This is a genomic window from Labilibacter marinus (genome assembly GCF_001659685.2).
GTDB classification, from domain to species: Bacteria; Bacteroidota; Bacteroidia; order Bacteroidales; family Marinilabiliaceae; genus Saccharicrinis; species Saccharicrinis marinus.
Genome location: NZ_LXYE02000024.1, coordinates 115,343 through 173,013, shown reverse-complemented (window position 1 = coordinate 173,013; position 57,671 = coordinate 115,343). Strand labels below are relative to the sequence as shown.

The following is a 57,671-nucleotide window of genomic DNA, read 5'->3' as shown; positions in this document are numbered from 1 at the left end:
ATTTATCCAACACTGGTGCTTCAGAAATATTGATTTCAGCAAAACCATATCCCTTTTTCTTGGTTCTAAAATTAGTGCATTTCAACATAAACTGTTGTGCCTTAGTATCTGGCAAGATAGTTGCAAAATCGCATGTCTCAATTGATGCCACGTTAGGCGTGATGCGAAAACGATCAAAATGAAATTCCTTTACGATGGTCTCTTCACCATTTACCACAGCCATTAAAGTCATATTACATTTAAAAGCCCTACTTGGTATTATTGATATAGAACGTGCCGTTATGGGCTCTGAAAGTTCAAAATTAATTTCTAAGGCATCTCCTTTTCTTGCTTCAAAGCTTGTATTTGCTTCCTTATCACCATCGGTCAAAACAGCTACATCAACATCGCTCCAATTGGCACTTACTGTAGTGGGAATAAATTGGGTACTCCTTTTTTCAACATCCGATGTTTTGAAAGCAAAAGTATGAGTGTCTTGAAATTTATCCTTTGGCTTAAATAGCTGTACGCTAAGCATTTTACCTCCCAAAACTTTCGTTTCACTATAAGTAAGATAGCGCATGGCTTTAGTATAATCTACCCAAGGGCCACCACTTTGGCTCCATCCTGGGCAATTGAATACGCCAATGTCCATCCCAATACGCTTGCCTTCAACCACAGCATGAACCATATGCGACCACCAATTCTCACTTAACATGGGCACTTTACCATCCTTGTGTGCTGGATTTATATTTCCAATTAAAGCACCACCAATGCCTGCCTTTTTCATGGCTTCCAAATCTTTGGTGATACCGTCTTTCGAAATATCATCATTAATCCAATACCAGTAGCACCAAATATTATTACTATCAGCAGGAGTAATAAAATTAGATTTAATCTCCTTAAAGTTTTGGTGGCTAATTTGGTTCTTTTTGTTACAAGAACTCATTATAATAAGCATTAATAAAACACCTAAATAACCAATTAGCTTTGTTTGGAATTTCACGAGAATATAATTTAGTTATACAATTGTTTTTCAATTAAAATATGAGCTTCGTATTATAAATTATTTATAAATGGCACTTATTTTCCAGTTTCCTGATTGAACACTAAATTTTAGATAGCCTGAACACTCTCCTTCGTATTCAATATCCTTTATACTCTCTTTAAACTTACCCTTTTTCCAAACTAGCTTCCCGTTTACCAACACCTCTGCAATTTCCTTTCCTTGCTTAGGAAGACCTACAATAGCGGTTGTATTTTCGGGAGAATTTAAATCAAGTTTATATAAGGCACCTTTAGCTTCAATGGCTATATTCACATTTCCTTTTACGGTTGGAATGGTTTTCTTTAACGATGTAAATTGAAGCATTGTTGGCATGATTTTATACTCGCTCCAAGCTTCTTTGGTTGGCTCTACTCCGGCAACATATTTAGATAAGATGGTGTTTGATCCGTTCCATGCGTGGTTGTAGCTTCCGCCTTTTGGGAACATCTCGTATAAAGTAGATATTTCGTTCTTATCGACCTGACTTTGGTACTGCTCCTTCATTCTTGCAAGAGAACTTTTAGGTCGTCCGGCTATAAACATGGCCTCTTCAACCATCCATTCGAAATGCGGACTAGAAAAGCGATTGGGAATTAGGACATTATCCACAACCTGATCGTAGTATGCTGGATTGGCTATGCCCGATACGATGGCAATAGCATTGGCTCTATCGTCCTTAAATTTTTCAGCATCGCTACTGTAATAACCATCTTTCCAATAGGCTTTATCATAAGCTCCTTTCATCGAATCCATTCGCTTGGTATACCATGCTATGTGTTCTTTATTATCCAATACTTCGGCCATTTTTTTTGCTTCTTTTAGTGCCATATAATAAAATGCCATTTGAATGGGTTGCTTGTCAATGGTGTTTTTCACTCCCCAGTCTGACCAATCCCAAGAATCCGGGCTTTTGCCTTTACGGTACTCAGGCAGACCATTTTCAAGCATTGGGAATAAATCTAAGTAACCATATACATAAGGATAAGCCTTTTCAAGCGTCTCTATATCACCTGTATGTATATAGTAAGGCCAAACGCATTGTGCAATAAATTGCAAACTTTGTGATACCAGTTCACGCACTCTAAGTGGTCCTAGTGCACCAAGAACACCATCTTGACTAAACGCCGTAGTTTGCAGGATAGCCTTTTTTAGAAGCTGACGGCCTGCATTGTCCATTGAGTAGAAAAGATAGCCCGTTTGATCGGCCACATCGCCAATCCACAAGGCACGTTCTCTGTCGGGACAATCCATAAAATTATCGCGTGCACATACAAACAAGGTGTTATTACCCATCCACCATAAACGGTTATAGAATGGGTCGTCCACCTCAAATTCACCTACCATTTCTCCTACACTCATCCAACGGTATTTCAGTGCCTTAACTTTCACCCCCTCCGGAATAGTATACCTTACTTCATGTCCATTCATCCACGAAAAGCTTTCGAATGATTGCTCCCCTTCTTTAGTAATGTAAGTTGCATGAATTTTGTTTAAACGATTATCTGTAGTTATAAAAATGGTATCACCAGCTTTTGCTTCGATTTCTAAATATGGCGTAATCTGCTTATTGAAAGGCAGTTTACACTTAACAACTTCCCCCTTGCTTGTATGTGGCAATTGCAAATCGGTATGATTGGTATAATCCTGTAAGCCATGATTAATTAAATGTGGAACAATATTAGGTTCTAAGTTGTACCAAGGAGCAGTTCCAGCGGCACCTTTTTCTATCGCAGATGGCCATGCTGCATCAAAGAAATTAGTGGTGTACCACGCTTTATCCGACCAATCGCCTATAGCTTTTTTCGCATCGTATTTAACGCTAAACTGAACCATCGCTTTACTTGCCGGCTCAATGGTATTATCGTAGGCTGGGTGTTGTATAGCTTTCCAAGTGGAGTCTGAAACTATTAGCTGATTTCCTATTTTTGCAGAAAATAACAAACCTCCTTTTCTGCTATCAATATGGGTGCCTTTATGTGTTTCGCGCCCCCAGTACCAAACCAAAATTGCGATGGTGTTTTCCCCTTTTCTCAAGTGGCGTTGAATGTCTACTGTTTCGTACCAAGAGTTGGCTGGGGTAACTTTATTTTTTCTATCCCAATCTCCTGCTTGACTTGGGCCTCGAGACAAACCTCCTTCGAAAAGAACCAAAGAACCATTCACCCACAACCAAAATTTACTATCTACAGAAATAAGTGCCTCCACCTGATCGGGCACTTCATCTAATGTTATTGTTTTTCTAAAACTCATCCATGTATTGGATGGTCCATCTTCTTGTTGCCAAATCCACTGTGCATTTCCCCAATCTGCAGCATTTACAAATTGGGTCGTAAAAATGATGAATGCAACTAATAGTATTTTTTTCATATGTTATTTTTTTTAAGTGATTTGCAGGGCTTGCCTATTATTCATTGTCTTGTGTGAAGATTATTTGTATCGGCTCGTTTTTAGGTTGATAAACTTTCAATAATTCTTTTCTCTAATAATTTGAACTGGCCCAATTAATCCGGAGGGAAGTAGTTGTGTTGCTTTTGTAAATTTTCGAATATTGGTTTGCGTATACCTTTCTTTTTCTAGTAAAAACTCATCGCCAATAAGACGGTTTGGCCATAGGCTGACTACATCAATTTCCAGCTTATTGCCTTTTGCTTTTAGGTGTGAAGTAATATTTATTCTGAACGGTTTTGACCAAAGAACACCTAAATCAACGCCATTTAATTTGACCTGTGCCAATTCGTGTACTTTACCTAAATCAAGATATAGTTCATTGTGCTTTTTCGAGGCTTTAAAATCGAAGGTTTTGAGATAAGTAGCTTTTCCCGAATAGTATTTTATGCCCTTATCATTGTGTTTCGACCAATCGCTAAGCTTATCAAAAACCACCGTTTCGGGGCCTCCCCATTTTTCATCAAAACGGACGTTCCAGTCACCTTCTATTTGCTGTACCGTTTTGTATGTTGGCCAATTTGAAGCCAAATTTTGCACAGAAATCACATCTTTAAAAACAACGAAATAGGAAGCACATGGTCCAAATTCCATCGGAATAATGGTGCGTCCATTGACGACTTTAAAGTTGGAAAGAATGCGCGTTTCTCCTGTTACAGGATTCCATAACTCTGGCTGTTTGCCACTTACCCTAAAGGTACATTTCACCTTCTCAACTGGCTGCCATCGACTAGTGACGTAATAAATATCAGCATCTTCTGTTTGTCGATGAATAAAATCAACCACGCCCACATCGCTTAAACCTTTGCATTCAAAATCGGGAAGTATATTATTCTCTTGCAACACCTCACGTATGCTACGGTTCCATATTACTTGTCCTTTCCCGATGCTGTTTACGCCAATCTCTGGATTACCCCAAATGCGATCAATCAGCTTTTGATATTCAACAGCATCATCTGTTTTGCTCAGCATTGGGGTTTCAATTTTCCCCACCACAGTAGCGCCTTGTTCTACTAAAGCAGCTATCTTTTCCAGTGCTTTAAGTGACACCGGCGTTTTATTCTCAATCACCAATACCATATAATTCATACCATCGGGCATAACTAGCTTTCCGTTTTTCACGCCAACTCTAGTCAATAACACTTCCTCATTACATTTGTCGTAATCGTAGCCTGTGCCCAAATCCGCTGAAGGGTTTTTCATACCATCGGCCCATTCGAAAGCATCGCCCCCCGAGCGCAAACCGTGACCATTATAAAATAGCACATCGGCAGTAAACAAGCCTTGTTGAAGCATATACGAACAGCGTGACAGGTAATTGACAAAAGGTGCACTTTGATTCCACCACGTATTGGTACGGTCGAAATGTGTACCAGCACTGTGCGTCATTCCGGGTACTTCTGTCACTGATGGACGATGGGTAAAGGTGTGAAAGCAAATCCAATTGAGACCATCACAAAAAGCCTGATCGGCAGCTGCTTTCATCATAAAAGGTGACACCTCCCAATTGGGTCCCACGGAGGTAAAGGATTCGGCAAAGACCTGCTTGATACCATAGGTATGTGCCGAAGTAGCGGCCTCGCGTACTAAGAAACGACCACTAGGTTGTTCGCGGTGAGGCGAAGGCATCCAAAACTCGCCCATAGCCACATCGCAGCGGCCCACACATTTCTTAAGATCGGCCTGGTACTGGTGCGGGCCTGCTGCCTCAGCATAAGAATGTAGTCCGTGTTCGTGCGCCACTTCCTGTTGTCTTCCATAGTGATTTTCAGAAATCAAGTCACTGATGGTTAATTGAAAATCATTTATGAAATGCTTTGTCCGCTCCTCAGAATCAATATTGACAACAATAAGAGCAGGCAAGTGTTTTATAATGTCATAGCCACGGCGCTCTTTAAATTCTTGGGCGAAGTGTTTGGTCCAATTAGGATCGCCTGCTTCCCAACTGTCGCACTCTACGTACTTAAAGGCGACACGTTCCTCATCACTCATCTCGCTAAGCAATAAGCCCGCAGTATTTTTCCAATGCAAGTCGAACACTTCTTTGCTCAGGTGATCAATATAAAAAACACCGTTGAGATTACGTCCTGTAGGACGATAACCAAAACGGATAATGCGCCACTGGCCTTGAGGAGCCACCCATTTCAGATGACCTTTTTCATCCAATTTATCGGAAATATCAAGTACCTCGTTTAGTTGCAAACTTCCCTTTGCAGGAATGGCCAAGACTGCCACATCGGTATAATAGGCATTTTGAGCGTCCTTGACGCGTTGATCTTCGAGCTGTCTTTTGGTTTGAACTGGCGTACTAGGCCTCTCTAAGGCTTGTGCAATCTGCTGACCACCTTCTACAACGATTTCACCCCACACCAACTCCTGCTGACCATGATCAGGTGTCACCCAAGGGGCCGCACAACCAGCAGGGCCAATGAATACGCCAAAATCAAGTCCTAGACGCCCTGCTTCCTTCGAAGCAAAACGCACCATATCGCGCCAAGGCTTAGACCACATTTCCATCTTCTCTTCAGGCTGAGAGAGGCGTGCACCTTTATACTCATCTGTCAGTTCGTACCTAATTTCGGTGCTATCTATAATGGTTTTATTTTTCCACTTACGTGGACCAAAAGGACCTACACCACCATCCAAGACCATACAGCCAGAAAGGCCTTTGGCTTTCATTTCTTCAAGATCGAGCGTAATGGCTTCTTTCGAGGTAGGTGTTTGAAGCCACCACCACCATGCTTGCGGTCTGACCTCGTGGGGTGGGGTTTTGAAGTTTTGGCTTAGCTCAGGTGCTATTTTTTGAGCCAAACTCAACATAGAAACAAGTAATAGTATGCTTGTTTTCAATAATACTCTTCTCATTCGTATATTTTTTTCGGAGATTGAACAACACCATTACCGTTTTTAAAGCTCCAATAGTCAATACAGTTCTTCTTCTTGTCCAATACGTAGTTCCATTTTTTCAGATAGAAGTCATGTGATTTAAAGTCGTCACCGATGGACTTAAGCGCCTGGTTCAATTTTGTATCTAGTGATTGTTGGAGACTTGCAAAATCAGGATTTCCAACTAGGTTATCCATCTGGTAAGGATCTTTTACGTTATCAAAAAGCTTACTTGGCCCCTCTAAAGTACATTCGTAGGTGTATTGCTTGGTGCGGATAAGGCGATATTCTGCATCCTTTGAATTACCCGAAAAAGGACTTACATTCATCACCAAAGCAGTACGATCAGCATTGGGATCAGGGTTTTGCATCAGTTCTGAGATGTCTTCTCCCTCTATCGTTTGGGGAATATCAAGATTAGCCAACCCTAACAATGAAGGCAAAATATCAGGTGTATTAATGGGTGCATTGACTACCGCCCCCTTGTTCTCTCCAATAGCAGGATAGCTAATAAGGAAAGGCACTTTGATGGATTCATCCCAACCCAATTGTTTCTTAAAAGGTCTTTCGTCATGAGAGCCCATCATTTCTCCGTGATCAGAGGTAAAAACAAAAATGGTGTTTTCCATTAGTTCTAATTCTTTCATTTTATCCAAAATATATCCAATGGCTTTGTCTGTAGCTGTGCAGTGCCCATAATAGCCCTGTAATTCTTTGCGTGTTTTTTTCTCCAATCTCGCGGGCACATTAGGCGACAGAATCAAATCCTCTTGGGGGTACATCGCCATCATATCCTTTGGAGCAGAATAGTGAGGAAAGTGTGGTGTTCCTATAGAGATAAAGAGTAAAAAAGGCTTATCACTAGCCTTTCTCTTAGTCATATAATCATTGGCCGCATTCGCAATGGCATAAGGCGAGTAGCCTTTGTAGTATTTCACATCAAGATCATCATTCTCGAAATAGGGTTCATTGTTATAATCATGAGAACATTCGTTACCCATCCAAAAGTCGAAACCCTGGCGTCTTTCTGGCGTCACGTTATTCAATCGTCCGTGACCATCAAGGTGCCACTTGCCACCAATATGTGCGGTACTATACCCTTCTGCTTTAAATATCTCAGCCATACAGAGCTCTTCGCTAGGCAAGTAAAGATCGTTTAGAATCATCCCTGTACTTGTAGGGTAACGACCTGTCATCAGTGCAGCACGATGTGGTGTACACACAGGCGCTACCGATACAGCATTCGCAAAGTTCACAGCCTCTTTCGAGAATTCATCCAAGCGAGGAGTTTTTACATTAGGATCACCAGCATAGCCGAAGGCCTGAGCTCGCCATTGGTCTGTAAGAATATAAACTATGTTGGGCTTACCTGATTGGATTTTGTTATTTGAATTGCATGACATCAATACAAAAGTCAGTACAACGATTAGCAATTTTTTCATAATTAGATCTAGATATTGATTATTAAACATATAGTCTACTTAAAACTAATACTATTATCTCCCTCTACGAGTTCTATGGTTTGATCTCTCCAATAGAAAGTACCACTCAGGTATTTAGGCAAAATGACTATGCCTTTAATACCGTTCTTTCCCTTTTTCTTTAATTCGAAATAAATTTCATCGTCTCTTAAAGGCATTTTTCCTTCGATAAAACTGAGTTCACCGAACGATGGGCACATTTCAAATCTTTTAAACCCTGTTTCTGTTGGTGTAATTCCAGCTATAGAAGCATAGTAATAATATAAAGGCGAGGCACTCCAAGCATGACAATCGGAACGTGAAGGATCAAACTTTTCAGGAAAAGTTGTGAAGCCACTATCAATTAAATCGTTTAATACACTTAATCCAGAAAAGTATAAATCGCCTAAACCTGTTTGCTTTAGTGCTGCTACTTTGTAAAAATCAAAATAGTAAGAAGACTGTGCGATCTCTTTGTTGTTAACTACTCGTTGCATCAACTCTTTATGCTTATCAGCATCAAACGAGTTACTAAGCACGGCTAATATATTGGCGTGTTGGCTAAACTCACCTTTATCTGGTGTATCGGCTAACAATTGCTTTTCGTTATCCCAGCAATTATCAATGATCGATTGCTGAGTAACATCTGCTTTTTGTGCCCATTTTTGCTTTAGTCCCGACATACCGTAAGCCTCAAATATATTCATCGCTTTTTGTATGGTATACACATATTGCATCCCAATAACAGATGAATATTTTTTGTCCTTATTTAATGGTGGATATCCAGTCTTCCACTGGTCAACCCAATCAACAAAAAGCCAGCTTTCCAATTGACCAAGCATACCATTATCCTCAACACGCTCATCATACCAATTAAGAATATCAAGCATGGTAGGAATCATCTTTTCGATGAATGCTTGATCGTTGCAATGCATCATATAGTCATGCACCATAGTAATCCATACCAATGAAAACGGAGCTATTATTTGCTGTTGACTGCTAGGGTAACGCGACTGGGTAAGACCAAATGGCAACTTAGAATCGTAATAATCCTGAATCGCATCTTTCCATAGTACGGTATCGCCAGAGGCATAAGCCGTATTGAGTCCTTGTATGCGGGCATCACCAGTATATTGCAGTTGCTCATAGTAAGGACAATCAAAAAAGACCTCACCTGCACACAAACGCTGCGTGCGCCAAGCCACCTCAAATATATCGCTCAAACGAGGGTTGTCACATTTAAAATTGGCTTTCAAATCCAATGGATAAGCCGTAAACTCACTGTTAAACGCATTTAATACCAAAGGCTCATCTGCTGTTGATATTTCTAGTTCTATATAACGAAAACAACGCCACCATAAGGATTCAAAGAGACGATCATTACCACCATCGGGCATTACGATGTCAGAATTACCCCACATTACTTTTCCATCCACCTCATCGCGGTTGCCTTTATCAAAAGTAGGTTTACCATCCTTGGTGATAAAAAGACTCTCGGCATAGGTAATTTTGATGTTACTTTTGGCTCCTTTGCTGTACTCCAATTGCGGATAAGCATTGGTAAGGTGCCCTTGATCAAGTAATATTTTGACAGTGCTTTTAGCTGGTATTTCAACAGGAGCATCTCCCGTGATTAAGCCTTCTACATTATCAATTCCGTCCGCCTTTCGAACCTCGGCAAAACTTTGAATTTTGGCTTCCATCATAGCTATAGAGCGCGGATGCAATACACGCCCATCGGTTTTCCCTGTAACGGAATAGTATTTTGTGGGCATCCCTTTTTTACCAGCTTTAGCCTGCTTCCAATCAACTTCTTTGTCTGATATTTTCCAACTCCAAGGGTGTAATTCTCCGGTGAACTTTTCGCCGGGCCCTGCCACATAAAAGCGTCTGAGGTGTTTTATCTTATAAAAAGAATAGGCCTCATCAATAGCAACACGCCAGGTTTTATCGGTATTAATTTCTTTTTCTTGTTCAGTATTTCCCTGAATGATTAAACCTGTGATATAACTCATTTGCGCAGTAGGTTTTAAGTCGGCCATATTCCACACTTTGGCAGCAATATGATTCTCCCCTACTTTAAGATAAGAAGCGATATCTATGGTTGCAAATTGCCAGCGGTTAAGATCGCTACGCGCTGGTCCACGCGCCACCACAATTCCATTAATGTACAACACATATCTGTTATCCGCCGAAATATTGATTACATACTCTTGCGGTACAGCTTCAAACGAAAGAACTTTCTTAAACAAATAAACCCCCACTTCATCACCTGTAATATTAGGGTGCGTAATCCATTGGGATTGCCATTCTTCACTTAACCATTGGCTATCTGGTTCAATATTCTCCTGTGCAAAAGTGTTTATAACGAACAACTGAGAAAGTAGTGTGATTACTATAATTCTTTTCATATTTATTTTCATAGGTCAGATAAGAGGTTTCATCTGTTTAAATTTATTTTTCAATGGTCAGATGGAACTCCCAAATAAATTTAATCATCCTCCTGTGTGTAAATTGGATAATCAAATTTGCATGATTGTTTCATGTGATTATAATTGGTATTCAATTGTCACATGGAACTCGCCAAATTAGTCATCATCGTGTGTGAGAAATAATCTATCATGGCTCGTTTCATATTATTTGACTTTAACTATTTCTATTTCCCTAGGCGCCTTTATATCTGATTTCACATTTCCCTCACTATCCTTTGTGTGTTTAATATGAATCAATCCATACGGAGTTGGGTAAGTTCCTTCAACCCATTCCAAATCACCTAAATGTGGTTCTATCTTTATTTTCATACAACCAGGAGCCTCTATATTTACACCAAGTACGTATTGCGACAACCAAGCCGTTGGTCCTGATGCCCAGCCATGACAGAAGCTATGACGTAATCCTTTGTAACAATAATTACCATAGGATTTGTGCACATCCACTTTATCATCAGGAACGATCTCGTCAATGCGCCCTGCATTTTGCATCCAGTCAATGTCAAAATCTTCCCAAAACGATGTTGCTCCCAAATCGAGCATTCCACCCCAATACTCTCTTATCACATCTATTGCACCTTGATGGTTACCACCCAGAGCCATTGCATTAAGTACGTAATACCCGTAGAAAGTAGAAATGTCTTTTACGCCATCTTTAACTAGCAAATCATCATTCACCACTTTAGGATCTAGCATACCTGCCATAGCCAATAATGCCCCAGGAGATTTTCTTGTAGGAAACTCAGGCCCATAGCTTTTAGCTTTTTCAGCAACCGTTTTATAGTGTTCGGCTTTCCCTTCATCGTTAAATGCTAATGCCATGTCAACCCCAGCATCAAACGACATGGCTAATAATGCCTGCATCCCTTTTCTTACTTCAATCTGATCTCCTCTAGTTGGCCAATCAAGGAAACACTCACCTATAAATGTCTCTTTACCCTCACTATCCATATTTTCTTCCAATAGTTCCAATAAACCATAGATGTATTCTTTGCTTTTTTCCAAATAAGCTAAATTTCCTGTATTCATATACCATTGGTGATGAATAAGGAGCCACCACATGGAATAAGAGTGAAATTTACCATTCATCCAACCGGGAAGTGGCGTTATTTCTTCCATCAAATCCAATGATTTTGTCACGACCTCATTTGCTCCAAATGCAGCAAGAATAGTCATTACCTCGGGGTGCATATCCCCTACCCAAACCAGACGATCGCGTTTTATACCATCCCATAAATACTCTTGCATATTGAGGTGAACGGTATACGCGCCGGTTTGCCATATCTTATTTAAACGTTCGTCATTTGATTTAAACGAACCCAGATAAGGAATATCGCGCATAACAGATATGGCACTTATTTCCTTTAGCTGCAACACCCTGTCCTTGTCCAGCAAATCAATTCGCACAAAGCGAAACCCGGTGTTGCCAACTTCAATTTTACCACACCAGGGTAGTGCAAGGTTCATATCTCTTACAGCATGATCGTTTGTAGCTCCATCTTCACCGATATTGGACATCGCTTCTGATACCGATTCACCAAAACGAACACGAACATTAATTGGCTTTTTGCCTTTAAACATTCCAGTAACAATCTCTAATCCGCCATGCATCTCTTTTCCAAAATCCAATAAAATAGCGGCTGTACCATAGCTATTGTTGAATTCTATAAGATCGTTCTTTTTTGCTGTGCTTTGATGTCGACCTTGTTGTAGAAGCTGATTCGCGTTTTTAATATGGCCAGACTCCAACATAATACGAGTTGGTTTAACGTAGGTGCGTTCAATTTTATAAGAGTGCTCTTCAGAATCTATATCCGAAGTACATGGACTACCACAAGATATAAGCATGAAGATTATCAATAGGAAAAATAAGTCTTTATTCATTTTAATAGATTCTTTTATACTAATTGTAACTTAACTAATGAGGTACAGATTTATTGATTAATACATAAGAGTAAAACTCATAGTTTCCCTTCCATAATCAGGATTCGTGAACCTCATACATTGTGATAAAGAATTTAATCGATCGAAATATGTAAGCAGAAAAACCTAGATATATTATGTTATTAATAATCCAGTATCAAGTAATCTTCCTTTTTAAGTGTATTTTCCAAACTATCTGGTACGCTTAAGTTTCTTCGAGATTTATCTAATGGAAATTTAGGAGTCCAAATGAGAGGCATATAACCAGGCTCCCCTGTTAAAATATCTCCTTGTTCTTTCATCCATTCCTTTAATTCAGTAGCCAATTCTTGTTTTATGGTATTATAAGAAACATCATGAGCCAAGTTATTCTGTTCAAATGGATCTTTTTCAATATCATACAATTCCTCGTAAGGTATATTCTTATGCTTATTTGCCCCAATATTCAAAAAGGCATTGACATAAGCGTTCTCTCCAAAATTTTGGTCAAGTACTTCGACAGAATTAAGACTTCGGATGTATTTAAACTTTTTACTACGAATCATACGCGCGGGAAATACGGAAGCTGCAAGAATACCCTGATTGGTTTGTACTCCATAAACATACTCGTGTATTTCAGCACTTTTATCTTTTAATATTGGTAAAAAGCTTTTTCCGTCAACTTGAGGTACAACCTCACCTCCAGCCATCTCTATAAAAGTAGGCACTACATCGGTATAATGTATCAAGGCATCGGAACGCGTACCTGGTTTTATGACCTTTGGCCAACGCGCTACAAATGGTACATTTAATCCACGATCATAAACCGTAAATTTACCAGACACTCCGTGATCGGCACTATAAATAAATAAGGTATTGTCATCTAACTCCTCCTCTACATATTGAAGCACCTGTGCTAAATGAATATTATCTTCTTCCACACTACGGTAATAGCCACTTTTCCTTTTTAACGTTGCTTTATTCATCTTTAAATGTTCATTAAAAGGATAGAACTTAAGGCTATCTGCAGGTTTACTTGGTACATCAAAATATTCTGCATGAGGATAGTATGAAGTAATAAACATACAAAATGGCTTCTCGCTATTTTTAAAATAAGCCTGAATACTATCCAAAGGAATATCTTTACGCGGTCCTCGACCTTTTACTGAAGGCCATTCAATATCCCAATCATACACCGATGCTGGTTGCACATGGCTTTTTCCTGCAAGGATCACTTCATAACCCAAGTCACCCAAATAGGTGGTTACAGATTTTATATCTGGTTTTGTTCTAAAATGATTGATAAAACAGCCATTCTTTAATGGATAGTTACCCGTAAGTAGCTGCGAACGACTGGGAGCACAAATAGACTGTGCCGTAAAAGCGTTTTCGAACACCATTCCTTCTCGTGCCAATTGATCAACCGCTGGTGTCCTTATGAAATCATTACCATAACACCCATAATCGTATTTATCCTGATCATCAGCCAGGTAAAAAATGATATTTGGCTTTGCTGTTTTTTTTGCATTACTAACAAAGCACACGCCCATTAATAGACACGTTAATATTAAGCTAAACCTATTTTGACAAATAAAATATTTCATTATTCTCTTTTAAAATTGGATCGTTTTTTCAATTGCATTTAGTTACTTTCCCATATTCAGCGGAGGGTAGGCCACTGTTTTGCCAGATGCTCGCCATGTTCCCGTTGGAGCCTTACTTTTGATAAGCCAATCGCGTAGCTTATTATTCATTTTAATGGCTAAATCAAGTGTCGGTTGCGTTGGATTTCCTTCCAAAAGATTACTGGATTCACCAATGTCTTCACTCAGGTTATATAACTCATATGCTCCATTCTCATAATTATAAAAGAGCTTGTAATGCTGATTATCTGAATGCCTATAATGCATAACAGATTGTGGCCAATTCCGCACATCCATATATCCTGGAAAATGCCAATAAAGCTCCTTTTTGTCTTCGATAACTTCACTTTCTCCTTTCAAGATACTGGCCACCGATTTCCCATCTACAGCATGCACACTTGGATCTGGAAGACTAGCTCCCGCCATTTCTGCCAAGGTTGGATAAAAATCAACGGTATGAACCTCTTGACTTGTATTAATCGAATTGGGTGCAATAACATCAGGATATCTAAAAATTAACGGAACTCTAACTCCACCTTCGTAATAAGTCCCTTTTCTTAAACGTAATGGTGTATTATCAGTAGGCCCCATGAACCCACCATTATCCGAATAAAAAACAACTAGAGTATTGTCTGCAATACCATCAGCCGTATCTCCATCTCCATTAGGATCATCTAGTGCATTTAAGATACGACCCACATTTTGATCTAAGAGTTCAATAAATGCCGCATAATCGGCTCTATTATGACGAGGATCTATTGATTTTTTGGCCTTATACTTTTTTTCTAAATCAGGACGAGGAAGTATACTAACATGTACCGCATGAAATGGTACATAGGCAAAAAATGGCTTCCCTTTTTGAGTTCTATCCTTAATATAATCAACTACTGCATCGCCAAGCGCATCAGTTAAGTGTTTTGGTGTACCTTCTAATTCCCAAGGATCATTGCCGTTTTTCAAGGGTTCTAATACATTTTTTATATAATCAGCATCATAAGGCTGAGCATAGGGTTCTAAACCTTCATGACTAAACATCCAGCCCTTGGCATCATCGTTTTGTGCAAAAAACTCATTATTAACTTTTACACCATTTACCGTTGCTTTCGTTTCCTTACGTAATGCCAAATTATGATCAACGCCAAGATAAGTATCTGCATGCATTCCTGTTTTTATTGCATGTAATTTTCCAAAAAATGCAGTATGATAACCAGCAGTTTTTACGGTTTCAAACATTGAGATACAATGCTCAGACAAATAATTAGTTTGGTTGTGAGGTATGATAGCCGTAGAGGAGCGAAGGCCTTTGGATGCGCGTTGCAGACTCCCCACATTATATACACCATTTTGAGCACCTGTAGCATATTGCCCTGTATGTAAAGCTGCACGTGTTGGTTGACAGTTTTGCTGCGTATAAGCATAAACAAAGGACATACCTTGCTTCGCCATTTTATCTATATGTGGAGTTTCATAATACTTGGATCCATTCCCCATACCGGTATTTGAAGAACTTAAATCAGTCCAGCCTAAATCATCAGCCATAATAAATATAATATTTGGCTGCTGCCCCATCATTTTAGTAGTGATACACATTATCAATATCAAGGACAAAAAATATAATTTTTTCATAACATTTATGTTATTTACATCTTTAAATATTTAACTCTTTATTTATAGCTACTTGCTATCTTTTGTTTTACTTCCAATGCTTTTCGCATTTCTTTAAGCACCTCTTTATATTCCTCATTAGCAACAACATTTTGGTTCTCTTTAGGATCTAGTTTGAGGTTATACAACATCTCCTCTCCATTTTCAAACAAAGAGTAAGTAAAATCTTGCTTAACAATAGCATCCGCTACTTTAAAACGCGCATAGGCTGCTTCTCTAAATGCTTTATTAGGATTATCAAGGATGGACTTAAAACTCTCTCCCATGATATAATTTGGTGTAGGCACATTCGCTAAATCGCAAAGTGTAGGATAAATATCAACACTTTCAACCAGTGCTTCTGTTTGCTGACCTTTTGCCCTACCTGGTACTTTTACAATTAAAGGTACTTGCAGAGCATTGTGTAAAGTGTTGTGTTTTCCCCAAAACTCATGCTCACCCAAATGCCAACCATGGTCACCCCATATTACAACGATGGTATTCTCCGCCAGGCCAAGATTTTCAAGCTCGGCCAGCACCTCCCCAACTAACTGATCTACATAACTCACACAGGCATAATAACCATGGCGCATCATTTTATGAAAATCATCCGTTTTTGGCGAATATGTGCCAAAGGTGTACGACTTAAACTCGCCACTCCCTCTTAATTGTTTTGGGGCATTCTCTGGCAAAAAGCGATTGTCTGCTAATTCGATTGCATCCCTATCATACAAATCCCAGTACTTTTTAGGGGCATAAAATGGCATGTGAGGTCGAAAAAAACCGCAAGCCATAAAAAAGGATTCTCCAGATGCTTTGAAACGACGCAAATCGCGGATAGTTTGATGTGCAATTTTATAATCAGGATATACGCTATCAGGCACGTGAGGAGATTCATATACTCGTCCGTTTCCCGACTTGGCAAGAACCTCGGTGGAAGCGGAATCAAAGCTTATACTGTGTCCACCTTTAGGCATCCACGGTTTTTGACTCCAACTAGCATCCTGAACGTCTTTATTATAATGGAATATCTTTCCGTTAGAAATACAGGTATAACCAGCCTCTTTAAAAATTCCAGGCAATGTTTTGGCATTCGGAACATCTTCTTCAGCCTTTGCTCTGTAATCTATAAAACGTGTTTTTGTAGGTAAAATACTTGTTAACAGACTAGCGCGTGAGGCTCCACAAACCGGTACATTACAATATGCCCGATTAAAAACAACACCTTCTGAAGCCAACTGATCAATATTGGGTGACTTAACTTGTTTTATTCCATAACAACCCAGTTCTGGTCGTAAATCATCTATTGCAATAAACAATACATTTGGTTTTGTCGTTTGAGCTTTAGTTTTTTGCGTAAAACATGTTACAAAGACTAACAGAACAACTAAAACCACTTTAAAATTCTTATTCTTCATTTATATATTCATTAAAAATCATACAATACTTCTCAATAAGCTACTGTTTATAATTACTTTACTTATTTATAGCTTTAAAATTCCAATGTCCGCCTTTCACTTTAAAGCTGATAAAACCTTCATCCGATTGATTAATGTCTAAACCGCTTATTTCATCTTTAAACTTTCCTTTTTTCCAGACAGTTTGAGTATTTACAATTACCTCAGATTTTTTATTTTTGGGGATGTAAACAGTAGCCGTTGTATGCGCCGGAGAAATTAAATTAATTGAATAAGTACTTTCCGTTTTATGAGCTTCCATAGTGATATCTCCTTTTACGCTAGGAACTATTTGCTTCACTGAAGTTAGGTGAACCATATTTGGTTTTACTTCAAATGATTTCCATGAAACATCCGTTGCCTTTATTCCAGCGATATAACGCGACAGTACATAATTTGGAGCATTCCAGGCATGGTTATATGTGCCTCGTAATTTTGGGTAAAACTTTTCGTATAAAGTAGATAGATCTTTCCTGTCTACCTGCGATTGGTAACGCTGCCGCATACGTAACAACCCCTTATCGTATTGACCTGTGAGCATAATGGCTTCTTCGGCCAACCACTCCATATGTGGACTTGTTTTTTGTATTGGAAGTAATACACTATCTACCAATAGATCGTAATGCGCTTTATTGGCCAAACCACTAATTATAGCAAGAGAACTCACACGCTCTTCTACAGGTTTGTTCTTTGACCCATAACGTGTTTCTTGCCAGTATTCTTGCTCAAAATTATCCTTAATGCTATTAATACGTGTGTTATACCAAGCTAGGTCATCCTTTTTATTTAGAGTTTCAGCCATATTCCTAGCTGCCTTGAGTGCCATGTAGTATAAAACAACATTGGTAGGAGTTGGATCGGAATCTATACCCCAATCAACCCAATTGGCATAACCTTTTCTATGCATAGGCAGTCCGTTATCTTGCATATGCCATAACTTTAAGTATGCCAAAACAGCTGGGTAAGCATTGGCCAATGTAGCTTCGTCACCTGTATTGTAGTAATACTGCCATATTCCTTGATCAATGTATTGTAAACTTTGCCCTGTAAGCTCACTACTCTTACCACGGTAAGCGCCAAATCCAGGTGCAAGTCCTTGTATAGTATCGCCATTACGATAAGCAATCGTATTATCTATGCCTTTTTTAAGCAATAAACGGCCAGGCTCATCCATGGTATAAAAAACGGCTCCTGTCTGATCCGCTACATCTCCTACCCAAAGGCCACGTTCGCGATCAGGACAATCCATATAGTTATCTCGAGCACAGACATAAAGCGTGTTCCTTGCCATCCACCATAAACGTGTAAAATAATCATCACTGCACTTAAAATCACCCGTCATTTCACCTACGCCAGTCCATCGGTATTTTAATTCTATAACTTCTACACCTGGAGGTATTTGGTAAAACATGGCATGCCCATTAATCCATGAATATCCTTCGAATTCTTGAACTCCACCTGTTGTAATATAAGTAGCGTTTAGCATATTAAAACCATTGTCAGTATCAGCGACAATAGTTTTTCCTGCTTCACTTTTCACTTTTAAGTAAGGTGTAATTTGTTGATTAAAAGGCATCATTCCTTTAATTTCAATGATAGAATCAGTTGAATTTATAAAAGGTAGCTCGACATTTATATTTTCATTACCAGACTTTACACTTAAAGCGGAATACTTCTTTAATCCTCTATCATTCCATTGAGGAATACACCTTTTTACTAACTGTCCCCATGGATCTGAGTTCGCTCCTCCTTTTTCTGTTGCACTTTGCCAATCTCTATCATTATAATTACCCGAATACCAAGCTTCATCAGTCCAATCTCCTAGGCTTCTTTGGGCGTCATACTTAATATTATAAGAATTAACACGATTGGGATTTTTTCCACCTCCACCACTTTTGAGATCATAAGCAGGATGTAGTTTCACTTTCCAAGAACAATCAGAAACTAATTGCGTTTGACCTAAGTCTGCATTAAAAAACAAACCTCCTTTTCCACTATCGTCATGCGTTTTGCGTGTTCTGCCCCAATACCAGACTAAGATAGCAATCGTATTTGACCCTTTTTTTAGGTGAGATGATATTTCTAGTTCATCGTAATAGATTGTAGCAGGCGCAGCACCTCTTGCCAAACCACCTTCGAATACTACCAATTCGCCATTTATCCATAACCAATACTTGGTATCAACTGATATTTTTACTTTTACCGAAGCTGGTATATCGCTCAATGTTATGTTTTTTCTAAAACACACCCAGCTATTAGGGATTCCATCGGTATCTTGCCAAATCCACTTGGCGTCACTCCATTTATTCGACTGTGCATGGCATAATGATGATAACATCAAAACCAAAAATGCAAGCTTCCTCATTATAGTCTTTCTTTTGATTTATTTCGCGGCTGCTACAATCTTAAATTGAGCATCCCATGTTAAAATTAACATGAATACACTGCTAAATATTTAAGCTATACATCAGAAAGTATTATAATATTGCACCTTATTGAAATATCACACTATGTTGAACTATAATTTCAATTAAAATATCCTTATTTATTGAGTTTACATTATTGGAAAGGAGTCATACCTTAGAGAAGTATTCCATAAGCATTAATATAAACCACAGAACTTATGCTCCATGAGCATTGAATATTAATTTACTATACCCCTAAATATAATTACTCTGACATCAACTTAGGTTGTATCTATTGACAAATTGAAGTAAGGCCTATTGATATAATTCTCGAAAAAAACCAAGACGATTGGGGATATTTTTCTTCATCCACTCTTCTATATCAGGAGATAATCGGCCAGGATATTTTATCATAGTAAAGGCAAAAAGTGCTGTTTCAGACATGTCTTCTAGATGTGGAAAACGATGTGCATAATCTGTAATAAAACTACCGTCGGCCGACTGCGCATTCTTCCACGCTAAACTATTTTCATATATATCTTGAATTGAAGTATGCACTGATTCATGAAATACCGTTTCTTCTAGATCATTAGTGCTGATACGAGCATCCATATTCTGCGAATACAGCACCAAAAAGTGCCCTTCAGTTTCGGAAAAAGCAATAGCATCACCCATATGAATCACCACATGATCGAGCATTCCTAGCTGAATAGCGGGGAGTTTACCTAGGCAAGGACACAACTTATCTGCATACGCTTTCGCTGCATTATAACTATTAAATGAACTATGACACCAAATCTCAACGCTTACATTATCTAAAAATTTAGCTTTAAATACATATGTATCGGTATCAAATAAATTATCATTTCTACTATCGGGCATTTCTTTTTCTTCCTGACCGATGAAAACAAGATTTACAAAAACATCTGGATCATCTTATAAGATAAAATCAATATCATTAGACACTACTGAATTTGGAAAAAGCGGAACAACGTTCTTCGTTGAATCTGAAGTATTTTGTAACTTCTGTGTGCAAGAAGAAAAAACAATACTGCAAATACAAAGTATCATTCTCATATTAAAAAATTTACTAATTAAATACATGTAAACTGTTTTTATGACTAAACGACAGTTGCCGTTATTGATATTTCAACAGGAGCATTATATGGTAATGATTCAACGCCAATTGCTACCCGACTTCCAATGCAATTAACGCCCAAATATTTTATCAAAAATTCCGACGCATAATCTGCAAGTTTTGCATGTGCTAAAAACTCTTTTTCTGCATTTAAAAAGACATTTAACTGAAGAATTGTTGATAATCGTTCCCCTTCATGTAAACAAGACTGTGCAGCTGATAGAGCATTAGAAGTTGCAAGCTGTATGGCTTCTTTATGCAGATGTAATGAATCATTCGCCTTAATTTTACCTGAATAAACGAGCTTTCCCGATTCTCGTGGTGTCATGCCAGAAGTATATACCAAATCACGATGCCGAATAGCTGACAAGTATTTTCCTTGTGGGATAATTGGCTGTATTTTCATACTCATAAACGGTACATTTCTGTCATTTTAACAATTCTATTTGCCGCAGAGATAGCTGCCTTAATATCCTGAGAAAAATTGAGTCGGATACTATTTGTACAAGAAGGAGCAAACTCAGTACCTGGTGTCACTATTACATTAGCCTGATAGCGCAATAAACTTACAAAGGTATTTAAGTCAACATTTAGCGGTGGTAATTGTGGAAATAAATAACTTCCACCTTGTGGCGTTGCTACCTGTAGGTTAGCAGCTCCAAAAATACTCAACAAACAGTCTCTTATTACCTGATGCTCAGCAATTCTTTTTTTCAACCAACCAGAAGGTTCATTAAACCATGTATAAAGCGCAGCCTGATTATATCCTGAAGCCCGCAATGAAACGATTGCTTGGAGACGCTCCATCCTATCGATTAGTTTAGATGTACCCAAAGCTACTCCCAATCGAAAACCACTAAGCGATTCTGTTTTAGATGGTCCCATGATTGTAATAAAATTTTCTGGTTTAATATCGCAAGAACAAAAGTGCGTAAATACTTCATCCCTATAAAGCATCCTTGAATATAACTGATCAACAATTACTGTTACTTTATATTTTGCTGCTAATTCAGCAATTTTTGTAATATCATCTGGCGAATAAACGAGACCCGTAGGATTATTAGGTGTTGAAAAAACAAAAACCTTTGTATCATCCATAAATGCTTTTTCAAGCTTGGTCATATCTATTCCATTATCAGATAAAATTCCTTTATATTCTAGAGGAATGGGTATCACTTCTCCTCCAAAAAAAGTAACAAGCTTCCGGTTAGCAAAATAATCAGGTTCAACTACAGCTACTTTAGTACCAACAGTTACAGTTGCTCCTAAAGCCATAAATAATGCCCCTTGTGTTCCAGGAGTTATTATCAATTCCTTATCAGCTTTCACTTTATGCCCTGTAAACAAGCTAAGACGTTCCGCTACTACATCTCGAATATCAGCCAATCCACGATACTCGGTATATGCCTGACTAGCTCCTCTCTCAAAACCGGTATTCCAAGCCATATCAGAACCTGGTGCGGGAGGAAAGGCATCTACATCACCATGCGAAAAATCAACTAAAACACCATTAAGCTTTTCTCCTTGCAGAATTGATTCAATATCATTTGTATTTTTCCGAACTTCCTGACCCGGAGCATTGTCTGCGTCAAGGATCATAAACTTTTCATCAAGCGTCATCTTCTATATATTTATGAAATTACTTCCGTTTATAACGATGTATCTCCTTTACTCGTTTTTGTGCTGAACAAGTATAGTTTTATAGATACATCTTAATTCAAAAGTATATCACATTTAAAAATATATAAAGCTGATTAGTTAGATTATACATATATTTAGCGTTGAAAATATGTTTACAGCACCAAATTAAACGCGAATCAATGGTTGATGATAAAGACGAACAAATATTGAATATTTTAAATAAGAATTCTCGTATGTCATTTGCTGATATAGGAAGGAAAATAAATCTATCACCTTCAGCTATTAGAGAAAGAGTTCAACGCCTAGAGGATACCGGTATCATAAAACAATATAGTCTACAAATTAATTATAGAAAACTAGGTAATGAATTAGAAGCATTTATGCTATTACGCGTGTTTCCAGGTCAATTAAAAAATGTTATTAAAAACATTAAGAATTTTCCCGAAATTAAGGAAGCACACCGCATTACTGGAAGTCAAAACTTACACCTAAAAGTGGTAACTAAAAATCAAATCAGTTTACAAGAATTATTAGACAAGTTAATGATATATGGAGACACCACCTCATTCTTAATCCTATCCGAAATTGAATAAAACTATTTTTTAGGGTTCTTTTCTATATACTCTAGCAATACACCCTTAACTTGTTCAACCGTTCCTTGCTCAATACCGCCATTAGTTGCACCTGTAATCCAATAATACAACATACCTGCATCTGAACAGTCCCACTTTCCTTTTTGGAATTTTACCACATCATCTACTTCTGCCATTTTTCCCATTAACCATACAAACTGAACACGATCGTCAGGGTGATTCATTGCCCAATTCCATTGCGACTTCACAACTTTTAGTTTTATATTTTGGTCGGGTATACGAACTTCTTGTATACCAAAATCCAGAATATCTTGCCATTTGTAAAAGTCCCCTGCATCATCATTAGCTGGGTGATGCGTGATAACCTTTACAAACTGATGTTTTTCTTTTGGTGTTGAACTTAAGGCAAAACCAATAATATCAGGTTCTCCTGCTTCAATAATCCAAAGTGGATCATTTGCCGTAGATGCATTAATGGCCTTACATAAATCCTTAATGGTTCCATCCATATTCCATTTTGCATCCATAAATTTAATATGATCGAAACCTCCCCACCGTCTTGCTGTGCCATCACATACCGTTTGCATCATAGCATGTCTTTCTTTTTCTGCCTCTTCGGAAATACGATGCAACACCAATAAATCGCAACAATGCGAATAATGAACCAATCTATCCTCTAATCCAGCCGCTCTAAGCAAAGCAATTGAAACTGCTGACCCGCCAAAATCATCAGGATCGGGCGAATTACCATCAGCCACTATCGCAACTCTACCTGCTGGCGGGTTAATTTTTTGAGCCGATATGCAAGAAGTGAAAATCAGTATACCTATTAATAAATATCCTATTCTATTCATTCTAATTCTATTTGTAATATTTGTTGTACCTGATTAAAAGTATGTCATTACTCCTGAACAATTGTTTTAACAATAGTACTCGCCTTGTAACCAATTCTATGTGCTTTTACAATCAAAGTATCCCCAACTGAACAGTTAATTGGTTCTTGATAAATACTCCATACTGTAGATGTGTTTACATCTTTACTCATTATTTTATACCCTATAGATGCTCCTTCAGTCGTGCAGGCTATACTGCATTTTCCTCCTGATTGAATAATAACTGGAGCACTTGTTACAGGCTGTTTTTCGCTTCCTTGCCACAATTGCTCAATCAACTTCGCTTCAGGCAAATTAGGTTGATCTCCAATTTCTGTAATCCATCTGTCCATTTCATTACTTAACTCTTTAAGTTTTGATTTGAATGCTGGATTTGAAGCCAAATTTTTTAACTCATGTGGATCTTCCTGACAATCATAAAGCTCCTCTACACTCTTACTTTCTCTAAACCATTGCATTTGAACCTCATCCAATGTTCCTTCGTTACGCATGCGCAAAAGCTCCTGCATAGTAGGAATTTTTTCACGATAAGCTAAAGGTAAATAATATCCTTGTTTTGGTCTATAGTTTCTGATATACTTAAAACGCTGATCTCTAACTGCTCTAATAGCATCAGTTACTTCGTCAAAGCGATCGGCTGCAGCATGAATATATTTTCTTTTGCTATCCGCCTCGTAGTTTCCTAAAAACGCTTGCCCTTGAATATGCTCAGGAGGTTTAATACCTACAAGTGACAATAAGGTTGGTGCAAAATCAACAAAACTCAGTAATTGCTCATCCTTTTTGCCTGCTAGTTGCTTCTTCGGAAATCGGATGATCATTGGAGTATTTAAACCTGAATCATAAATTAATCTCTTCTGACGAGGCAAAGGACCACCATGATCGCCATAAAAGAATATTATTGTATTCTCTAATAAACCATCCTCTTCCAATTGTTTTAAAACAGCCCCAACTTGCTTATCCATTTCGGAGATATTGTTGTACATCTTCCACAAATCTCTACGTACAATATCATTATCCGGCAAGTAAGGAGGAATAGGGAAGTTTATATCTTTACTTATATTTTTATACGTTTCTTGTTCTGTCATTCTCCCTGATTTCCAATGGTAACTGGTATCCCCTGCATGGTAATGTCTGGTCTCTATATGACGGAAACCATAGGGATCAAACAAACCTGATTCATGGGTTTCTGTAAAATTAAAAACAGAAAAAAATGGTTGATCTTTTTCTCTATTGCGCCAATGGCCATACTTACTGCTCTCGTTCCAGGCTGTTACAGGAGCTCTAAACTGATAATCTTCCTTATAATTGTTAGAACAATAATACCCCTGCTTACGCAATAACTCACTCACCATTTTAACTTGAGAAGGAGGCACAGCTTCATATTTCCGCAAACCAGTTTGTGCCGTATTAGAGCCAGTACGCATATGGCTAGAACCTATACTTGAAGGATACATTCCCGTTGCAATAGCAGATCTACTAGGCGCACAAACACCTGATACCGAATATAGGTTAGGATAAATTACTCCTTCCTCTGCTAAGCGACTTAGGTTAGGTGTTTCAATTGTAGAGTCGCCAAAAGCAGGAATGTAAGGCCCCATATCTTCTGTAACCAACCATAATATATTGGGTCTTTCTTGCAGTTCTAGTTCAGCGTAACTATCAGAATCTTTTTCAGTCTGGGTTCCTTGCTGGCAAGCCATTAAAAAAACAAATAATAGACAAGTAATCACTGTTTTTGTTGCTGTATATAACCGAGATTTATTTCTCATTCTTAATTTATTCATTGATAAAGTTATTAACCCGTTAGGCCTTTAATTATTTCTTATATAATAACAAACTTACTAGTTTGGATACTATTATTTTCACTTGTTACAACAATAATATAAATGCCTTTTATCAATTTAGATCCTTTTGATAACTGAACCTTATTGTGATTAGTACTTTGTTGCCATACCAATTTTCCTGTTGAGCTGTATATTGAAATATCTTTTTTTCCTTCTTTGTTGATTTCAATATGAATTATATCGCTACTTGGATTTGGGTATATGTCTACAAATTTGGCATTTGTTCTTCGAGTATCAAATATACCTACGTTCGAATTACTTCCTGAAACTTTAAACTCCTGGATAGAAACCGAACTGCTTTCCTCTCCTGCCTTCATGTTCACTATTATAAAACGAAACTTTCTTGATACAAATTCATCAAACGCAATTATCTTATTAGCTCCTATATGAGTTCCCGTTTTTAAGGTTTCCCAAACTCCATCTTTAAAACCTTCTAATTTCCAATCTCCAATTATATTTACCGGTTCATTAATCGTTAACTCATAGATACCTTCAGCTTTACCCAGGTCAAGAATTAACCATTCATCGGCACCACTATCTTTAGATATCCAACTGGTTTGTGTATTTCTATCATTGGCATTTACAGGTAAAGATGCTGCTTTTGAAGAAGATGCTGACATATATGCTCCATATAACCTAAGTTGTAGTTGTGCATCAAACAAAGATTTGGGGTAGGCTTCAACATCTTTTAACTCGTTTAATCCTTCATTTTTAAAGGTTATATTTTCACCTGGCGATTGAAAACCAACAAATATTGGTTTTGCATACGTGTGTGTTTTTCTGTTTACTGGATCCCAAAAATCAAATTGTTTAGAACTATAATTTGAGGCATGGATAAAATTCCAGAAGGTCATATATGGTCCACTATTAGGGTAAGCACTTTCTGCACCTCCACTATTATAGAAGCTTCCTCCATAAACATTATCCAACAAATTGCTGTAAGGATGATAACCATGACAATCAATAGGTTGATGTTTCTGCATCTCACAGTTCTTAAATACCGTATTTACCGTAGACCAACGCATGCCTGGCCCATGCCCCTGTCCTCCAGCATCTTTAAAACCAACGGGCACAATATCTCTACAATCTTCAAATAAAACGCCATAAGAGTATCTGGCAAAATAGGACGTGTGACCTTGTTTTCCAGAAATTAAGATATTTTTAACCGTGACACCCATACTTTTTTCCACCATTAAACTTTCGTTCCAATCTCTGATCTCACAGTTACGTATCCATCCATTTTTTACATTTTCAAAAGCCAAAGCCCTGTAGGCATAGTCCACAAAATCACTACCATGATGGGTATATATTTCGCTACTGTTTTTCCATCCACTGGTAAATAGTATATCTTCCACGCCTACCTCTTCAATGGTATAATACTCCCTCAGCTCAGCTCCAGATATTTCTGCTGTTATATTATACTGAACGGGATTCTTAAAAGTAACATTATTGCCTTCAATAGAAGTTATTATATGTTTCTCTAATGTTCGAACACCTCTGTTACCAGTATTCCAAACAGGGTTATAACTTAGGCCGGGCATATTGGCTTCCAAATTTTCTACACCCTGATGCCACAACTCCACTGTTTGACCTATACTTAAAGCACTAGCACTTTGTACCTCAATAGTAAAATCGCCTCTATTTATTCGCTTACTAATAGAGGTAATTAAATCGTCGCTTGCTGCATTATCAGCTTTAAAATGGAAACGCCATGGGAAGTCTCCGTATTGGTCTGCATAAATCTCAGTTCCTCCAGCTCCTGCCCCAGCACCTTTAAGTACAATATTACTTTTATTTATTACAATTGGTTTGCTGGCATTAGCTGCATCGGCTACCAAATATTTACCTGCAGGAAAATAAACTACAGCTGGTTGTCCACTACTACTTGCCGCTGCGATAGCTGCTCGTATACCGTCATCATCATAGTTAGCATCATTGGGTGTAGCGCCATAATTGGTAACATCAAACTTTGTCCATGCTGAAACATCTGGTATTTCCTTTTCCGAGAAACGATACCCTGAATAAGAATAGTCGCTCAAAGTGGCCTCTCCTAATTTATTACTCTCTTTCTTCTCTGCAAATTGAACCCACGATGGTGCTTCTGTTTGAGCTTGCAACACTAGCATATTTGGCAGTAGAAATATCAAAAGAACCTTGTAATTACTCACTAACAGCAATAGTATAACTCGCAAAGCTCTAAAAGTTTTAATCATATTTGTTGTAGTCTTCTTCAAATAAATAAAATACTCCATATTATTTCTTCTTTGCCATCACAAAATACATCCTACAATCTTCAGGAGCATCTCCATCGCAATTACCTGCCATTACAATACTTTCTCCAGCTTTGGCTTCTTTTTTAAATAAGGACATCGTAACCTTACCTAGGTTTACATCATCACCAGTATCCTCAAAGCTCTCACGTAAGAATTCAGGTCGCGCTACTCTATCATCGTGCCCTACATAAACTATCATATCTGCACCAGCAATAAACTGTAATTGATCTCTTGCCCAATAATTGTTATCAGAATTTGGAATACGAACATACTCCGAACCATTTAAGTACTTTGGAATAACCGTATAGTTGTATGGTAAATCGGTATATGCTTTTTTACCCCAAAAAACATTGGTTCGTAATTTGGCAGGGGCATCTCCCGTGTAGCTAAACTTTTTAAACAATTCGCTTTTGTTACTGACACCAGGAACATAAGGAGGAATATCTGGGGTATGCACAGGTAAAGGCTCTGCGTTGCTAGCTACAACTGAGTATACTTGGGGCATCTCTGTTGTTAAACCATTCACCATATTTACTTCTTCTGATTCTAGTTCTATAATTGCAGATTCAATTCCTTTTCGTTTAGCAGAAACAATTACCTTACCAGGTTTTAGGCCTGATCGTATCGCTACCCTATTGATACCACATTCCGTATCCACAAATTTATTATTGATACTATGTTCTTTACCACTATTATACCCACCGCGCCATATAGCAGGACCTTTAATCTCAAAATCAATACGCCCTTTATCCAACGGACAACGATTCCCTTCTTTATCCACCACCTCTACATCTATTAAAGCCACATCAGAACCATCAGCCAACCATCCTCTTGGGCCAACAATAGGAGTTAGTTTTATTGCTACAGGCTCACCTATGGTATGTTTACTTTGAGTAGCTCTTATTTCATTATTAATGATTGCTTCCGCTTTTACCTCACCAGATTCCCATTCTACTCCTGTAAACTCAAATACATAACCATTGTCTGGAATCGTATCAATACCAATTAACACATTATTTACATACAGTTTTACTCCATCACAATTTGAGATAACATACATTGGCTTTTTTGTATCCTTCGCATAATTCCAATGGCCAACGATGTGAACTTGAGGTTCTGGTCGCCACATGGCTTTTAAAGCGTAAAAAGCTTCTTTTGGTAAACGTACAGCATCTACTTCGCCACTTGCACGAGTAACCTCTGTAGGACAACGCCCTCCATGCGGACCATCTGAGAACACCCAGTTGGCTCCTCCGCAATGGTAAGGTTTCTTACCTATTTTATTCCACCAATGATATGCTTGTTTTATAGCAAACTCCTCAGAAGATAACTTATAAGTATTTCTTTTAATATTAGGATGACTATAAAAATTATCATCTGGAGAATATTTATCCCAAGCCCGTCGTGGTGCTTCATCTCTGCAATACTCGCTTTCTATTATGGGTAAATTAGTATATTCACCTTCCCATCCCTCGGTTCCTATTTCAATACTCACATACTTTTCTGAGCAATCTTTTACATCTGCTCTTCTGTTACCCATAAGGCGATAACCATTAGGATCATAATCGTATATTATATCTAATATTTGTTCATAATGTTCTGCCGACTCTGCCCAGTTTCCGCCTTCCCAAATAAAAATAGAAGGATGGTTTCTATAATACACAATCATATCCCGAAAAGCAGCAATTCTTATATCCCAAGTTTTCCCATGATCCTCTGATTCCCCGCTAACTCCTGGCATTAAAGTAACAAAACCGTATTTATCACCCATGGCCACCTCAGCAGGAGAAGCAGCACAATGTCCCCAACGGATAAAATTACCCCCTGCCTCGTCCATTAATCTAAAAGTATAATCTTTTAACCAATCGGGTAATGCAGCACCCAACCCAGCCCAAGAATTTGTTGGTTTCTGACCCCATCCATGCAACTTCACGTATTCGCCATTATTGTAAAAGCCAGAATCCTTATTAAACTCAAAAGTACGTATACCCAAAGGTGATTTAGCTACATCAATTATGCCCTTACCATTTTTAATGATTGTGTGTACCGTATACAAATAAGGTTTTCGCGTGGACCATAAATTTGGATTTTGAATTAAAACTTGATTATTGCAGATTACTTTTTCTCCTGCCCCAACAGTTTGGTTCTCTTTATTCTTACACACTAACAAACCTTTGTTATCATATATTGCAATTTCTATATTAAATGTTTTAGAAACTTGGTATTCATTGCTTACCTGAGTTTCCACATAAACTTCTGCACTTTCTTCACTAACATTGTTGGTATATACATAGCTTCCAACCGTTTTTAGGTTATCATAGATGGGCAAAGTTATATGCAAGGGATCCATGGTATACAAAAACACATTTCGATATATTCCTCCATGCGTTGGATGCCAGTGCTCATGGTTCCAAACTAAAGGAGCATTTTTTCTAAAATGATCTCCCCTATCATTATTAACCTTTACCGCGATTACATTATCCTCTCCAAACTTTATATATGGCGTTAAATCATAGCCAAAAGGAATAAAGCCTGTTTGATTTTTCCCTAAATAAACACCATTAATAAATACTTCTGCAATCTGACGCACCGACTCAAATTCGATAAATACCTTTTTTTGCTCATCCTCTTTTTCGATCTTAAAATGTTTACGATACCATACAGTACCTCGCCATTGGTTAGACTCCCCATCATGATGCCCAGGACTATAATCATCAAAAGTATCTATGTCATTAAAAGTATGAGGGCAGCTAACTACATCCCAACTACTATCATCATAATCAAACACCTGTGCTTGTTGCGGATTGTCTTTTATAAACTTCCAATTTAAATTAAAGTTATACTTAGTCCTGTTACCTCGCGGTGCATCATCAATATGATTAGTCTTTTCCCCACAAGACATAAAAACCAACACTAAAAATAAGGAAAACCCTATAAATAACTTTGTATGAAAAAAATGAGACATATTCATGTAACTTATTTCTTGAGATTATTATGCTTTTTGCTTAATTACTTTACAAAAGTAAGGAAAGCAACTAGGGGCTTATTACACTCAAAAACCAAAAAATAGAATTTCAGTGCAGATATTGAAACCATAACTCTAATTGGTGTCTATTTTCAATTGTAGTCCAAAAATATTTTTAATCTTTACCCGAAGATTAAAAGAGGCTTCACCTCCCATGCCTTACACTCCTTAATTAAATGAGCTTATACAATTTTAATTAGTAACTTTTGTTAATTGAAATTAAAGATCATATATTAACAAGACCTTAATGAGCTGATGCTATTAATGATTATATGCATAGATTACAGCATTATTATAAATTGACATCTACTCATCTTTTGTATTTGAAATATAAATTATAATGAGATATAAATTATTCCTGTTATTATTCATTGTTTGTTCATCTATATACGCAAACAGTAATTATTACTTCTTTCAAAAAATAACACCTGATTCAGATTTTGCATTTGGTCCGGTTAATACAGTTTGTGAAGATAAAAATGGATTTATATGGTTTGGCTGTAATAATGGTTTGTATTATCATAATACCATTGAAATAAAAAAAGCAAAGCTATTTCCTGAACAAGAAAATTTATCTCAATCTATCTTAATCAATAAAGTGTTTAAGGATTTCAATGATGATATTTGGGTGTGCTCAGAGAAAGGCTTATTCAAACATATAAGAAGCAATAATAAGTTTGAATATAAACCCCTTTATCCCTATAAATCAGAAAACTTAAAATCTCAGGTTATTAAAAATATAATTGATATAAAACCTGGTAAGTACCTACTTCATATTAATACTGGTCTTTATACCTATAGTGAGTCAGATAGTACTATTTCACCCCTTAAAAATGAGATTTCTAACTACAGAATAACATATATTAATAAAGATGAAAATGATATTATTTACATAGGAACGAATGGAGGTAACGTATATATATCAAAGAACCAGTTAAAAGATTACAAGCTACTATATAACAGTGAAAAATTTCATATAACCTCGGTATGTAAAGATGGGAGTAAGTATTATATTGGTTTTATAAATGAAGGCATTGATATTATTAACTTAAAAGGCACTAAAATTGGTGAATTAAATTCCAATTTGCATGATGAAAGTTATATAAATAGTAATAGGACTCGTCAAATACTTAAACGTAAGCAGGGTGAAATATGGATAGCTACAAACCAAGGCATAACCATTCTTCATCAAGGTAAACAAACAATTTTAGATTATAACAATAAAGTTGGTTTAACACAACGTACAGTATTCTCTATGTATGAAGGATCTAATGAAGATATCATAATTGGAACATTTGGAGGTGGAGTAGCCTATTATTCTGATTACAACTATGCATTTAAATATATACCTATAGAATACGACAAGAAACTGGCTATCAGAAGTGCTGCATCGTCATTTTGCGAGGATAATAAGGGTTATATATGGGTAGGTAATGAAGATGATGGTGGATTGAAAGTTTTTGATCCAAAAATCAATGATTTCTTACCAAATTTTGCCAAAGCATTAAAAGGTAAACTTGAAGGAATTAAAACAATAACCCAAGTTAGTAATGATCATATAGCCATAGGAAGAATTTTTAGTAAACAGCTAATTCTTTATAATACTACTAGAGATAAAATAGAGGAGTATATAAATATACCTGTTAAAGAAACCACAGGTATTATGTGTTCAAAATATCATAATAACACATTATACCTAGCAGGAAGAAGAAAACTAATTAGCTACGACCTAAATACGAAAGAAACAAAAGAACTATTCAATCTTGATTCAGAGGGTCCTGGCCGTATTTGGCAACTTTACCTTGATTCGTCACACAACTTATGGATTAGTTCTGATGTAGGTTTATTTGTAAAAAACACAGGTTCCGAAGAGATACACAAATGCTTTACAGGTAAGTCTAAATTCACCCTAAATAAAGCAACAATTTATTCTGTTTGTGAAGATAATAATGGACTTATTTGGGTAGGAACCAAAGGAAAAGGAATGTATATATATACACCTGAAAACGAATCCGTTCGACTTGCCCCACATCACCAAAGAACAAAAGCTGCAGATATATTAACTATTATTAAAGATAAAAAAGGTGATATATGGTATAATACAAATGAGGGTCTGTATTATTACGATGTCACTAAAGATAATACTAGTCATTATAGTAGTGTAGACGGAATATCTGGTTCCCACATAAGGCCTAACTCAGCTTATTGTGATAAAGAAGGAAGTATCTATTTGGGAGCTATTAATGGATTCAATATTATTTCACCGGATATAGTTAAGCAAAACCCACATCCTCCTTCTGTATACATTTCCGAAATTTCAATTAATAATAAACCCTTATCCGCAAATAATATCGTTTCAATAAACTCTTTGAATCTAACGGAAGTGAATACGATTAGGCTTAATGCCCACCAAAACACATTGAGTTTTAAAGTGGTAAGTAACAATTTTATTAAACCAGATAAAAATAAATTTAAATACCGTTTATTAAATTATGAAGACAATTGGGTAGAATTTAGCCATAATCAACCTATAACATTTACACAAGTACCAGCTGGCAAATATATATTTGAAGTATTTGGTTCTAATAATGACAATATTTGGAGTGACAAACCTTATCAATTACATATTCAAATTTTACCTGTAATTTACAAAAGATGGTACGCTATACTTATATATATCATAGTATTAGCGATTGCTATTTTTATAATACATAAGGAGCTTGATACTAAACTTAAATTAAGAAAAGAAATTAATGAAGAGCGCCTGCATTCTAAAACCAATGATTTACTGTACTCAGAACGTCTCAAATTCTTCACAAATATATCTCACGAATTAAGAACGCCATTATCTTTAATTATATCACCTGTTAGATCTTTATTGGATAAAACGTATCCAGATGACAATACTAAAAACCTTTTAAAGGTAGTAGATAGAAATGCCAAGCGCTTGTTAAAAATTACCGATCAAACATTAGATTTAAGAATGCTTGAAGTTGGAAAACTAGAACCTAATTTTCAGAAGCATGAAATAATTCAACTGACTAAAGATGTATACCTTTGCTTTGAACAGCAAATTATAGATCATCAAATCAACTTTTCTTTCACCTCTGAATTTCAAATGTTAGAAACATTTATTGATGGTGATATGATTGAAAAGGTGATTTACAACCTATTCTCAAATGCATTAAAATATACTCCTGAAAAGGGGCATGTATTTGTATCTATCAATAAAAAAACTTTATCTGAAGATGACTATGAAAACTTTATCTGCTCAGGCAAAAAGTTTACAGGAAAAGCCATTGAAATAACCATACGAGATACAGGTAAAGGTATTAAACCTGAACTACTTTCGCATATATTTGAACGATTTGCAAAAGGTAATGAATCGCATGAAGTAAGTAGTGGCATTGGGTTACACTTATGTAAAGAATACTCAGAGATGAATGACGGCAATATCCTTCTTACTTCGAATGAAGGTATTGGTTCTTCTTTTACTCTTAACCTACCCCTTAAAGAGGATGCTAAATTTGAAAACAATAAGTTAAATCAGATTATTAAACACGAGGTTAATGAGAACGAGCAAGTAGATATACCAGCTTTAGAAACTACAGAGCAATTATTAAAACATTCCGTGCTTATTACTGAAGATAATGACGAGCTTAGAAACTATCTTAAAAAATTCCTTGGCAAACATTTTAAGGTTATAACAGCAAAGAGTGGAGAGCAAGCTTTAAATATTTTAGAAGATCTTATTCCTGATATCATGATTACAGATGTATCTATGTCTGGTATTAGCGGTATTGAACTCACTAAACAACTTAAGGAAGATAGTAGCAAACAACATATGCCCATTGTAGTTATGACTGCCTACACTGAGCGCAAATACCAAATGGAAAGCATTCTATCAGGTGCAGATGCTTTCCTATCAAAACCGATAGAAGAGTCTCTTTTATTAGCGCAGATAAATAATATATTAGGTAAGAAAAGTCAAAAAGAAAATTCTAAAGACAAAAGTGAATCCGTTGTAGAAGAACATAATTTCATCACAAAAGTGGAAAAGATTATTGAGCGTAACTTTCATAACACTCAATTTGGAATTCCAGATTTATTAAAAATATTAGGAATCAGTAAGAGCACACTAGACCGTAAGATTAAAGCAGAAACGCAACAAAACCCTTCTGCTTTTATTAGAGACGTTCGTTTAAAGAATGCTATTAAACTAATGAGTGCTAATAAATTTAACATTGATGAAATTGCTACATATGTAGGTTTTAACTCTACCTCGTATTTTATTAGAACATTTAAAATTAAATATGGGGTTACTCCTAAAGAATATAGAAAAGAACAAGATAAGACCTAAGGAAGATTGTTTCAAATAGTACGTTCATTCTTATTGAAAAGGTTCATTCTAAGTCGCCAGACCATAAGGCTATCTCGAATCAGAGGTGGCCTTATATATTAAAATAAACCACGTAATATTAACATCCCCAACATTCTTTATTACGGCTTTAAAACAGCTATTTAATGCTGTTTTGACCTAGTTCTAACTACATTGAAATGAACCTTAACCATTCATATTTTTTTTACTTATACATCGTTAAAAAATATCGCCGTAGCTGTTAACGATGGCGATATCTATTTTTACAATTATATCTAGCAAGCTTCATGCTATTCGCTCATTGCTAAAATTCAATGATATTAATAATTTATACTTAAATTATTAAGGTAGCTATTCACCTATGGCATCGGGTATTTTGCTTTTAAAACAATAACCTCCTCCCCACTCATTCTTAAAAATGAGGAATAACGCAGAGCACTTTTTCCTCCATAATTTTAGTAGTGCTGCCTAGGACGACGTGGTATATTGGGCAATATTATAAAAGCAAGATTCCTATCTATAACTTAAAAGTAAACCCAGTCCAAACCTATTGATAATAAAAAGCCCCTCTGATTATCAAATCAGAAGGGCTCCTTTTACACTACTTTAAAGTATTACCTTATTACTACTCCGATAATACTATATCAAACTCCTCGAATACTACATCTCTATTACGTATAACTAAAGTATCTTTTACTGCATGAGTTTCATTATTTACCGCATCAGTATAAGTATAATCAAGGTAAATCACATCTCGTTTTTCTCCACCCCATTCGTCTCCATCTTCAACATATTTACCTGAACCTGAAACATTATACGCATCTTCATCGAAGCTTGTAATAATACAATTACCTTCTGCATTAAATGATAATTCCATATTAACGTTACCAGGACTACCACCATCACGCCTAACAATATTCGACAGTTCAACCTTGTCGTTTCCTGTTGTGGTCAACTTTACAATCTCATCTCTTTCAACATATTCTGCGTGATATACTGTTGTTACTTTTTCTCCAGTCGCATCTGTTGCTTCATCAGCACCTCTACGAAGATATTTACCATGAAATTTATTGATAAATTTAATTCCATATAGTGTATAATCTTTAGGTTCTATTTCCCAATCGTCAGCTTTTACTCTTAAAGGATTCTCAACTAATGGAAGTCCTTGTAAAAGCGTATCTAAATTCTCTATTTCAGTAATTAGCAATGGAACTACATAATTCACAGAATCTTTAGTGCCATGAAACGCTAAAGGATCATTGAAAAAATCCTCTGTCAATTGTACTGGAATCCTACCTTTTATTGAGCCAGCAGGAATAGTTACAGGACTCTCAATTTCAATTGTATAATAACTAGATGGCAATGCTTGTACATTTGCTACTCCATTTAATAGTTCTGGAGCAACAGCAAAATGTACTTTTCTTGCCGCTTTGTTAGCATACACACCCGTCATAGTAACACCAATTTCAAAACGGTGATTATTGTCGTTATCATTAAAACCTAAGTCATACTTACCTAGAATCAATGATCTAGCTGGACGTTGAAATGGAAAATATACAGCCGTACTACCAAAATCGTCGTATTCCTTATCTTGGTTCTCGCAAGCAATAAAACCTAAAGCAACCGCGAATAGTATTAATAATTTTGTTTTCATATCTAATGATTTTTCTTATTCATATAAATAACTCAATGGCTTTTACCAGCCATTGTTTTGCTCCAGCGCTGAGAACTTTAAAACCTCTTTATAAGGAATTGGCATATAAGTAGCGTGATCTGGATAATCTCTGTTTTCTACCGTAGGCAACTCTTCATATTGGGTACCGTCATTATAGTAACCAGTGGCTGTTTCATTTAGATCCATATCCCATCTTCTAAGATCCCAAAACCTATGTCCTTCAAAAGAAAGTTCTAAACGACGCTCGTTACGTATCAATTCTCTCATAGCTTCTTTAGTTGTTGTGCTAGTCAAGTAACCGTCTGGTTGAGTAATCCCTGCTCTTTCTCTAATAGCTGCAATAACATCACGAGCACTTATTCCTTCCACAGCATAATCAGGGCCTCCAATTTCATTGGCCGCTTCTGCTAGTATAAGAAATAGTTCGGTATACCTAAAATAAACATTATAATGCTTTTTCTTTGTTGAACCGATATTAGAGATCGTTACATCCGGACGAAGTAATTTTCTTAGGTAATAACCAGTAGTTGTAGACTGCTCTGGAATAGAATCTACACGGTCGGCACCACCTCCGTAACCAGAGTTAATGGTAGAACCTCCGATAGATGATCCATTTGTTACAATATATTTTTGTAAACGTGGATCTCTGTTCGTATATGGAGCTTGTGGATCAAAGCCATTTGCTTCGGTTGCAGGATATCCATTTGCCATTGGGAAAGCCATAACCAAGTTATGGGTTGGATTAACCTCACCAGAACCAAATGCAGATGGAGGATACATTCTTCTCTCATAGGTATCGTTATCGCCACCTAATTGCGAACGCCATAACATTTCACCCGTATTGATAGAGTTATCTGATGTATAATACTCAATACCATCAGGGTCTAAACCAGCTATTCCACCATTTTTATTTAATACTTTTGCTGCAGTTTCAGCTGCAGTTTCGTAGTATCCTTGTCCATTTAAATAAGCAGGACTTGCTGCAAATAAAGCTAATCGAGCTTTCAGCCCTTGTACTATATTACTAGTTAACCTTAACTTATATTGAGGACCATTTACTACTGAAAAGGTGTCAATTGGTACATCAGCGTATTTGTCATCTTTTTCCGACTCAATTGCTGTATAAACTGAAGGTAATAATTCTATAGCTTGGTCAAAGTCCGCCATAATATTCTCCACAGTGGCTTCAAATGACAAACGTGGAACATTAAAATTACCATCTGCTTTTGTAAATTCAGTAAAATACGGAACTCCCGTTAAATTACCTGATGTTCCCACTCCAGCATGTGCTTGCAACACATAAAAATGATACAAACCTCTAAGACCTAATGCTTCACCTTTCAAACGGTCTTCAAATAACTGATTCATTCTTGAATCAAGATGCCATCTTACCTTACCTGCTTCAGCAATTTCTAAAAAATGGTTTAAATAAAATACCGTTTCAAACTTATTCCAACGCGAAACTCCTGGCATATACTGAGCAGATAACTCTCCTGTTGCAATACGTTTATATCCGTTATCTAACTGATTATTTACAGCATCATCTGTAGCTGCTTCAGAAAAAGCATATTGGTTAATTAAACCCTTATATCCTTTTAACAATACACCTTCTGCCGATCCGGGATCACTACCTATATAATCGATAGTCAATCGATTTTCATCAATTGGCTCTAGGTTTTCACAAGCAATCATGCTTGCAAAAACTAGTGCCATAGTTATATATTTTATTATATTTTTCATTTAATCTAAATTTTTGTGTTTGAATTAAAATGACGTTCTTAAACCAAGCATAAAAGTTCTATACTGAGGACTACCTCCAATATTTAACTCACGAATTTCTCTATTCTCTGCAACATGTAACAGATTAAAACCTGTAACATTCACACTTAAGTTTTTCATCCTAATTTTCTGACACAGGTCCTTACTGAACTCATAGGTCAACTGAGCACGCTGAATCTTAAAGAAACTATTGTTATACATCCAAAACGTGGATCTTTGCATATTGTGTCCATCTTTCTGCGCACTTAACCTTGGGTAAGTAGCTGTATTGGCTGTTTCCGAAGTCCATCTTCCAGTAACTACTTCTGAATATTTATCATTTCCATCTACCCAATAATAGTTGTTTGATAAATTAGCTTCTCCACCAAACTGACCAGCTCCTAATACAAATAAGCTAAGACCTTTATACTTTAACCTAAGATTAACTCCGTACGACCATGGATTACCAGACTGACCAATATGAGCCTGATCTCTGCTATCAATAATATCATCATTATTTTGATCTACATATTTTAAATCACCAGGTATTACAGCACCAAATGTAGGAACAGCAAGTCCATCGTTTAAAATCAACTTTCCATCTGCATCCGTAGTAAAATCACTTTCGGTATAAAACCCATTATCCTCTAAACCAAAAATAGCATTTCTTGGTTTCCCAGTTCTATTTTGGTATTCGTCTTCATAAAGCTCGTCGCGTTTTACAACCTCCGATTGCGCATACATGATGTTTCCTCCTACTTTTACTGAAAAATCATTGAATGTTTTTAAATAATCCATTCCAAGTTCAAATCCTGAATAGCTATCCATGTTATAGTTATCCATTGGTCTGAACGTATTATAATATGAAGGATATACAGTATTAAATGTAGTTAACTGTTTGTCAATATCACTTTTAAAGTAATTAAACTCTATCCAAAGTGATTTCATAAAATAACTTTCAAATCCAATATTTAGGTCAATACGCTCTTCATATGTCATATTTGGGTTAGCCCCCTGCGACATATTCTTTGATTGGTTAGTACTTAATCCATCTGCCCATCCAAATGCTCCACCATCTGCATACGTTTCATTGTACAAGTAGTAACTTCCAATACCTAAGTCAGACTTAACAACACCCGCAGAAGCTTTTAATTTTAGAAAATCGATAAACTCTACATTCTTCATAAACGACTCTTCGCTTAAAATATATCCTAAACCAAATGTTGGAGAAAATCCACCTCTTTTGCCTTCAGGAAGTTTAATTGAGTTTACATATGCCCCACTAAAATCAGCAAACAATTTCTTTTTATAATCATAAGAAACTTGTAAACCAAGGTGTGCATTATTATCTTCTTGAATTCTTCCGTCTGTATTTTCTGAACTTACATACCCTAAGAAAGTAGTATTAATAAAGTGATTTTGGTTAATCGCTTTTTTATAATTTAATAAACCATAAAAACCATAACGAGCAGTAAAATCAACAGTACTTACTGTCTCAGTTAAATCCTTTTGATCAGGACCACCATGTTTAGCTAATCCAATAATTGAATCATTTTCCCAAGTTGGCTCATATACAGAGTACTTATTATTAATCGACACATTATAAGAATCATAAAAGTCAAAACTTAAATATGTTCTAGCAGAAAGCCCTTCCGTGATTCCTGTTAAATCAAAGTCGATAGAATTATTAAACTGTGTTGAACGGAACGTTGATTTTCTATAACCTCCACCAATAACATTGGCAACAGGACCATTTTGAAATTGTTGCGTTCCTCCTAATAACATACCATCATAGGTTCTAGCGGCATCAATTTGTCCAGCAAGATCTGGTCTTCCAATTGTATCTACTAAAGATACAGGAAGCAAAGGAGTATATGAATTAGGCTTAAAAGTAGTACCTGCACTTAGCAAATTAGTTAATGCGCTTTTATTTGTATTTATTACCGCAACTCCATCAACACTACTTTTAATCCAATCGTTCACTCTAAAATCAATATTACCACGCACATTAAAACGGTTTGTTCCTACGTTGGCATCTGGGTTAGTTTCAACAAGCGATTGCTCATGTCTCATTCCCATATTTATATAATACTGTGTTTTTTCATCTCCTCCAGAAAATTCAGTGATGATATCAGCAGTATTAGCAAAAGAACGTAGGTATTCATCACTATAAAAATCTGTACTTGGATATTTATACTTGTTTGTGCTATTTCTGAAATTGTCTATTTCCTCTTGGGCATATGGAGGAATAAAACCAGTAATATCACTTCCTGCTCTAATGGCATCATTTAATTTAGCTTCATTAAATAGTTCCATATAATCAGCTGATCCCAAATACTTTGGTAACGCTACAGGTTGTTTTATACCATATCGAATATTTACATTAGCTTGTCTATCATTTACTTTACCTCGTTTGGTATTGATAACAATAACCCCATTTTTAGCTTGATTACCATAAAGGGCAAATGCATTTGCATCTTTCAGAACTGCGATTTGGTCTACCTCTTCCATATTCAATAAATCGGGACTACGACCAATAACACCATCAATTACAAATAACGCATTTCCTAAACCTCTAATGTTAGAAGAACCTTTTACACCTAATAACAAACCATCAATATAATCTCTTACTCTTTGTGTATTATCGTATGTTAAATGCTCCTTTGGCGTAATAGATGATACAGCCCCCACCATATTACGTCTGTATTCGGTGGCAATACCCATTTTTACGATATCTTTTTCTGAAGCCAAGAAAGTAGTTTTCGTTAGTGAAATATTACCAACAAGATCAGCAATACTTAAAAACTGTGTTTCGTAACCTTCTTTCTCAATAACAATAGCTTTATTTCCAGAAACCGTAAGTTCAAACTTACCTTCAGCATCTGTAGTTGTATTAGCTCCTTTGGAAGCTAAAATACTAACTCCACTAATAGGAGCCCCATTTTCATCAACTATGGTTGCTGTTACATCTGTACCTTTCTTTTGAGCGCCTGCATAACTGGCAAAACAAAATATTACCAGGAACCCCAGAAAAAGTAACTTATATAATTTATTTTTCTTCATCTTTTTTTCTTTAAATTTTATTAAATCCAATCGATAACACTACCAACCTGGGTTTTGTGGGAAACCTTCGTAAAACTGTGTTTGATTGGCTTCAAATGGTAACCAAAAGTGTTTTGGATAATCACATACCCTTTCAATTAGAACACTTTCCTGGAAATAAGAATGATCCTGAGGAAAATCAAGCGCTGTTTTAACTTTATACTTATCTAAATGTGCAACACCCCAACGACGAATATCTACCCATCTATGAGCCTCAAAACATAACTCAGTACTTCTGTCGCGTCTTAACTCATCCATAAACTTATTACTATCCGCTACAATTAACGCATTAACAGGATCAACACCAGCTCTCTGACGAAGCGTGTTAATAGCTTGTTCTGCAGTCAGGCTATACGAAGCAGGTGCTGTAGTAGCCCCTTTTGCCGCATGTAATGCTTCTGCATACATTAAATAAACATCTGTAAGTCTAACATGCATGCGTATTGCATGATTTTGGTTCATCGTATTATTCCACTTACTATGAAGAGTAGGGTAAAATTTCTTAAAAAGATATCCCGATTGTGATGAATTCTTTTTACGAAGCTCACCTCCTGTATATAGTTGTGCTATTTTATACTTAGCTGGTACAGAAGCTTTAGTACCTAATACATCACCATCAATAGTAATCCACTTATAAAATCTTGGGTCGCGATTTTCGAATGGTTTTGTAGGATCATAGGTAGTAGGACCATATGCACCACTCAAATCATCTTCAATTGAAAGACCATTGGCCATTCCAAAAGTATTATAAATGAAACTATGTGTAGGGCTATGCATGGACGTAGACTGTCCTGAAACTACTTTAGGCATACCTGTAGACATAAACCATCTATTATTATTAACATTTCCGGTAGGACCACTAAAAATATACTCTGTGCTACCTGCCCATGTTTGGTTATTACCCGTTTTCCAAAATACCTCTTCTATTCTATCAAATGGAACTAAACCATATCTAACACCATCCTGAGCTTTAAGCACCTCTGCAAATGCATCTACGGCCATATTACACAATTCAACATCATACTCATATGTATTAATATTGGAACCATTATTAAAATGCATTAACGGACTTGCAGCTAATAAAAGGTTTTTGCCCTTCATGGCATAAGCAGTAATTTTATTAATTCTCCCTTTATTATCTCCTAATGTTTCTGATCCATACGATTTATCATCCCAATCCATTGGTAATAAAGCAATCGCTCTATCAAAATCTGCATCAGCCTCTAAAGCACATTCTCTATAAGTTTCTGGACGCTTTAATTTGTAATTATCACTAATTACTTCTTTAATGTAAGGATAACGTCCCCAAAATTTCATGATCTCATGATGAAAAAAGGCTCTAAAAAAATAGGCTTGTCCTAAAATAATGTCTTTTTCATCTTGCGTAGCATCAATCATTAAATCGATGTTTTCTATAGCAAGGTTGGCTTTACGAATACCCGTTAAGCTACCTTCATATACGCCAGGTCTGAAACGTGGGGCCGTATTGTTACTATTATTTTTATTTGATGTAGTCCAATTATTAGTAAAATAACAGTATTTGTTATTTACCCAAAACATCAAGTTTCCTCTATCAATATTATTACTTGGCATCCATGTAGCCCAAACAGTTGTTTCGTCGCTAAATAAATAATCCTGGAACGTATGTGAAGACTGACCATATTCAACAATTAAATTGTACATTTCTTCAACAAAACCTTGCGCATGCTCAAAATCTTTAAATACATCCCCTTCGGCGATGATTGATTCTGGTGCTTTATCTAAGTAATCCTCACAACCAAAGGACAGCACAAGCGCTATAACAAGTAGTGAGTTTAATATATATCTTTTCATCTCTTTACTGTTTTAGAAATTTAAGTTTAAACCGAAGTTAAATCTTTTCAAGGTTGGATAATCACCTCTAAATTCAGAATCTGCTGTACCTGCACCATTATATTCTCTATCATCAGGAAGATCTGACCATAGGTAAAGGTTATTACCATTAGCAAAAACTTTAAGAGAACTAACACCTAACTTTTCACATACTTTTGCCGGAAATTGATAAGATAATTCCACTGTTTTAAGACGCAATACAGATGAATCAAAATAGTTAGCACGAGGATTAGTTGCACCTTGTCCAACCGACCATTCCGGCATTGTTAGAGTTCCATTTGGATTTTCTTTAGACCAATAGTCTAAGTTATGCTCGAAAAACAGATTTGTTTGTTTTGTGAAATCTCTTGAATTATATTTTCTGATACTGTTTTGTGTTCCATAAAACATCACCATTAAATTAATTCCTTTATAACCTGCTCCTGTAGTAAGAGTCCATGTTTTTTGCGGTCGAACCGGATATCCAAAAGGTGCGTTATCATAAGCACTATCATAGTTTCCGTTACCATCAAAGTCAACTACATCATAATAACCAACACGTGTGAAACTCTGACCTGCATTTTTAGGTGTAGACATATAAACATCATCCCAACTTGTTAAAACATCTCCAGGAATGGCAGTTCTTTGCTGACCAATAGGGTAACCTTCCGCTTTTTGATAGAAAGGACGTAATTCAGGATCTTCTCTATATACTACTTCATCCTTAGCATCGGTGATGTTATATTTAGCCCAAGCATTAATTCCATTTCCAAAGGTATGGTTTACACCCAACACTAATTCATATCCTCTTACCTCTACCTGTCCACTATTATAATCTGGAGGTGCTGCACCATAAAAATCAGGTACACTTCTACTAGATCCAATCATCATAATATTGTCTCTATCTTCCATAAAATAATCGAAGTCAGCAGTCACTTTTCCTCTCCATAACGAGACCTCAGCTCCTAGGTTAGACTTAACAGCTGTTTCCCATTGTAAATTGGGGTTTCCTACACTGGCTTCTTTATAAAATACATAAGGAGACCTTCCATCCATATCAGTTGGTACAAGAAAAGCATTACCTCCACTTGTCCAGTTAGTTTGATACCTATGTCTTCTATTCCCAAAATTATCATCTCCAACCAGACCATATGAACCTTTTACTTTTATTTTGTCGATCCAATCGAAATCACTCATAAATGATTCGTTTGAGATCATCCAACCTAAAGCAACCGATGGGAAAAGGTCGAAACGATAACCTCTACCAAATCTTTCGGAACCATTATACGCACCATTTACATCAATAAAATATCTAGTATCGTAGTTATAAGTCAATCTACTTACCCAGTCCTCACGAAATATAGGAAACATACTATCATTGTTAGTAAACTCTTCTCTCTTCCATAAGAATAAAGCAGAAACAGAATGTTTTGCTGCAAAAGTACGGCTATAGTTAAGGTGAACCTCATAGTTCATTCTACGCTGTCTTGTATTCGCCTTATATTCTGGCGCTTGTAAAGTCCATGGTGCTTCAACATAACTAAAATCATTGACTCCTGCATCAGGGAAAATAAACTCATCCCCCGCTGCATCATAATGTCTATAAGTAACGTTATCACCATTAGTTCCTTGATCAACCAATTTTTGCTGAGTGCTCATATTATTATCCATCGATAATCTTCCTCTAACCTTTAACCCTTTAGTAATAAAGTCAAGTTTCTGCTCCAGCTCAAAATCACTGTTAATTTGGAATTTATTATAGGTATTATACCCTGTATTTGTTAATTGAACAACCGAGTTTTTCCAACCAAAAGGGTCACTCTCGTCATATCTACCATATATTCCATCAGGATATACAGGAGTATATAAGTTAGGAGCCATCTCGTAAAGTCCATTTACAACTGTATTTAAGTTATCCACAGGTTTTACCTGCACTCCAACAAAACCAGAGAGGTTTACAGATACTTTAGTAGATTTTGTAATATTAAAATCAATATTAGTTCGATAATTCATTCTATCGTAACTGTACTCACCAAAATAACCTTTACCGCTATCATATTTTTTACCATTAATAATGTCTCTTACAGACTGGTATGATAAACTACCAAAATACTTGGCAAAATCACTTCCTCCTCGTACCGATAAGTTAACACGATAATCCTGTGCAAAATCTTTAATGGTTTCATCTCTCCAATCCACATTTGGATATTTATAACGCTCTTCCTCAGTTAAAGGATTACGATATTTATCAGCAATACCCATTGGTGTATACTCATTCCAAGAGCCTTCTGAATGCATCAACTCCATCATAATAGCTTCATTACTTACCATGGCAGCATCATAAGAATCTAACTTTTCTGGAAGTTTTGAAATCATCTTTATCGTGGTATTGGCAGATACGCTTAATTGAGCCTTTCCTGTTTTACCACGTTTGGTAGTAATTAATATTACACCATTTGCACCTTTTACACCAAATACTGCAGTTGCAGATGCATCTTTTAAAACAGACATCTGATCAATTTCATTCATATCAATATCACTCATCGTTCTTTCGATACCATCAACAAGAATTAATGGTTGTCCACCACCATTCCATGAACTTTGACCACGAATAAATATCTGAGGATCACTTTCTCCTGGTAATCCACTTCCCGCTAATGTAGTAACACCAGGAAGGCGACCTTGCAAGGCTTCTCCTACATTACTTACACCACCAGCTTTTTGTAATTCAGCACCTGTAGCTTGAGTAATAGAACCAACTACACTTTCTTTCTTCTGAACACCATAACCAACAACAACAACCTCTTCAAGACCTACGTTATCTTCCTTTAATGTTATACTGAATTTGGTGTTGGTTCCAATAGTAAGCTCTTGCGTTGCAAATCCAATAAAGGATACTGCCAAAAATTCTGCAGTTTCTGGAACTGTGAATGTAAAAACACCATCAAAGTTAGTTATAGTACCTATAGTAGTACCTTTTACCATTACAGCAACTCCAGGTAATGGTTCTCCATTAATATCGGTAACTGTTCCTGTTAAAGTTCTATCATCTTGTTGAATATTCTCATACTCATTAGAAACAGTCTCCTCATCTATATTAGCCATCAATGGAACTGATATAGCCGTCATTAAAAACAAGCACAATTTCATTGTTAAAACTAATTTCTTAGCATTCCTTAATATTGGAATCCTGTTTTTGCTTTTTTTCATAAACTTTCATTTAGATTAAATAGTATTTCTGATATAGCAAAAGTATATGATGAGACAGCTTTAGCATTTCAATATCAAACCACAAAATTTAATAAATAAACCATATTTGAACTCATAGTTCAAACTGAGCTATGAGTTACATAGAAAAATATCATTTTTTAACAAAACACTATCAACACTACTGTTTTTGGGCTAAACTAACATGCATCACACCCTAAGTTATAACATTATATTGACTTTTTTAGGAAATATTAACCCCATTATGAATCATTTAGAAAATATTTTCTGCCGCAACAACTCAATACCTACTTTTGTTTGGCATTTAGTATGGAATATGTTAAAAGTATAAACCAACATTACATTGCGCAATACATTTGGGCGGAGAAACTTTAGTGCTACTAGCATCAAAAACCTAACACTTGTGCAAAAATAAACCATGTGTTACATTTAATATTTTTATCACCTAAAACTAAAATAGTCTAATTGAATACTGGCTTCCTCTCCTACAAACCGGAAACAAATATCTTCAACCTCACTTAAATCGTATAATTCACAGGTAACTAAAACAAAGTCATTTTTTTTAGTTGCTTTAATAAAAGCCTTACCTAGCAATGCCCCATTACAGTCCCCTGACCTAACCTCGATTACCGCATCTTTAGTAGATGCCACATGCAACTTTATTGACTTTTGCTCGCTCAAATTAGTCATATTAGGAAAAGTAATACTTGCTCCATCTTTAATGCTAACTACTTGAAAGCCGCCTAAAACACATTCATTTTTCTCAATATCTTCGGCTTTCATATACCATTCTGCTTGTATACAGTTCCACTCTGCATCATACTGCCCTACTCCAGTTTCAAAGTGCGCAGTTAAAAAGTCAACATCACTAACCATCTTACCATCATTAGTATAATGCAAATACGTCATGTACGATTCTCGATATCGAGCCACCTCTTTACCTAAATGAAAATGACACCATGTATGAAACCATTGATTATTCCATGTGAAATAATTACCATGGGCACGGCTACTTAAACCATATTCCCCATTACCAGAATTACCTTTTACACTATATGGCCCGTAAATACTTTTTGATATAGCATAATGAGAACCTGCAGACAAATAATAATACCCATTGTGCTTATGAAGATTGGGTTTATCGTTTGCTTGCATATGGTCCAATACATTCTCAAGAATAATCTCCTTAGGTTCCTCAGCTAGAGAAACCATATCATCATTGAGCTTTGCGATAAACCAATTTAGCGCCTTATCTCCTTGAATATGGTGACCAAACATAATGTAAGCCTTGTCATCATCATCTACTAAAACGGTTGGATCATATTCCTTTGTAGAGCTTAAATCAACATCTAACATAGGTTTTTTAAGTATATCACGATAAGGCCCTTGAGGCTGATCAGCAAGTAAAACCCCTGTATTGGTATTACCATTAGAAAAGTAAAAATAGTACTTACCATTTTTAGTTACCGTTTCGGTAGCCCAACACCTATCAGATTCGCCCATCCAGGTTTCTGAAGGGTAAATATATCGTTCCAGCTTCCACTCTACCAAATCTTCTGAGGACCATATTTGCCAATCAGGCATAACGAACTTTTTTGCCGTTTTATCAGCATCCCTTGTTGTAAAAAGGTAGGCTTTATCATTAAAAATATAGCAATGTGGATCGGCCATACCAAATCCATTTTTTATTGGATTTCCCGCAAAAGCATGACTTACCATTAAGAATAGTACAGTTTGAAATAAAAGTTTTTTTAGATTTTTCATAGATTCATTTATTAAAATTTAAGCGTAATTATTACAATTAAAAAAGGCTTTAATAAAAATATTAAAGCCTTTTTTGATATATTAAAAGTTATAAAACCTATGTAGGTAGTGTATATTGATTACATTCACTTTTTACATACATAGTTTATTACATTAAAAAGAGTTTACTTTTATTTTGATATTGTTTACTCCAGGACTTAACCTAACTGAACCGAACGAAGTGTTAACTGCTTGTCCGTTCAAACTTATATCATCTTCGGAAGCAAGGTCAACCACAAACTCACCTACCATATTAGCTGGTAACTCTATCGTGTACTCTTTCATCCTAGCTCCTCTTTTTTTATAGTCTGCTCTGATGTTACCTTTAATTGTAGGTACTTCAATAGAACTTACTTTTAAAGTAGATAATTGAGGTTTAATTGTCACCACATCAAATCCTGCCGTTTTTGGTTGAATACCCCACATACCACGAGGAATTATATTAGCTGGAGCAGCTCCCCAAGCATGGTTCCAGTCTCCATTGCTTTTATACTTCATATCCCAAGCTTCTAGGGCCACGGTAGAACCGATGTTAATCATGTTAAACCAACTTCTATCATGTGTAGCCGTCATTAACTCTAACGCATAATCAGCTTCCTTGGCATTATATAAAGCTTCCATCAGGTATTGTGCACCATATACGCTACACGCCATACCTCTTGTTTTAACATACTCAACAACACTTGCCTTGCGTGACTCAGGAACTACATCAAACGCCAATAGAATCATATTGGCATGTAATGAAGCATGATCGGTACCTATACCATCAACGTAGTATCCTTTTTCGGTATCGAACAATTGCTCATTAATGGATTTTTTAACCTTGGCAGCTTTATAAGCATAATCTACAGCTTCTTCTGGTTTATTAAGAATAGTTGCAAATTGCTCCATAATTTTCATATTATGATAGTAAAAGCCATTTACAACCGTATTGATACGTTTGAACACGTAATTATCCTGTTCGCCAGGAATTGGTCCTTTACCTCCAAAGTTTTTAGCTTTTGGAGGCCAATCTACAATGTCCTTCAAAACACGAGTAGTATCTCTAAAACCAAGCCTTTTAATTAGATCAACATTATGATTTGGAGACTTAGTACTAATAAAACCATCTTCAACCTCTAACTCCATTAAGGTTTTTACTTTTAAGCGCTCGTAATATTTCTCAATTAACTCAGTGTTGCCAGTATACATGTAATCTTGGTACATCATCATGGCCACATGTAGTTGCCATTCGGTAGGCCAAGTTGGTTTACTCACAAAGAAAAACTCAATGGTTTTACGCGCAATAGAATACTCGTTATCAACGCTATAATGACTTAACTGATTTAAATATGCATCTGCTTCATAAGGGATACGTTCGCGATCTCCATCCACATAATATCCCGCAAAAGAAGTTGCTTTTTGCGTATACTTACACATCTCCCAAACTTGGTTTAGAACATCGTTATTACTCTTAAATGAACTATTATTATCATTAAAATTATAAAAGTATGCCTCTTGATTTACATCACTAGCCTTAAGACCTGATACTCCAACAATTTCGGCATAACGGAAAGGCAATAAAACCGGGAAAGAATCTGGTAAAGCTACTGCCAAATGATTGGTATTACGCTCATCGGCAACTAAAGGCAATTGATAACTTGTTTTACCAGGCTTTACATTAAGCTTTACTTCTGCATAGCGAATAGTACCTCCAGGTTTTCTATCTATCTTACCATTTAACAACTTCTCTCCAATACGAATAGTTAAAGTTTCGGCCTTTTTAGCTTCGTAATTAATATTCATATTAGCAAAAGCATGTTTACCAAAATCAATAAAGTAGCTACCGTCAGCTAATTTATTGAAAGATGCAGGCTCAATATACTCCACTAAAAATGAATTGTGCGAAGTTAATTTTTCACCAAACTCCCCTGTTGTAAATTCTTGTGCTTTTGAGTACTCTGAAATACGATTTAACGCATCGAAATATCTCACTTTCCAGAAATAAGTTGTGTTCTCTTTTAATGGCGCGCTTCCTAATTCAACATCCGTTGATTGATTACTGCGTACATTTCCACTATCCCACACATCTCCGTTATTTTTTTCTATCGCTTCTTTTGAAGAAGCCACTATAATTTGATAACCTTTTTGAATTTCTGCGGAAGTAGGTAACAACCAACTAAACTCTGGCTTGCTGTCAATAATTTTTAATCCTGCTGGTTGCTTGATAAACTCAACAGCTAAACCTGTTGGTCGCACAGCAAAAGGGTCGGCATAACGCTCCGCTAACTCATCATTTTTAGCACGAAACTCTTCAAGAATCTTTTGATATTTAGCTTTGCCAGCCAAGTTCTTAATTTCTTTAGGATCTTTCTTTAGGTTATATAGCTCTTCGTAATTTTTGTTGTTGATATAACGCAAATATTTCCATTCTGATGTTCTTACCCCTTCACTTGGAGGAATATTATCAAACTCCCAAAGGTGCTCAATTAAAATGGTATCTCTGTTGAGCCCTTGAACCTCGCCAGAGACTACAGAAGCTAAACTTTTTCCTTGGTATTGCTCAGGAATTTGAACATCGGCTAAATCAAGAATTGTAGCAGGAATATCAATATTCAATGCCATTTGTTCCACATCTAAATGATTTTCAGCACGCGGATCGAATACAATTAAAGGTACTCGTACAGAGTTATCGTACATTAACCATTTACCCGCTATCTGACGCTCACCAAGAAACTGACCATTATCTCCCATAAGTATAATAACGGTATTTTTATCCTGTCCTGTTTCTTCAAGCTTCTTTCTAATTTTTGCTATCTCAAGGTCGATACCATAAATCATACGGTAATACCCTTTTACACTATGTTGATACTTTTCAGGTGTATCATATCTCCATCCCCAACGCAAACGGTTAAATCCATCGCGTACTGGTTTTGGTAAGGCTTCAAAATATTTATCATCAGTAAGGTCTGCCTCTGGCATATCCTTATCATTGTACAATTTATTTGGTTCTTCTTGCCAGAAATATTGCAATGGTGCACCGTCATGTGCATGTGGCGCGCTAAAACTTAAGGACAAACAGAAAGGCTGATCCTTTGGAGCTCCATCAATGAAATCAAGTGCTTTTTGTCCTGTATAGCGGGTTAAATGAACTGTATCTCCATTCAGTTTTTGATAATAGTAACCACGATAGTCTTTATACTGGTTAGCTCTATCATAATCTTCAATTTCATCAAACATCTCCTCTTTACCCGAGAATTTAACACCAAACTTACCAAAGAAACCAGTGTAATAACCAGCATTCTTCATTAACCTAGGATAGGCTTCTTCCATAAATTCGCTACGCATCTCACCAGTTTGAAATGTATAACGGTGTGTACGCTCGTGTACACCAGTAAAGATACTGGAACGACTTGCAGAACAAATTGGCGTTGTGGCAATTGCGTTTGAAAAATATGCACCTTGCTGCGCTAATTTATCCATCTCTGGCGTTTTTATTTCCTCATTACCAGCATACCCTAAAGCACTCCAGCGCTGATCATCGGTAAGAATAAAAATTACATTGGGCTTTTTATCTCCCTTTTCGTCCACACCTTTATCCAGGTTATCCGTAGCATAAAGCTGACAAACTGCGATGTGCAAAATACTTATCAGTAATAATTGGACTCTAATCTTTTTCATTATATATATTCTTAATTTACTTCTAGAATTAGAATTTTATTTCACTACAATACTATTTGACCTATTTAACAAGTTCTTCCATTGTATAAACCCCTGTATCTATAAGTTCTTCCTGTATATTCTCTTTAGTTATTAGTTTGGCTTTCACCATTACAGTTGGAACTTCTATCTTGCCATTATAAACAACTTCGCTGGTTATTTTATTAATTTGCTTTTGTTTTAGCAAAGCATTTACTAGCTCCGCAGCTCCATAGGCATAGGATTTAGGAGGATGATATATAGTCATAGACTGCTTTCCAGCCCATACATTCCTTACTCCATTTAATTCAGCATCCTGACCACTTATAAAAACGTCTTCATCAAAATCATATTTATCTAACACTTCAATGATACCATCGGCCATTGCATCATTACATGTAAAAATAACATCCAGCTCATCTCCATATGCATTCACTACTTTTTCAAACTCATGCATAGCGATGTTACGATCCCATCCTTCAATAGCACTTTTGTAAACTATGTTTATTTTCTGTTCATCTACATAAGGTTTAAGAAGTCTTTCTAAACCTTTTTTCAGTTCATCACCATTTCTATCAAAAGCATCACCTCCCAAAATCACATAATTACCTTCTGGATGATCCTTTATGGCAGACTGAAAAAACAAATTCGATAAATGCTGGTTATCTCCAGATAAAAATGCATCATACGCTACATTATTAATAAGCATATTATAAGCAATTACCTGTATATCTTTATTTTTAGCTTTTCTAACTAAAGGAGCAATCGTGTTACCATTTATTGCAGCTATCATTAACAAGTCCAAATCTTCATTATCGATAAGCTCGTGACCTTTATTTAGTTGATCGATCGGATCAAAAGTCGTTTGAACAATAACAGGCTCATAACCTAATTCAATGATTCGTTCTTTGAAGTATTGCGACTCAGTAACAAACCTGCCTCTTTCTGGCAGCAAGAAACCTACTTTTGCTTTTTCCTTTTTGCTGCACCCTACAAGAAAAAGAACTAATACAATTAATTTAATTACACCTTTCATATTTCACCTTGTTTTGATAACGCCAATTTTAAACCATCATATACTATTAGCTCATACATATAACAAGAAAGCAAAACTCACATATTTCGTTAAACTAGAAAAGCGAATTGTACTATTCCATATAAAACACCTCTTCCAACTCAGTGGAGACTGGAGAGTTATCTGGATTAGCTTTCATTACATCAGCCATAAAAGCCCACCATTTCTGAACAATATCGGTTTTTCCTAAATCTTGAGAGCCACCATCGCCATCTACTTTTTGAAAAGCGAAAAGTGTATTGGTCTCTTCATCCAAAAAAATAGAATATTCACTTACTCCAGCATCTTTTAATAACTGTTTTAATTCAGGCCAAATTTCATCATGACGCTTGATGTATTCTTGTTTTTGTCCTTCATTAAGATGCATTTTAAAAGCTAATCGTTTCATTGTTTATATTTTATTCAGTTTATATCCTTCTCACTGTAGTTTGGGCTTTCCCCAATGACCTTAGTTATAACTACCTTCTTTAAATTACCCTAATTGTACAAATCACTTCAGACACCTCTTTTGTAAAGTATGCAATAATTGGAACTGCTTCTGCTCCTGGCACCATATTAAAAACTCTTCCTTTGTCCGTTTTCTTAATTATTAAGGGAACATTCGACTCAAGCACTACTTTACCTTCTTGCTTTTGCACTTCAATTAGCTGCGGACTCACTTGAGTAAGTTTCTCGCCTGAAGGTGATAATAGTGGAAGAACCATTGCTGATTTCTGTTTAATCTCTTGTCCTTCTATTGGTTTAGCACTCAACACAATTTTGTCTTTGGTACAAGCATAGCTAATATCAAAGGTTGATGCTGTATCCACAATCATATTTCTATCTTCATCCCTTAACGAAGCTTCCACATCGAAAACAATCTTTTCATTCTCGTCTTCTACATTCACTTTTGCTTCAAGGTCGAATAAATTAGTATACCATTTATCGTCTTTATACGATTCAATGCGTGGTGTTAAGGCAAAATCCTCACCTGGTAATGGCTGCATATTGTTTTTTTCAACCATCTTATACTTAGCCATACTGGCTGCAAACAAAGTACCCACTTTATTGTGATAAAGAACAGCTAAAGATCCTCCAGTAGCTTGCTGCACATGTTCCTTATATATAGCATCGTAAGAAGTTACAGTTCCTCTCCAATTATTGGATGAAAACAACCATGTAGACACTTCTGGAAATTCCTTTACACCATAAGACTTGGTGCGTGGCAACGGTGTATTGCCGTTGATATGAGAAAACTCTTTGGCCATATCTAAGATGGTAGCCAGAGGTTTTGCATGTGCAAAGGTATGGTGAATACAAGGTTTTACACCATGCGAAATATAATGCGGACCTCCATGTAACAAACCATCTGCAGTACATCGTTTTAATAACTCAGTATTTTTTACAGCAGCTGTTCCAAATACTGGATTATGCTTGGCCATGATGCCGTAAGTAACTTGGCTACCGTCTGTTGTTCTACTTCCCCAATAGCTCCATTTAGCCTGACGAGTACCCCAACTATTATCCCATGCTCCATCTGGCAACATAAATTCCAGATGACTTTCCATTGATTGACTCAATAGAGCTAACATCTCTTCATCATTTTCATGGATGGCATACATCAATGGTCCATTTAATGATTCTTCCACATTATATCCTAAGTCGACAAAACTCAATCCTTTTGCACTCTTCTTGGTGCTCGGTTTTCCTTCTCCAAACAACAATTTATTAGGTTCAGTAAAGAAATTTTTTACATCCTTAGCTAGCTCATGACTGCGCTGTGTATACTTAGGTTTATTCAGCACCTTACCCAACAGATTCATGGCATAAACAGCCGTAAACCCATAATTTACATTGGTAAAAGTCATCGTGAATGTTCTGTGCAAATACGCGCCAACTTCATCCAAACGTTTATACCATTTATTCTTTAATTCTTCTTCTAGTAAATGTCCATGATAATGCAAAGCTTCACCTAAAGCAATGGCTCCAAAAACACTGATTCCGCGCCACGATTTTGGGTTAGGAATAACCGTCCAACTACCATCTTCTTGTGACACATTATTCTCAGCCCAGTTCATTACTAAAATAGCTGCATCTAGGTATTTTTTATCTCCAGTAGTATCCGCCATATACATAAATGGGTATACAGCATCCATGCAACGTCCATGAATAAATCCACAAGAAGGACAACCTAAAGCTCCATGTTCTGCAAGATTATCTGGTTTGATGATCTGGTTTTTCACCATACCATCACACCACTCCTTCAACAAACCACTCACTAAGTCCAAAAATTCATCCGAATCTTTTTCTTTCGATGTGCAACTTTGAAAGAGGCCTGGTAGAGATATACCGCAGACCATACCACCTAAGGCTATATTTTGAATAAATTTTCTTCTATTCATTTTATTCTTTTACCTATTAAGAATTTTGTTTTGATGTGCAGATTTCAACTTTTTAATTTCGAAATACTATTTGTTTTCTTATTCCATCAACAATAAGAAATCCGCCTCCCATCATATTAATAAAAGCATATTGAAAAGAGACATACTCAAGAATTCTTAAAACATCAGCATCTATCTTATCTCTTGAAATATAAGATGAATAACCCTCGTTATGATAGAGTGATATAAACTCTATTTGAGGGCAATTAATATCTGATAAACTAAGACTCATTTTCATCTTTTATTCAACGCGAAAGTTAAGCGTACTAAATGATGCACAAGAGCTACCAATTCTAGCTTCAAATGCCCCTTTCTCAACTTTCTTAGTCATATCCCAACCCGTGCAAGCAAGCATCTCAGGTGTTATATCAAAACTTACTTTTTTACTTTCTCCTGCCTTCAGTTCAATTTTTTCAAAGCCTTTTAACTCTTGCATAGGACGGACAACTGTACCATAAAGATCTTTGATATAAAGTTGCACCACTTCTTTTCCTGCAACTTCACCTGTATTTTTAACTGTTATACTAACATTAATTTTACCATCCACACTCATAATACTATCTGAAATAGCCATAGTCGAATACTCAAAATTGGTATAACTCAAACCAAAACCAAATGGGTAAAGCGGTTCGTTCTTAGCAAATAGATAGCCTTTTTTAAAGTTAATTTCTTTTACACTATAATGGAAAGGGATCTGTCCAATAGAGCTTGGTACAGTTACAGGAGATTTACCAGAAGGATTTACTTTTCCGAATACAACCTCAGCAATAGCATAATTACCTTGTTCACTTAAATCCCAACAATCAACAATGGCATCAGCTTTTTCTGAAATAGTATTGATTGACAATGTTCTTCGGTGCTTTAAAACCACAATTACAGGTTTGCCTAATTTCTTCAATTTCAATAATAACTCATCCTGTAAACCTACTGGATCTATATTATCACGATCACCCAATGCATTGTTAAAAAATCCTTCTTTAGCGGTATATCCATCACCACCTGCAAATAGTAAAATCGCATCTGCCTTTTTAGCGGTTTTAACAATTTTGTCTATACCTTTTAATTGTTTTGACTCAGCTGTTAAATTTGGAACACCTCTAACTTCGTCTGTTAAATCAAATCCTTTTTCAGTAACAAATTCTACTTTACTACCAGCTATAGCTTCAAAGCTTGCTTTTACTGACTCATCCAATACAGGACCTACTAAAGCCACCTTTAGCTTTTTATCAGCACTCATAGGTAAAACACCTTCATTCTTTAATAGAATAATAGATTCTCTATCCGTAGCACGAGCTAAAGCCAACACTTTTTCAGAACGTACATATTTATCAACTTCCTCTACTTTGATGTAAGGGTTTTCAAATAACCCTAACACGAATTTTGTTCTTAAAACACGACGTGTTGCTCTATCAATATATGAAAGTAATTCAGGATCTTTCTCTACCATTTTAGGCAATAAAGCATAAGCATCCTCAGCATATAAATCAACATCCACTCCTGCTTTTACACCTAATGCAACTGCTTCTTCCGGAGTTTCTGCTACCTTCATAAAATAATGTAAACGCCCCACGTCATTGGCATCAGAAACTACATAACCTTCAAACCCCCATTGATCGCGCAATACTTCAGTTAATAACCATGGGTTAGCATGACTTGCCACACCATTTATATCACCGTGAGATGCCATAACACCTAAAGTATTTGCTCTTTTAACAGCAGCCTCAAATGGAGGGAAGATTTCATCAATTAAAGTACGAGGAGAAATCTCGATTGAAGCAAAATTAGTACCTCCAGCTAATTGGGCATAACCCGCAAAATGTTTTGCAACCGCTCCAATATGCGTACCTTTTAATCCTTCATAATCTCCTTGTAAACCAGTAATTGCACTTACAATCATTTCTGTAGTTAGATAAGTATCTTCACTAAAAGCCTCGC

At 36.4% G+C, this 57,671-nt stretch carries 31 protein-coding genes (2 of these 31 running past the window's edge); 2 read left to right on the top strand and 29 right to left on the bottom strand.

The genetic code is table 11. The annotated features are described in order from the left end of the window. The 13 genes from A8L32_RS11520 to A8L32_RS11460 form a co-directional block, all read right to left on the bottom strand. A protein-coding gene (locus A8L32_RS11520; RefSeq protein ID WP_198931764.1) for a glycosyl hydrolase crosses the window boundary here: on the bottom strand, positions 1–985 show its start. 2,282 nt of this gene lie to the left of the window's left edge; 985 of the gene's 3,267 nt are visible here — the first part of the coding sequence; it begins with the start codon at positions 983–985; the stop codon falls past the left edge of the window. Between the two features lie 60 nt (positions 986–1,045). After that, on the bottom strand, positions 1,046–3,394 hold the full coding sequence (locus A8L32_RS11515) for an alpha-L-rhamnosidase-related protein (protein WP_066630739.1): 2,349 nt from the start codon (positions 3,392–3,394) through the stop codon (positions 1,046–1,048). A gap of 96 nt (positions 3,395–3,490) precedes the next feature. Further along, positions 3,491–6,337, bottom strand: coding sequence for a glycosyl hydrolase (locus tag A8L32_RS11510; protein ID WP_066630738.1), 2,847 nt, complete (start codon positions 6,335–6,337; stop codon positions 3,491–3,493). Beyond that, on the bottom strand, positions 6,334–7,800 hold the full coding sequence (locus A8L32_RS11505) for a sulfatase family protein (protein ID WP_158027232.1): 1,467 nt from the start codon (positions 7,798–7,800) through the stop codon (positions 6,334–6,336). Before A8L32_RS11505 ends, A8L32_RS11510 begins: the two co-directional genes overlap by 4 nt. Before the next feature lie 35 nt (positions 7,801–7,835). Then, positions 7,836–10,229 carry an alpha-L-rhamnosidase-related protein gene (locus A8L32_RS11500; protein ID WP_066630902.1) on the bottom strand — a complete coding sequence of 798 codons (2,394 nt, stop codon included), beginning with the start codon at positions 10,227–10,229 and terminating at the stop codon, positions 7,836–7,838. 225 nt (positions 10,230–10,454) lie between these two features. Further along, entirely contained in the window at positions 10,455–12,155 is a 1,701-nt protein-coding gene (locus tag A8L32_RS11495; RefSeq protein WP_066630735.1) for an alpha-L-rhamnosidase-related protein, read from the bottom strand. A 218-nt stretch (positions 12,156–12,373) separates the two neighbouring features. Continuing rightward, on the bottom strand, positions 12,374–13,759 hold the full coding sequence (locus A8L32_RS11490) for a sulfatase family protein (protein ID WP_066630733.1): 1,386 nt from the start codon (positions 13,757–13,759) through the stop codon (positions 12,374–12,376). A 96-nt stretch (positions 13,760–13,855) separates the two neighbouring features. Continuing rightward, positions 13,856–15,478, bottom strand: a complete 1,623-nt coding sequence (locus A8L32_RS11485; protein ID WP_083631288.1) for a sulfatase — start codon at positions 15,476–15,478, stop codon at positions 13,856–13,858. 38 nt (positions 15,479–15,516) lie between these two features. Continuing rightward, positions 15,517–16,914 carry a sulfatase gene (locus A8L32_RS11480; protein WP_083631287.1) on the bottom strand — a complete coding sequence of 466 codons (1,398 nt, stop codon included), beginning with the start codon at positions 16,912–16,914 and terminating at the stop codon, positions 15,517–15,519. A gap of 58 nt (positions 16,915–16,972) precedes the next feature. Continuing rightward, positions 16,973–19,318 (bottom strand): alpha-L-rhamnosidase-related protein, encoded by a 2,346-nt coding sequence (locus tag A8L32_RS11475; protein WP_066630729.1) that lies wholly within the window; start codon positions 19,316–19,318, stop codon positions 16,973–16,975. Between the two features lie 355 nt (positions 19,319–19,673). Next, entirely contained in the window at positions 19,674–20,240 is a 567-nt protein-coding gene (locus tag A8L32_RS11470) for a hypothetical protein (RefSeq protein ID WP_066630728.1), read from the bottom strand. 239 nt (positions 20,241–20,479) lie between these two features. Continuing rightward, complete coding sequence (locus A8L32_RS11465; protein WP_066630726.1) at positions 20,480–20,908, bottom strand: RidA family protein; 429 nt, start codon at positions 20,906–20,908, stop codon at positions 20,480–20,482. Continuing rightward, positions 20,905–22,116, bottom strand: a complete 1,212-nt coding sequence (locus tag A8L32_RS11460) for a pyridoxal phosphate-dependent aminotransferase (RefSeq protein ID WP_066630724.1) — start codon at positions 22,114–22,116, stop codon at positions 20,905–20,907. The genes A8L32_RS11465 and A8L32_RS11460 overlap by 4 nt, the downstream gene beginning before the upstream one ends. 200 nt (positions 22,117–22,316) lie before the next feature. Between A8L32_RS11460 and A8L32_RS11455 the strand changes: the two genes are divergently transcribed. Continuing rightward, complete coding sequence (locus tag A8L32_RS11455) at positions 22,317–22,730, top strand: Lrp/AsnC family transcriptional regulator (RefSeq protein WP_066630719.1); 414 nt, start codon at positions 22,317–22,319, stop codon at positions 22,728–22,730. 2 nt (positions 22,731–22,732) lie between these two features. Here A8L32_RS11455 and A8L32_RS11450 read toward each other — a convergent pair whose 3' ends face one another. From A8L32_RS11450 to A8L32_RS11435, 4 genes are read right to left on the bottom strand one after another with little or no spacing between them, the layout of a single operon-like run. After that, the gene (locus A8L32_RS11450) at positions 22,733–23,584 is read right to left on the bottom strand and encodes a hypothetical protein (RefSeq protein ID WP_066630714.1); all 852 of its coding nucleotides are present in this window, start codon (positions 23,582–23,584) and stop codon (positions 22,733–22,735) included. 47 nt (positions 23,585–23,631) lie between these two features. Beyond that, entirely contained in the window at positions 23,632–25,410 is a 1,779-nt protein-coding gene (locus A8L32_RS11445) for a sulfatase family protein (RefSeq protein WP_083631286.1), read from the bottom strand. A gap of 38 nt (positions 25,411–25,448) precedes the next feature. After that, complete coding sequence (locus A8L32_RS11440) at positions 25,449–27,722, bottom strand: DUF4955 domain-containing protein (protein ID WP_066630713.1); 2,274 nt, start codon at positions 27,720–27,722, stop codon at positions 25,449–25,451. A gap of 1 nt (position 27,723) precedes the next feature. Further along, positions 27,724–30,714, bottom strand: coding sequence for a glycoside hydrolase family 2 protein (locus A8L32_RS11435; protein WP_075590582.1), 2,991 nt, complete (start codon positions 30,712–30,714; stop codon positions 27,724–27,726). Between the two features lie 394 nt (positions 30,715–31,108). Between A8L32_RS11435 and A8L32_RS11430 the strand changes: the two genes are divergently transcribed. Further along, positions 31,109–35,128: a hybrid sensor histidine kinase/response regulator transcription factor gene (locus tag A8L32_RS11430; RefSeq protein WP_066630711.1), complete on the top strand. Its 4,020-nt coding sequence runs from the start codon at positions 31,109–31,111 to the stop codon at positions 35,126–35,128. 643 nt (positions 35,129–35,771) lie between these two features. On the opposite strand, the gene A8L32_RS11425 is transcribed toward A8L32_RS11430, so the two are convergent. From A8L32_RS11425 to A8L32_RS11370, 12 genes are all read right to left on the bottom strand, one after another. Continuing rightward, complete coding sequence (locus tag A8L32_RS11425) at positions 35,772–36,800, bottom strand: DUF5627 domain-containing protein (protein ID WP_066630710.1); 1,029 nt, start codon at positions 36,798–36,800, stop codon at positions 35,772–35,774. Between the two features lie 42 nt (positions 36,801–36,842). After that, positions 36,843–38,534 (bottom strand): RagB/SusD family nutrient uptake outer membrane protein, encoded by a 1,692-nt coding sequence (locus A8L32_RS11420; RefSeq protein WP_158027231.1) that lies wholly within the window; start codon positions 38,532–38,534, stop codon positions 36,843–36,845. Positions 38,535–38,585: 51 nt separating this feature from the next. Then, positions 38,586–41,642 (bottom strand): SusC/RagA family TonB-linked outer membrane protein, encoded by a 3,057-nt coding sequence (locus A8L32_RS11415; protein WP_066630707.1) that lies wholly within the window; start codon positions 41,640–41,642, stop codon positions 38,586–38,588. A gap of 39 nt (positions 41,643–41,681) precedes the next feature. Beyond that, on the bottom strand, positions 41,682–43,514 hold the full coding sequence (locus A8L32_RS11410; protein WP_066630706.1) for a RagB/SusD family nutrient uptake outer membrane protein: 1,833 nt from the start codon (positions 43,512–43,514) through the stop codon (positions 41,682–41,684). Between the two features lie 12 nt (positions 43,515–43,526). Beyond that, the gene (locus tag A8L32_RS11405) at positions 43,527–46,742 is read right to left on the bottom strand and encodes a SusC/RagA family TonB-linked outer membrane protein (protein WP_083631285.1); all 3,216 of its coding nucleotides are present in this window, start codon (positions 46,740–46,742) and stop codon (positions 43,527–43,529) included. A gap of 459 nt (positions 46,743–47,201) precedes the next feature. Further along, positions 47,202–48,524, bottom strand: coding sequence for a family 43 glycosylhydrolase (locus tag A8L32_RS11400; protein ID WP_066630704.1), 1,323 nt, complete (start codon positions 48,522–48,524; stop codon positions 47,202–47,204). A gap of 153 nt (positions 48,525–48,677) precedes the next feature. Next, positions 48,678–52,223 carry a sulfatase-like hydrolase/transferase gene (locus A8L32_RS11395; RefSeq protein ID WP_066630702.1) on the bottom strand — a complete coding sequence of 1,182 codons (3,546 nt, stop codon included), beginning with the start codon at positions 52,221–52,223 and terminating at the stop codon, positions 48,678–48,680. A gap of 61 nt (positions 52,224–52,284) precedes the next feature. Beyond that, positions 52,285–53,277, bottom strand: coding sequence for a sugar ABC transporter substrate-binding protein (locus A8L32_RS11390; protein ID WP_066630697.1), 993 nt, complete (start codon positions 53,275–53,277; stop codon positions 52,285–52,287). 112 nt (positions 53,278–53,389) lie between these two features. After that, the gene (gene rhaM / locus A8L32_RS11385) at positions 53,390–53,704 is read right to left on the bottom strand and encodes an L-rhamnose mutarotase (protein WP_066630695.1); all 315 of its coding nucleotides are present in this window, start codon (positions 53,702–53,704) and stop codon (positions 53,390–53,392) included. Between the two features lie 79 nt (positions 53,705–53,783). Next, positions 53,784–55,697 (bottom strand): hypothetical protein, encoded by a 1,914-nt coding sequence (locus A8L32_RS11380; protein ID WP_066630693.1) that lies wholly within the window; start codon positions 55,695–55,697, stop codon positions 53,784–53,786. Between the two features lie 52 nt (positions 55,698–55,749). After that, positions 55,750–55,974: a hypothetical protein gene (locus tag A8L32_RS11375; RefSeq protein ID WP_066630692.1), complete on the bottom strand. Its 225-nt coding sequence runs from the start codon at positions 55,972–55,974 to the stop codon at positions 55,750–55,752. A gap of 3 nt (positions 55,975–55,977) precedes the next feature. Further along, on the bottom strand, positions 55,978–57,671 hold the 3' portion of the coding sequence (locus tag A8L32_RS11370) for a glycoside hydrolase family 3 N-terminal domain-containing protein (protein WP_066630896.1). It continues 568 nt past the right edge of the window; 1,694 of the gene's 2,262 nt are visible here — the last part of the coding sequence; the start codon falls outside the window, past its right edge; it ends in the stop codon at positions 55,978–55,980.

Bases quoted from the DNA above. Each gene is read 5' to 3' on its own strand.
- A8L32_RS11430 (WP_066630711.1), top strand. From the start codon at position 31,109: ATGAGATATAAATTATTCCTGTTATTATTCATTGTTTGTTCATCTATA.
- A8L32_RS11440 (WP_066630713.1), bottom strand. From the start codon at position 27,722: ATGGAGTATTTTATTTATTTGAAGAAGACTACAACAAATATGATTAAA.
- A8L32_RS11515 (WP_066630739.1), bottom strand. From the start codon at position 3,394: ATGAAAAAAATACTATTAGTTGCATTCATCATTTTTACGACCCAATTT.
- rhaM (WP_066630695.1), bottom strand. From the start codon at position 53,704: ATGAAACGATTAGCTTTTAAAATGCATCTTAATGAAGGACAAAAACAA.
- A8L32_RS11425 (WP_066630710.1), bottom strand. From the start codon at position 36,800: ATGAAAACAAAATTATTAATACTATTCGCGGTTGCTTTAGGTTTTATT.
- A8L32_RS11375 (WP_066630692.1), bottom strand. From the start codon at position 55,974: ATGAAAATGAGTCTTAGTTTATCAGATATTAATTGCCCTCAAATAGAG.
- A8L32_RS11395 (WP_066630702.1), bottom strand. From the start codon at position 52,223: ATGAAAAAGATTAGAGTCCAATTATTACTGATAAGTATTTTGCACATC.
- A8L32_RS11485 (WP_083631288.1), bottom strand. From the start codon at position 15,478: ATGAAAAAATTATATTTTTTGTCCTTGATATTGATAATGTGTATCACT.
- A8L32_RS11495 (WP_066630735.1), bottom strand. From the start codon at position 12,155: ATGCTTATATCTTGTGGTAGTCCATGTACTTCGGATATAGATTCTGAA.
- A8L32_RS11405 (WP_083631285.1), bottom strand. From the start codon at position 46,742: ATGAAAAAAAGCAAAAACAGGATTCCAATATTAAGGAATGCTAAGAAA.
- A8L32_RS11490 (WP_066630733.1), bottom strand. From the start codon at position 13,759: ATGGGCGTGTGCTTTGTTAGTAATGCAAAAAAAACAGCAAAGCCAAAT.
- A8L32_RS11455 (WP_066630719.1), top strand. From the start codon at position 22,317: ATGGTTGATGATAAAGACGAACAAATATTGAATATTTTAAATAAGAAT.
- A8L32_RS11420 (WP_158027231.1), bottom strand. From the start codon at position 38,534: ATGGCACTAGTTTTTGCAAGCATGATTGCTTGTGAAAACCTAGAGCCA.
- A8L32_RS11380 (WP_066630693.1), bottom strand. From the start codon at position 55,697: ATGAATAGAAGAAAATTTATTCAAAATATAGCCTTAGGTGGTATGGTC.
- A8L32_RS11465 (WP_066630726.1), bottom strand. From the start codon at position 20,908: ATGAGTATGAAAATACAGCCAATTATCCCACAAGGAAAATACTTGTCA.
- A8L32_RS11475 (WP_066630729.1), bottom strand. From the start codon at position 19,318: ATGAGGAAGCTTGCATTTTTGGTTTTGATGTTATCATCATTATGCCAT.
- A8L32_RS11445 (WP_083631286.1), bottom strand. From the start codon at position 25,410: ATGAATAAATTAAGAATGAGAAATAAATCTCGGTTATATACAGCAACA.
- A8L32_RS11470 (WP_066630728.1), bottom strand. From the start codon at position 20,240: ATGCCCGATAGTAGAAATGATAATTTATTTGATACCGATACATATGTA.
- A8L32_RS11450 (WP_066630714.1), bottom strand. From the start codon at position 23,584: ATGAATAGAATAGGATATTTATTAATAGGTATACTGATTTTCACTTCT.
- A8L32_RS11410 (WP_066630706.1), bottom strand. From the start codon at position 43,514: ATGAAAAGATATATATTAAACTCACTACTTGTTATAGCGCTTGTGCTG.
- A8L32_RS11460 (WP_066630724.1), bottom strand. From the start codon at position 22,116: ATGACGCTTGATGAAAAGTTTATGATCCTTGACGCAGACAATGCTCCG.
- A8L32_RS11500 (WP_066630902.1), bottom strand. From the start codon at position 10,229: ATGAAAAGAATTATAGTAATCACACTACTTTCTCAGTTGTTCGTTATA.
- A8L32_RS11400 (WP_066630704.1), bottom strand. From the start codon at position 48,524: ATGAAAAATCTAAAAAAACTTTTATTTCAAACTGTACTATTCTTAATG.
- A8L32_RS11435 (WP_075590582.1), bottom strand. From the start codon at position 30,714: ATGAATATGTCTCATTTTTTTCATACAAAGTTATTTATAGGGTTTTCC.
- A8L32_RS11510 (WP_066630738.1), bottom strand. From the start codon at position 6,337: ATGAGAAGAGTATTATTGAAAACAAGCATACTATTACTTGTTTCTATG.
- A8L32_RS11480 (WP_083631287.1), bottom strand. From the start codon at position 16,914: ATGAAGAATAAGAATTTTAAAGTGGTTTTAGTTGTTCTGTTAGTCTTT.
- A8L32_RS11415 (WP_066630707.1), bottom strand. From the start codon at position 41,642: ATGAAGAAAAATAAATTATATAAGTTACTTTTTCTGGGGTTCCTGGTA.
- A8L32_RS11390 (WP_066630697.1), bottom strand. From the start codon at position 53,277: ATGAAAGGTGTAATTAAATTAATTGTATTAGTTCTTTTTCTTGTAGGG.
- A8L32_RS11505 (WP_158027232.1), bottom strand. From the start codon at position 7,800: ATGAAAAAATTGCTAATCGTTGTACTGACTTTTGTATTGATGTCATGC.